Genomic DNA, 55,724 nt, shown 5'->3' on the forward strand with positions numbered 1-55,724 from the left:
GACCAATTGGTTAAAAGCCAACTGCTCTACCACTGAGCTAACGGCCCCGAAAGAGGCGCTTATAATACGGATTTTGAGATCAAAAACAACAGCATAAGCATAAAAAAATTGTTTTTTTTACCCGATTAACGATAGCGCGTCGGATCGCTGACACCGGCCTCGATAAAGCCTTGTCGGCGCAGGTGACAACTGTCGCAACGACCGCAGGCATAGCCTTCATCATCGGCCTGATAACAGGATACGGTGAGGCTGTAATCCACGCCCAGGCCAGTGCCCAAACCAATGATCTGCGCCTTGCTGAGGTCGATAAGCGGCGTGGCGATATGCATGGCCTGCCCCTCTACCCCCACTTTTGTGGCGACATTCGCCAAGTGTTCGAAGGCGTCGATAAAGGCGGGACGACAATCGGGGTAGCCGGAATAGTCCACCGCATTCACGCCAATGTGGATGCTGTTAGCGCCGATCACCTCGGCCCAGCCCAACGCGATGGATAAGAACACGGTGTTGCGCGCAGGCACGTAGGTGATAGGTATGCCTTCGCCACCGGCATCGGGTACGTCGATGCTGGCGTCGGTCAGCGCCGAGCCGCCAATGCTGCTCAGGTCCAGTTTGATAATCTTAAATTCTTTCGCGCCGTGCGCATCGGCAACGCGGCGGGCGGCAATCAGTTCAGCGCGGTGGCGCTGGCCGTAGTCAAAGGCCAGGGCATAGCATTCATAACCATCGGCGCGGGCCTGAGCGAGCACCGTTGCACTGTCGAGACCGCCTGATACCAATACAATTGCTTTCTTTGTCACTGCTCTGCCTATTGCTTAATGTCCGGGGGCGTCCTGCCATAAAAGTTTGTGTAGCTGAAGCTGGAAACGCACCGGCAAGTTGTCGCCGATGATCCAGTCGGCGAGGTCGCGCGCCGGCAACTGCTCAAAACTCGGCGAAAACAGCACCTCGCCGACGCGCTCCGGCAACCGGTGCTGATCGACCTGGAAACGCGCCCAGTCGTAGTCGTCGCGATCACAAATAACGAACTTCACCTGATCGTTCGCGCCGAGGTGGTCGAGATTTTCCATCAAATTGCGGTGTTGTTCGCCCGAGGCAGGGGTTTTTAGATCCACGACTTTCGATACGCGGGGGTCAACATCGGCAACGGGCATGGCGCCGCTGGTCTCCAGAGACACCTCGTAACCGGCATCGCACAGTGCCCGCAATAAGGTTAAGCACTCCGGCTGGGCAAGCGGCTCGCCCCCTGTTACGCAGATATACCGCGGCGAATAACTGGCAACCTGCGCAAGAATGTCGTCGATGCTGCGACGTTCACCGCCGTGAAAGGCGTATTCGGTATCGCAGTAGGTGCAGCGCAGCGGGCAACCGGTTAGGCGCACAAAGACAGTGGGCAGACCAATGGTTCTGGACTCGCCCTGTAAAGAATAGAAAATTTCGGTAATTCGCAGACTGGCGCTCATGCTTGTGCCGCTCCGGGTGAAACGGCCTGGCCGTTAGACGGGCTGGTAAACCCAAAGGGCGCTATTTTAAGAGCTGAGCCGCCCGAGGGCAACGCGCAGCGAACGCGGTGGCTCTTTATGAGTCACTATTGGCTATTAGCAACTCTTGGCTGTTAGTAATTCTTGCGCAGGAATTCGCGGGCTTTTATCACCGCCGAATTACCGGTGTTGCCGTAGCGGTCGATAACATGGGTGAGCATTTCACGCGCTTTGTCTTTGTCATCCTGCAGGAAGTAGACCGTTGCCAGCTTGTACATGGCGGCGGGTACTTTGCCGTTTTCGGGGTAGTCGGCTAACAGCTTTTGGAAAGCGGCAGACGAGGCCTCCAGGTTTTGTGGTGAAATCGCCACATAGAGCTCTCCCAGCCAGTACCAGGCATTGGGCGTGTAGCGCTCGGAGGGATAGGCTTTTACGTAGGCTTCGAAGGCGGAAATGGCGTCGGTGTATTGGCGCGCCTTCACCAGGCTGTATGCCTGTGCATAGTCGACCGAGGGTTTGCCGGTAAGGCCATTATCGGTGCTTGCCGGAGCAGGTGCCTCAGTGCTTTGTTGATCTGCCGATGCAGTGCTTGTCGCAGGCGCCGCAGCGGGAGGAAGCGCGTCAGTAGCAGCGGGTGCAGCTGCCGCCGCGCTCCCCGCCACACTGCTGAGCCGTCGATCCATATCGATATAACGGTCCAGGCTTTGTTGCTTCAATTGACGAAGCTGATGCCCCTGCTCTTCTACCGTTCCACGCAGCGCCATAATCTCTTGCTGGAGCTGCTGAAGCTGCTGGTAGATGCCCGCTTCCAGGCCCGCCCCGGCATTGTTGCGCCGGTTTGGGTCATTGATATCCTCCACCGGAGCCTGAGCCCATACCGAAGGGCCAGACGCCAGCAGGGCGATCATCACGGTTTTTTTCAGTTGCATCAGCTTGCCTTATTTCTATTACTTAAGTTCTACGCGACGGTTTTTAGAGTACGCAGACTCAGATTGACCGAAAGCGATAGGACGCTCTTCACCGTAGCTTACGGTTTCAATACGGTAGCGAGCAATGCCGTTGATTGCCATGTAGTCGGCAACGGAGTTGGCACGACGCTCACCCAGGGCCATATTGTACTCGCGAGTACCGCGCTCGTCAGCGTGACCTTCCAGGCGAATAGGGCCAGTGGTTTTTTGCAGACGGGCAATCTGTGCGTCCAGGTTGCGGCGCGCTTCAGCAGTCAGCGTGGCTTGGTCGAACTCGAAGTAGAAGATGTTTTCCAGAACCACTTCTGGCTCTTGCGCTTCGTATGCCGACACATCAGATTCCATGCTCTGCGTTGGCTCAGAGTAGGTGTTCATATCGCTGGTTTGGCCGCTGCTGTCAGTATCGTTTGACGCACAACCTGTGAGCAAAGCACCGGCTAAGGCAACACCCAGGAACAACTTAGATTGGTATTTCATTGTATTTCCCCACTTGCAAAGTTTACTTTCAGTTGCAGATAAACCATTTATCTGCAGGATTTTATCCGGCCACTACTCATACAGAAAAGGCGACCACGCCGGCTCACGCACATCTCCAAACCGGGATGGCAAGCGGTAACGCACACCGCCATCCACAGATACTGCTGCCAACACCCCTTTGCCGTTGTACGTTGTAGAATACAACAACATACTGCCATTGGGAGCGACACTGGGCGATTCATCCAAGTCGGTGGAGGTTAGTATTTCCACTCGGTTGCGCTTGAAGTCCTGCACGGCAATATGAAACCTGCCCTGCACCCTGTGTACCATAACCAGTCCCAAGCCGTCGCCCAATATTCTGGCGCGGGCATTGTAGTCACCTTCAAAGGTGACACGTTCGACACTTCCTGACGCCAATTCTACTCGGTAAATTTGCGGTTTGCCGCCTCGGTCCGACGTAAAATAGATCGACTTTCCATCCGGTGCCCAAGCGGGCTCAGTGTCGATGGCAAAGTGATTGGTCACCTTTTTCAGGCTCTGGCTTGCCAGATCCATCACGTATATATCAGGGCTACCATCTTTAGATAACACCATGGCCAATTGTTTTCCGTCCGGCGAAAATGCCGGAGCACCATTGAGACCGCGGAAATTCGTTAATTGTTTCCGTTGGCCGGTCTGCAAATTATGTAAATATATCGCAGGACGCGTCGTTCTGAATGAAACATAGGCAATATTCTTGCCATCGGGTGACCATGTCGGCGCCAAAATTGGCTCCATGCTGTCGGCCAACACCTCCTCACCCACACCGTCGATATCGCTTTTCAGCAAACGGTAGCGAAAGCGGTTGTCCCCTTCACGTACCGCCGACACATATAACAGCTGAGTACGGAAAGCCCCGCGAACATTGGTTAACTTTTCGTATATGCGGTCGCTAATGGTGTGAGCGAGAAAGCGCACTTTGTCAAAACTCTGCGACTCTTCCCCCTGCAGGATGCTGCGCTGGGTATTAACATCAAGCAGCTCGTAGCGGGCGACCAGGTTGTTGTCGCGGCCAAAACTCAGTTCGCCGACCACCACATAGTCAACACCGAGGCTTTTCCAGTCGCGGTAGTAGACTTCGTTGGCATTAGCGGGGCGACTGAGCATGTCGGCGCGACTCAATGGCTCGAACAGACCGCTGCGGTGCAGGTCGCGCTCAACAATGGATGCCACATCCTCGCGCAGGGTCACGCCAGCCTTCCAACCAAATGGCACAACGGCGATGGGCACGGGGTCGTCTTTGCCCTCATTAATTTCAATGGTGAGGTCAGCGACGCTCGGCAGCGTCCACAGCAGTAGGAACAGCGTTATTATTAGCGGTTTTCGCATTATCGTCTCAAATCAGTTGGCTCAAATTTAAATTGGAAATGACGGAATTTCCGCTCGTAGGCAGCGCGATTTTGCTGGGCGAGCTCACCCAGCTCAGCGATTTCTCCCAGACCTTTGACAGCGCGTAAGGCAGATTGATCAAAAGCCTCGTTGCCGCTGCCTTTGACTACTGAGGCGCTAATAATTTCCCCTGTTGGCAATGTGCGAATGGCAACCGTCACTGACATACCGTTGCGGGCGCTGGGCGGGCGCGACCAGTTGTTCACCACCAGCTGGGCGATGAGGTCCTCGTAACTGCTAACCAGCTCGGCTTCCTCCAACGCGGCATCCTCAGAGGCCAGCGCCGCCGCCAATTCCTCTTGTTGCTGTTTGCGAATCTGCTCCTGCAGCGCGCGCTGTTTGGCTTCTTCCGCCGCTTTCTCAGCCGCTTTTTTCTGGCGAATTTCTTCCGCTGTTGGCCCCTTGGGCTTGGGAGCAGGCTTCGGCTTGGGTTTAGGCTTAGGCGCAGGCTTGGGCTTTACTTCCGGTTTAGGCTTCACCACCGGCTTTGGTTTAGGCGCGGGCTTGGGCTTGGCTGGCGGCGCGGGTTTAGCGCGACTGGGCGGGACTTTGTCGATAACCAGCTTCGCCTGAATCACCACCGGCTTTGGCTTAAGCTCCTGGCTGTCGCTAATACCGGGCAGGCCAATAAGCAACACGGCAGCCACCAGGCCGTGCAGCAAAAGTGTGACCATTGCCGGAATTAAACGGAAGCCCTGCATGTTTACTTGCGCCCCGCCGCCGGCGGTTCTTCGGTAATCAAACCTACCGATGGCGCGCCAGCGCCCTGCAATACGGCCATCGCCGCCACCACCGCGCCGTACTCCACGGCGTTGTCGCCGCGTACCATCACCGGCGTTTTCGGTTTGTTGCGCAGGATTTTACTGAGCTTTTCACCGATCTCGGCCAGCGGCACCGGCTCGCCCTGTTTGTCCGGGTCGCCAAGGCTCACATAGTAGCGGCCGTTCTTATCCACCGAGACGATGATCGGGTCATCATCGGTGGGTGGTACCGGCTCGGTCGAGGCCTCGGGTAAGTCAACCTGCACCCCTTGAACCAACATCGGCGCGGTCACCATAAAGACGATCAGCAGCACCAGCATTACGTCGATATAGGGGACGACGTTAATGTCCGACATGGCTTTGCGTTTATTGCGACGACTCATGTCTGTGCCCCTTAGCGCACGTGAACCTGGCGGTGCAGCAGGCTGGAGAATTCGTCGGCAAAGGTTTCATATTTGCCCATATACGAATCCAGCTTGGCGGAGAAACGGTTGTAGGACATCACCGCTGGAATCGCGGCGATCAATCCCATTGCCGTTGCCACTAGCGCCTCAGAAATACCCGGCGCTACCGTCGCCAGTGTGGCTTGCTGCACCTGCGCCAGACCGTGAAAAGACCCCATGATGCCCCACACCGTACCAAGCAGGCCGATGTATGGGCTGGTGGAGCCGACCGTAGCCAGGAAGGGCAAGCTCTTTTCCATGTGTTCTTCTTCGCGCGAAATGGCAACGCGCATCGCCCGCTGACAGCCTTCCATCACGGCGTCGGAGTCGATATTGCGCTGGGCCATACGGCTGAACTCTTTGAAGCCGGCGCGGAAGATGCTTTCCATGCCCACTGCCAAGCCCTGCTTGTTGCTGCCTTCTTGATAGAGGGTGTTCAAATCGCCCCCCGACCAAAACTGCGCCTCAAAGCGCTTCATTTCCCGCTCGGCCATGGAGAAATACATCACCCGCTGGGCAATTGCATACCACGACAGCAGCGATGCCAGCACCAAAATAGCCATGATCGCCTGCACAAACAGGCTGGCCTGACTAATCAGCGTAATAATGGACAGGTCTTGCTCCACAGCAGCTCCCCTCTGAATCGAATTTTTGTTACTGAGCGGTTTCGGCCTCGGCAGCCAATACCTGATAAATAGTCTTTGGCAATCGCCTTGCCCGCCCGACTAGCGGGTCGACACAAGCAATCTGTATGCTTGCCTCGCACAGTAACTCTTGGTCGCGATAGACATGCTGTTCAAACATTAGTGCCGTCGGGCGCAGAGATTTTATCTCTGCCGTGACGCGCAGCACATCATCCAGCTTCGCCGAGGCGTGGTAACGCGCCTGCACATCGCGAACCACCATGAGCAAACCATCATCGGCCATGGCGGCTTTCGCAAAGCCGCGCTCGCGCATATATTCGGTTCGCGCCCGCTCCATGTACTTCAGATAGTTGACATAGTAGACAATGCCACCGGCGTCGGTGTCTTCGATGTAGACCCTCAGCGGCAGCGAGAATTCCGCGCTCATTGGTCGGCCTCGTCTGGCCGGCTCAATCCAAAATGCTGATAAGCATGGTTAGTGACCACGCGACCACGCGGTGTGCGCATGATGTAGCCCTGCTGTATCAAGTAGGGCTCGAGCACATCCTCGATGGTGCCGCGCTCCTCACTGATCGCCGCAGCCAGGCTTTCAATGCCCACGGGGCCGCCGTCAAATTTTTCGATCATGGCCAGCAGCAGGCGGCGGTCCAGATGGTCGAAGCCGCGATTGTCGACATTGAGCATATTCAGCGCTGCATCGGCCACGTCGGCACTGACATTGCCATCGGCTTTGACCTCCGCGTAGTCGCGAACACGCCGCAACAGGCGATTGGCAATACGCGGTGTGCCGCGCGAGCGCATGGCGATCTCTTTGGCGCCGTCGTCGTCGATGGTCATGCCGAGAATCGCTGCCGAGCGGCTAACAATGGTCGACAGGTCGTTGACGCCGTAAAACTCCAGGCGTTGAACAATGCCAAAGCGATCGCGCAGCGGTGACGTCAGCAGTCCCGCACGGGTCGTTGCGCCCACCAGCGTAAAGGGCGGCAGGTCGAGCTTGATCGATCGCGCCGCGGGGCCTTCACCGATCATAATATCGAGCTGGTAGTCCTCCATCGCCGGATAGAGAATTTCTTCTATATGGGGGCTGAGGCGGTGGATCTCGTCGATGAACAACACATCGCCTTCATCGAGGTTGGTCATCAGCGCCGCGAGGTCGCCGGCCTTTTCCAGCACCGGGCCGGAGGTAGTGCGCAGCGACACGCCCATTTCATTGGCCAAAATATTGGCCAAGGTGGTTTTACCCAGCCCGGGCGGGCCAAAGATAAGGGTGTGATCAAGGGGCTCGCTGCGGCGGCGCGCGGCATTAACGAAGATATCCATCTGCTCGCGAACCGCTTGCTGGCCGATATAGTCCTCGAGACTTTTCGGGCGAATGGCGCGGTCAAAGCGCTCCTCGGCACTTTCGGCGGGCTCGGGGGCAATCAGGCGATCGACTTCTATCATAGTGTTTTCCAGCGTGATTAGCTGACCATATTCTTCAATGCGGCGCGAATCAGCGCTTCGCTCGTTTGCCCTTCAGTATCCAGCGCGCTTATCGCCTTGCTGGCCTCCTGAGGTTTGTATCCCAAGGCTACCAGAGCGGCTTCAGCCTCGGCCAACACCGCCGACGCCGAGGGCTGCGCAGCCACCGCGGGCGACGCCGCCGCAGCCGGTGCCCAGCTTTCCAGGCGGTCTTTCATTTCCATAATCAGCCGCTCTGCGGTCTTCTTGCCCACGCCGGGCAGCCGGACCAGCGATGCGGTGTCGCCCTCTTGCACACAGCGCACAAAATCGTCGCTGTCGATGCCCGACATCACCGTCAAGGCAAGCTTGGGGCCGACGCCGTTCACTTTGATCAGGTCGCGAAATAACTGCCGCGAGCGGGTGTCACTAAAACCGAAGAGTAACTGGGCGTCCTCGCGGACAATAAACTGAGTGTAGAGCGACACCTCTTCGCCCAGCGGCGGCAGGTTATACAGGGTGGTCATCGGCACCAGCACTTCGTAACCGAGGCCGTTGATATCCACCACAATTTCCGGAGCCTGCTTTTCCAGCAGGACACCGCGCAAACGAGCAATCATGAATTTACCTTAGCGCTAAGTCGACCGCGACGCAGGCGCGCCGCGGCAAGGGGTTCTGACATACTGTGTAAGCCTTCGCGGGCATGGGCGTGGCAAATGGCTGCGGCCAAGGCGTCAGCGGCATCTTCCTGGGGCGCTGCCGGCAGTTTGAGCAAGACCTGCACCATATGCTGGATCTGATCTTTATTCGCAGCGCCAGTGCCCACCACTGCTTTTTTTATCTGTCGCGCGGTGTATTCGGCAACCGGGATATCTTCAGACACGCAGGCCACCACCGCGGCGCCGCGCGCTTGCCCCAGTTTAAGTGCCGAGCCCGCACTTTTGGACATAAACACCTCTTCCACCGCGGCTTCATCGGGACGGTACTCGTCGATAATGGTCGACAGGCTGCGGTAGATAATTTTAAGACGCTCGGGCAGTGCGCCCTGTGGCAAGCGAATGACACCACTGCTGACATAGCGGTGACGACGGCCTTCAATCGAGATCAGACCAAAGCCCGTTTTCTGCGAACCGGGGTCGATGCCAAGAATAATTGTCATAGCGTATCACTGTTCGAAACTGCGCCTATTATGCACAGATCACACAGCGAAATGACAATCACACTTGCCTACTCCAGCTCGGCAAGCACGGCATCGGGGATGTCGGCATTGGTATAGACATTTTGCACATCGTCGAGGTCTTCGAGCATGTCCACCAAGCCCATTACCTTCTCAGCGCCGGCTCTGTCCAAGGTCACGGAGGTGGAAGGCTGCATGATGACATCGGCCGACTCGTGCTCTAAACCCGCCGCCTGCATCGCGTCTTTTACCGCCAGAAACTCTTCCCAGGGGGTAAGCACTTCGACGCTGCCATCGTCATGATCAATCACGTCGTCGGCACCGGCCTCCAGCGCCACCTCCATCACCCGTTCTTCATTAACGCCGGGCGGGTAGAGAATCTGCCCCAGGCGATTAAACAAATAGGCGACCGAGCCGTCGGTGCCGAGGTTGCCACCGCGCTTACTAAACGCATGGCGCACATCCGCAACCGTGCGATTGCGGTTGTCAGTCATGCACTCCACCAGCACGGCAACACCACCAACGCCGTAGCCTTCGTAGGTGACTTCGTCGTAGTTGTCACCCTCGGCATTGCCGGCGCCGCGCGCAATGGCTTTGTCGATGGTGTCGCGCTTCATATTGGCGCCAAGCGCCTTGTCGACCGCTGCGCGCAGTCGAGGATTGTCTTCAGGCTGCGGGCCGCCCGCGCGGGCGGCAACCACTAACTCGCGAATCAGCTTGGTAAATACCTTGCCGCGTTTGGCGTCCTGCGCCGCTTTGCGGTGTTTGATATTGGCCCATTTGCTGTGACCCGCCATAGCTCCCTCACTCGGCGGCCCTACCCTGCCGCCGTGTTACTTACTCTTCGTTTTTACGCAGACGAATGCTCAACTCGCTGAGTTGACGGGTTTCTACCACGCCGGGCGCGTCGGTCATCACACAGGCCGCTGTTTGCGTTTTAGGGAAGGCGATCACGTCGCGAATCGACTTCGCGTCGCTCATCAGCATTACCAAGCGGTCCAGACCGAAGGCCAAACCACCGTGCGGGGGCGCACCGTATTTCAGCGCGTCGAGCAGGAAGCCAAATTTTTCGCTGGCTTCTTCGTCGCTAATGCCCAGTACGCGGAATACCGCTTCCTGCATGTCTGAGCGGTGAATACGGACCGAGCCGCCGCCCAGTTCGGTGCCGTTGAGCACCATGTCATAGGCAATAGACAGGGCGTCGCCGGGCGCATTTTCCAGCTCTTGCGGGCTGCACGAAGGCGCGGTGAACGGGTGGTGGAGACTGGTCCAACCGCCCTTGTCATCTTCTTCGAACATGGGGAAGTCAACCACCCACAGCGGCGCCCACTCGGCGGTGTAGAGGTCGAGGTCTTCACCCAGCTTGCAACGCAATGCGCCCAGGGCTTCGTTGACGACTTTGGCGCTGTCGGCGCCGAAGAAGATCAAGTCGCCATTTTCTGCAGCGACACGCTCCAAAATTGCCGCGCGCACTGGCTCGGGGAGGAATTTAACAATAGGTGACTGCAAGCCGCCTTCCAGGTCGGACTTGTCGTTGACCTTGATATACGCCAAGCCCTTCGCGCCGTAGATACCAACAAACTTGGTGTATTCATCAATTTGTTTACGGCTCAGCTTATCGTTGCCGCCGGGCACTTTCAGAGCAGCAACGCGGCCTTTGGGGTTGGTTGCCGGGCCAGAGAATACTTTGAACTCGACTTCGGCCATCAAATCGCCAACGTCAACCAGCTCCAGCGGGATACGCAGGTCTGGCTTGTCGCTACCGTAGCGGTTCATTGCCTCGGCGTAAGGCATGTGCGGGAAGTCGCCCAGATCCAGGTCCAGCACTTCCTTAAACAGATCGCGAATCATGCCTTCGGCGACAGCCATAATCTGCTTGTCGTCCATAAAGGAGGTTTCGATATCGATCTGGGTAAATTCAGGCTGGCGATCGGCGCGCAGGTCTTCGTCGCGGAAGCACTTGGCAATCTGGTAGTAGCGGTCGAAGCCGGACACCATCAGCAGCTGCTTAAACAACTGAGGTGATTGAGGCAGCGCGAAGAATTTACCGCCGTGGGTACGGCTGGGTACCAGGTAGTCTCGCGCACCCTCGGGAGTCGCACGGGTCAGGATGGGCGTTTCAATATCCAAGAAGCCCTGCTCGTCCATGTAGCGACGCAATACCGAGGTCACCTTGGCGCGCAAACGCAATTTATCGGCGATCTGCGGGCGACGCAGGTCAAGGTAGCGGTAGCGCAGGCGAACATCTTCGCCAACTTCGGTGTGATCGTCGAGCTGAAATGGCGGCGTCTCGGATTCGTTGAGAATCTCGATCTCTTTACCCAGCACTTCGATCTCGCCGGTCTTCATATTGGGGTTAACGGTGGCTGCATCGCGAGCACGTACACGGCCGCGAATTTTTAGCACGTACTCACTGCGCACCCGGTCTGCGGTAGCAAAATGCTCTTCGGTATCGGGGTCAAACACGACCTGGACTATGCCCTCACGGTCGCGCATATCCAGAAAGATAACCCCACCGTGGTCGCGGCGACGATCCACCCAACCGCAGATCGTGACGTCCTGATCGATGTGCTCGCTTCCGAGGCTCCCGCAAAAATGGCTGCGCATTGATTCTTTCCTGCTTCTGTAAAGTCATAAATGGGCCGCAATTAGCGGCCCCTGAATTAGCTATCTGATCCCGACGAGGCTCCGCCGTCGCCAGCTAGATTTTTCTTCTTTCCACCCGATTTGAAATCGGTTTCATACCAACCACTGCCTTTTAGGCGAAAACCGGCCGCTGATATTTTCTTGACCAGCTTGTCGGCATGGCACTGCGGACACTCAACTAGCGCCGGATCACTCATTTTTTGCAAGGCTTCCAGCTCGTGCTGACAGGCCTGACACTGATATTCATAAATGGGCACTGGAATCCCCTCCAATACAAATCATGAAAACGTGACCTTCTGGAAAAACCGTCGGGCACAACCACAGGTAGAAAAAGGAGCGGGATTATAACGCAAAGCAGTGCCGGCGATAAACGCAGTACAGCGGGAATATGTCGATCAGTGCAGAAGGGTTAAAAACCTACAAAAAAGCCGCACCGATACGACGGAATCGCACGTATCGGCGCGGCTTTTGACGCCTGGGCTTAGGAGGCGAAGTCCTTGAGCTTTTTCAGTGGGCGTACTTTTACCGCCACACTAGCGGGCTTGGCTTTAAACGTGGTCTCTTCACCGGTAAAGGGGTTGATACCCTTGCGCGCCTTGGTGGCAGGCTTTTTCACGGTGGTAATTTTCATCAGGCCTGGAATGGTAAATTCGCCCAACGAGCGCTTTTTAATGCTGCGTTCGATCAGCACTTCGAGCTCTTCCAGCACGCTGGCCACTTGCTTGCGGCTAAGTTCGGTGTTGGTGGCAATCTCGTTGAGAATCTGGGTTTTGGTCATCTTCTCACTGAGTGCCGTCATTTTGCGCTTGGGGGCAGCCTTCGCCGCCGGTTTTGCTTTGGCAGCGGCCTTTTTCGGAGCAGTTTTACGTGTCGCCATAGGGATCAGTCCTGTTCAGGGAAAGTTTATTATTGCTCGGTAAAAGTTGGCACTGAGCCGATACCGCTTCGCCGCTGCCCGGGGCTTCGCAAAGAAGCCTGCACGCAGCAACGAGGCCGTGCCTCGCACTACTAATAGTCGATTGGCCTCGGCAAAACAAGGCTTAAATACGACATCCGCACAAAAACCCCTATTTTTTGCGTGGAATTTATCGACGAGCCAACACCTGGGCGGCGATATGCTCCCCGATTGGCAGGGCCGACGTCGCTGCGGGCGACGGCGCATTGCCCACATGAATACTGCGAGCACTCTGCAAAAAGTGGAAGTCATTGAGCAGCTCACCGCGTCGACTAACCGCTTGAGCCCTGACCCCGGCAGGGGCAGGCAGCAGGTCATGTAACTCAATCGCCGGACAGTATTGCTGCAGCCCTTTGAGGTAATGGCGCGCCGAATACGCATTATGCAGCTCGCGCAGACCGGCGCGCGGGTGACTAGCCAACAGGCGCCAAAACCCCGTAAACGATGCCATTTCTCGCAGTGAGGCAGCATCGATATCCCGGCGGCGATAGCCCTCTCTCGCCAGTGCGAGTATCGCATTGGGGCCCGCCAGCACGCCACCACCTACCCTGGGTGTTAGGTGCACACCCAAAAAAGGCAGCGTGGGGTCGGGCACCGGATAAACCAAGTGGGGCACCCAATCATCGCAGCGCGGCGCCAAACGATAGAATTCGCCACGAAAGGGAATAATGCGAAAATCACAATCGATGCCCTGCAGTCGCGCCAAGCGGTCCGACATTAATCCCGCACAGCAAAGCAGCTGTCGCGCGTGAAACGTCTGCTCGCCGCTGCCCACGACGATCTCCGATGTGCGCTCATCAATACGGTCCACCGGCAAGGCGCAGCGCAGCTCTCCCCCTGCGTGCTGCACGTCGTGAAGTAACTGGCGACAAATAGCGGCGTAATCAACAATGGCCGACTCCTTCACCGACAGCGCCGCCACGCCGGCGAGCATTGGCTGGCGCTCGCGCAGCTCGCCCTCACTCAACCACGTGGGCGCAAGACCATTTTGCCTGGCCCGCGCTTCGAGCGCTTTAAGGCCCGGCACTTGCTGAGGCGTCACGGCGACAATCCACTTGCCACACTGGCGAAACGGCAGCGCGTGACGCTGACAAAAATCCCGCGTTTGCCGCAAGCCCTCTCGGCACATGCGCGCCTTGAGGCTTCCCGCCGGGTAATAGACGCCGGCGTGCACCACACCACTGTTATGACTGGACTGATGCTGAGCCGGCGCAGATTCTTTTTCTATGATCAACAAGCGACACGCTGGCCACTGACGAAGAATCTGCCAGGCACTCGCCGCGCCGACAATGCCTGCGCCTACCACTATGACGTCGTAGCGTGCTGCCATTGCAACGATTAGGCCGCTGAAAACTCAGGGTCTGCGGCAAAAGCCTGACGCAGTTCACCCAGACGCTGGGCAAGCGCGGCCTCGCTGTACGCCTGCGGCGGCAGCTGCCCCCATACCGGTTTGGGCCAACAAGGGTCGCCTGTAAAGCGGGCGATATGATGAATGTGCAGCTGCGGCACCATATTGCCGAGGGCGGCAATATTCAATTTCTCGGCATTAAATTGACGCGTCAGAATGGCGGCAGCCAGGTCGGACTCACGGCAGTACTGAGTGCGCTGCTCGGCAGAGAGTTCAAAAAGCTCTCTCAAGCCCGCCTGACGTGGCACAAGAATCAGCCACGGATACTGGCTATCATTCAATAACAGCACACGACAGAGCGGTAAATCGCCGACGACAGCGCAGTCGGCAGCCAGTTGTGGGTGCAATTCAAACATCTACTTTCTCCATTAAACGCGGCCCACCCTGTACCGGGCTGGCTATCAATCGTAAAATGCGGCGACTTCATTCGCAGCTTTAAGGCCAGATACCCACCATGCGCGCTAGCCAAACACTTATTGCCACTGTAAAGGAAACCCCTGCCGATGCCGAGGTTATTAGCCACCAGCTAATGCTGCGGGCCGGCATGATACGCAAGCTGGCGACCGGCCTCTATACCTGGCTGCCGTTGGGCCTGCGTGTATTGCGCAAGGTCGAGCGTATTATTCGCGAAGAAATGGACAATGCAGGCGCGCAAGAGGTGCTAATGCCCGTGGTGCAGCCCGCCGAACTCTGGGAGGAGTCTGGTCGCTGGGAACAGTACGGCGCGGAACTGCTGCGTATTAATGACCGTCACCAACGCGAATTTTGCCTCGGCCCCACCCACGAGGAAGTAATTACTGACCTGATCCGCAACGAAATTCGCAGCTACAAACAACTGCCCGCCAATTTCTATCAGGTACAAACCAAATTCCGCGATGAGATTCGGCCCCGCTTCGGCGTTATGCGCTCACGCGAATTTATTATGAAGGATGCCTACTCCTTTCATAATGACCAGGAGTCACTGCAGGCGACCTACGAGACAATGCACGCCGCCTACACGCAGATATTTACGCGCCTGGGCTTGGACTTCCGCCCGGTTATTGCCGACACCGGCTCAATCGGCGGCAGCGCCTCCCATGAATTCCACGTGCTGGCAGAGTCCGGCGAAGATGACATTGCCTTCTCAGATAGCTCTGACTACGCCGCCAATGTCGAAATGGCTGAAGCCGTGGCGCCCACTGGCGAGCGCTCCGCTGCCAGCGAAACCATGGAAAAAGTCGCCACCCCCGAGGTGAGCAGCATCGAGGACGTTTGCCGCTTTTTCGATTGCGCGCCCGAGCGCACAGTAAAAACGCTGCTGGTATACGGCGAGGCCGATGAAGATGGCAAGCAAGCCTTGATCGCCCTGGTAGTGCGCGGCGATCACCAGCTCAACGAAATCAAAGCAGAGAAACTACCCGGCATTGCCAGCCCGCTAACCCTCGCTGAAGAGAAAGACATCAAAGCGGCGCTCAATTGTGCACCCGGCTCTATCGGCCCCGTGGGCCTGAACCTGCGCTGCATTGTGGATCGCAGCGCGGCGCATTGCAGCGACTTTATCTGCGGCGCCAACGAAGACGGTATGCACCTGCGCGGCGTCAACTGGCAGCGCGATGTCGAGCTGGGCGAAATTGCCGATCTGCGCGACGTTGTCAGCGGCGACCCCAGCCCGGACGGCAAGGGTCAGCTGCAGATCAAGCGCGGCATCGAAGTCGGCCATATCTTCCAGCTCGGCACCAAGTATTCCGAAGCCCTGAACGCCACCGTGCTCAACGAGCAAGGCAAAGAACAGGTAATGATTATGGGCTGCTACGGTATTGGGGTAACCCGTGTGGTCGCCTCAGCTATTGAGCAGAACAATGACGACAAAGGCATTATCTGGCCGGACGCAATCGCGCCCTACCAAATTGCCCTGGTGCCACTCAATATGCAGAAGTCTGAGCGTGTGCGCGACACCGCAGAACAGCTTTACAGCCAATTGAAAGCCGCCGGCTATGATGTGTTACTCGATGACCGCAATGAACGCCCAGGCGTGAAGTTCGCCGACATGGAGTTGATGGGGATTCCTCACCGCATTGTGATTGGCGACCGAGGGCTGGACAAAGGCCTGCTGGAATACAAACACCGCCGTGCTAGCGACAACGAAGACATCGCTATCGACGACTTGATGAGTGTTATTCAGCAACGTGTTGCGCTGGCCTAAGCTCGCCCTTGCCGGGTGCCTGCTACTGATAGCGGGCACCGGTTGGACTCAGCCGCAGGACCCGGCAGAGCGCGCGGCGCTAACCGCGTATTTGAAAGAAGCGCTGCACCGCGACGACAGCTTCCAAGACCGCTTTGATGCCGAAGTCTGGCTGACTGATATGTCGGCCCGTCTGGCGAGCATTATCCGTGAACCGGAGCAACGCTTGGCGTTATTGCGCAGCGTGCACCGCGAGGCCAAGGCCGCCGACCTGCCTCCCGAGCTGGTACTGGCACTCATTCAAGTGGAAAGCTACTTCGACCGCTTTGCTATTTCCAGTGTCGGCGCACAGGGCTTAATGCAAGTGATGCCCTTCTGGAAAAACGAAATTGGCCGCCCCAGCGACAACCTCACCGACATGGACACCAACCTGCGCTACGGCTGCCAAATTCTGCAGTTTTATCTGAAGCGGGAAAAAGGCAATATGCGCCGCGCACTGGCCCGCTACAACGGCAGCCTTGGCAAAAACTGGTATCCCGATCGGGTGTTTCGCGCCTGGAAAAAACGCTGGTACAACGGCCAACTGCACTACAGTGGCATTTACTGAACCGGTGGCTGCGGCGGCGTCCTATGCTCCTTCGGCGGGCATGCCCGATCGCCTTTGCGCTTGTGAGGGCGCAACATCGCCAAACGTTCCTCTGGCGGCATTGGCGGCAATACCTGCAACAGCACCTCGTGGCTGAGTCGCTTCAGGGCAACATCGGCCTCACGCACCTCAGCCAAGGCGGCGGCCAGCGCCACCGTATCCAGCGGCTGCTCAGACAGCAGCGCCGCCACACCACGGCGTTTTTCACGCAGATTGCGATAGGCCTTGCGCATAGCGCCTCGCTCCGCCTTGAGCACCTCTCGTGCCTGTTCGCTCAGTGTCTCCGGTGGGCGCTTCAAAATATGTCGGCTCATCGAATGCATGATCGGGTCGCCGTGTAACCTGTGGCCCACCCACGAACCAATCAGCAAAGCGTTGATCACCAGCGAACTCACCAGCGCAATTAGCAGGCCTTTACGCGTTGTCATCACTCTCCCTCCAACCAGTCTGCAACGTCGCTGCTACCCGCAATATCCAAGCTGGCAAAGGCTTGGTAGTCGTCGCTAAACACACTGGATGACGATGTTAAATCCGTCGCCCCTATCGCAATACCCAACACCATTGCCGCCGCCGTCGCCATACTTACTGGCAAAAACACTGGGCGCTGGGGAGGTGCCACTTGGCGGTGTGCATCGGGAATGGCAGATAAGCGCTGCTGCATGGCGGCACTGGGCGCTAATGACAGCCCATCGCTCTGCAACTGCCGCCGCCACGCTGCGTCGTCGGCGAGGGCGTTCCGCCTTGCTGCTCGGCCACGCCGACTCAACATACCCAGCAAGGCAATTGGCCATAAATGTGCCGGCCACTCCCGGAGGTTTGCGCCGTAACATTGCAAAGCCCGAAAATAGCTAGTCATTGTTCTCTCCTAAAAGTTGCCGCAGTCGCTTTCGCGCACGCCCCAGTAACGATTCCACTGCCTTGGGACTATTGCCGAGCACGTCGGCAATCTCCCGCACTGGCATTTCCCGATAGTAGCGAAAGGCAATGGCCGCTCGTTGCTCTTCAGGCAACGCTGACAAGGCCGCCGCCAATGCCGGCGAATCGCCCGGCTCGTCGTTCAGCGGCGTTGACGCGTCCGCCAGCTGTTCGGCTAGCTCACCGTCCACAACAAAACGCTGCTGCACACGCTGACTATGGTTAATCGCCAGGTTACTCGCTACCCGGTACAACCAGGTGCTCAGTTTTGCCTCATCCTGCCAGCTTGGCGCCTGCTTCCACAGGCGCACAAACACCTCCTGGCAAAGATCTTCAGCATCTGCGCGCGACAACACAATGCGATAGATCACATTGAGTACCGCGCTGCTGTGGCGGTCGACAAGCTGCTGAAAGGCCTGGGCGTCACCCTCGGCCGTTCGCGCAAGCAGCGTGGCATCGCGAGACACCTTCACCACCTTCCATGCCTTGGTTGCCAATCAACCACCGCCGGTATCACCTCTCAATTACTGGTCGTCTGCCCACGGCCCGGCTTGGCGTTTACCGTGTTTAAAGCCTTTGCGCATTTCCTTGCGGGACAGCTCGCCGTCGCCATTGCTATCGAGCTTACTTAACTGGGCCTCAGCCGCTGCACGCGCTTCGGCCGCAGACACGCTACCGTTTTTGTCGGTATCGGCCCGTTCAAAGCGGTCGGCCCGAGACCCAGTGCGTTGCTCGCGCATTTTCGCGCGGTACTCTGCAATCTCCTCCCGGGTAACTTCGCCGTTGCCGTTCAGGTCCATCGCCATAAAGTGGGCGCTGCGTTTTGCGACCATATCAGCAACGCTATGACCGCCTTCTCCACCGCGCTCGCAGCCGCCGGGTGGCTTTGCCTGAGCACTCATTGCGGCACCCATCGCCAATACTGCCAAAATTTTGCTAGACGTTTTCATTGTCGTGACTCCATAAACGAAAAAGGGTTTTAACGGCCGTTATTGATTAAACACCGGCTGCGTCAAAACCCCTCGCTATGGCAATAATTCTTTTGCGTCGTGCAGTGCAGCTCGCCTAAGAAGCCAAAAACTCGTAGCGCCAAACCCCCTTGTCTAAATAGCAGCGGTTGCGCGAACCTGCCGCGTCCGGGTCCATCTGGCAATACCCCGCGTCGCCGCCGTAGAGCATGCATACCACGCCCTGATGGTCGGTCACTTTGGGGTGAATATCGGGAACCTCACGCGCGGCATAAAACGCCTTTGCCTGCGCGACGGTTGAGCACTGTGACAGTTCCGACAGGGTCACCAAAGTCGGCGGTAACAGGGCCAACTCACCGGAGCAATGCGCCTGCACAAAATCTTCCGCGGCGCCCCACTGATGGGCATCCATTTCCTCGCCGTCCACTTCTACCTCCATCCCCTGGCCGTCAGCGAGGAAAAACGCCGTCTCGAAGCGCCGTCCCATATGTGCGGGCGTTGTCCAGTAAGAGATATGTTGCAGCGCATCCGGCGCCAGATTGATCGCCGCTTCTTCTTCGGTTTCCCTTACCGCTGCCAAGCGAAATGCCTGCATGCGATCGCCCTGGGCGTCGGCAACATCGTCAGGGTCCACGGTGCCACCGGGAAACACCCAGTGCCCGCCTCCCACTTTCAACTGCTCGTGCCGCCGCAGCAATAACACTTCAAGACCAGAGGGTGTGTCCCGCAACACCACCGCTGTTGCCGCCAGACGAATCGCTTCCTTGTCGCTCACAACCAATGTTCCTCCAGGGCCGACAGCAGACGCTTTGGCTGCGGGCCGATACGAAAATTCTCTGGCAGGTCGGCGTAGCGGATAACACCGCTTTCATCAACCACCAGCAGGGTAGGCAGCACCGTATCGCGACTACCCAAGGGCACGCCAAATGGCATGCCTGCCGCATGGACAATATGCAGCGCCTTCGCCGCATTCAATGAGGGGTCGCTATACACCTCGACACCATCAGGCAGGTCGCCAGCCAGCTTGCGACTCTCCGCAACGGTTTGAGGGCTCACCAATACCAGGCGAATACCGTGCCCCAGGAACTCGCGGCAATAGCCCATAAACTCGTGTAATTGGCTCCGGCACAGCGGACACCAACTACCCCGAAAAAATAAAAAGGCGGTTTTCCTGCCTTGAAACTGTTCAGAACCGACGCACTCCCCGCGCTCATTTTGCAGCTCAAAATGGGGTAGCGTGTGGCCGACAATCAGCTCGGGATTGTCATCCCGATCCAGATACGAATACCAGAAAACGTAGAGGAAAACGCCGCCAAGCCCCAAACTTAAACCGTAGATAGTCGGCACGATATCCATCTCAACCACCACCAACATTGCCCCCAGCAACGCGGCAATTAGCTGGATAACAATAAAGCGCCCGACATGAACAAAGGCTACGCTGTACAACAGTGCCACGAACAACGGCACCGGGGTGACAGCTAACCAAGCACCAAACCACGACAGACTAAAACCGCTGCTCAACTGCCACGCACTGTGCAGCGATGCAGCCCCGCAGAGCAGAATATAAGGAAGTACAAAGAAGCGCTTGGCCAGCGCTTTAAGTGATGTCATAAATAGTCTTTGTGGTCATTATTGAATAATTATCCTACTAGCCGCCCTGTTCAGCGCCGACATTCTGCGCTAGCGTAAGGCGTAAGCATTGACCCTTTTTTACGAGGTTCGAGCAGTCACGGCAATAGCGAGATCGCCCATTAGGGCATAGACTATTTTGGTATTCAATCTTGGAGCCCACACCAGAGCGATTTAAATAAAGTTGTATTAACTCGCCTGTACAAATGTTTTACGACAACAATAGGAAGTATTGGCGGCTATGGCAAAACTCTCTCTAATGGACTTGGCTTTCTTCTTAACCGAAACCGAAGCCAGCCCCAAACACGTCGGTGGCATGATGATGTTCCGCAAGCCCGCGAAAGCAGGCAAGGACTTTGTGGAAACCGCAGTGCGTGAATACGTTGGCACCAATGCCGACATTCGCCCTCCATTTAATCAGATCGTCAAATTCAGCCGATTCTCCACACCCAGTTGGGCGGACGCTCCCGACTTCAATATCGACGACCATATTTTTTACCACCAACTTGAGGGCGACGATTTTCGCGACGCACTCTACGAGCTGGTCGGTGAACTTCACAGCCCGAAGATGGAACGCGATCAACCGATGTGGGAGATCCATGTTATTCAGGGGATCGACGATAAACGCTTTGCCATCTACACCAAGCTTCACCACGCCTATGCAGACGGCGTGACCATGTCATCCATTCTCGCAAAGAGCCTGAGTCAATCTTCACGCGCGCGCAAAGCCACGCCGATGTGGTCAGTGATCCCGGAAAAGCGCTTAGAGAATGCCGCTGACAGCGTGTCGATCATGAAGGTGTTGAGCAAGCTGGGCGGCCGCTCCACCGACTACCTGCGCTCCGCGCTGGGCCTGTCAAAGCTGAGCGCCCAGCTCGCCCTGGAAGCCATGAAGCTGACTAAAAATGCCGTGGCGGTACCTTACCAGGCCAACCCTAACACGCCGCTTAACGGTCAGGTGGTTCCCGGCCGCCAGGTGGCTACCGCAGCAGTGCCCATGGAGCGCGTGAACCACCTGCGCAGCCTGACCCGCTCCACCCTGAACCACATTGCCTTAACCTGTATCGACGGCGCCTTGCACCGCTACCTGCAAGATTGCGAATCGGATATCGATGAACCCATCACCATTCAAATGCCGGTAAATCTGCGTCGCCAAGGCGATAACAGCATGGGCAATAAAATCGGCATTGTATTGGTTGAGCTGGCCAACAAAACCACCGACCCCTATGAGCGCTTGCGGGAAATTGGCTTTACCCTGCGCAATGTTCGCTATCAGGTCGACGGCGTTCCCCCGGCGTCGGTAATGGCCTACACCGTATTACTAGGCAGTTTGGCGCAGCTTGTTGAACTGCTAGGTATCGACGACAAGCTGCCACCACTGGGCAATACCCTGGTGTCCAATGTGCCTGGGCCAGTGAAACCCCTCTACCTGAAGGGTGCGCGGCTGGAAGAGATGTACCCAATCAGTGCACTGCCCCCGGGTTGCCACTTAAATATCACACTATATAGTTATGATGGTCGTTTGCAGTTTGGTTTGGTGGCGAGCTCCGCCCTACCCAAACTCGAGGTATTGAGTGACTATATACACGAGGCATTTGCAGATCTCGAAAACGCAGTATCACCGCAGTTACTCGAACACAATAACAAGGCGGCTGGCTAAACCGGCCGAATAAAACAACCAGAAAAATCCCCTGCTTTCACTGACGGAAGCAAAACAGCGGCGGGCCGTTTTAACACCCACCGCTGTGGAGAATTTTTAAAACATCTGGAGAGGCACTATGAGTTACTTCGTTACTGGCGGCACCGGCTTTATCGGTCGATTCCTTATCGAACGCCTTGCGCGCAGAAAGGGCACTATTTATGTTCTGGTTCGCCGCAGTTCTAAACAAAAATATCTCGACCTGCTGGAAAAAACCGGCCTCAGTAAAGATCGTCTGGTTCCGGTTTGGGGCGACCTCGCCAAAAACAAACTCGGCATCAGCGCCAAAGAAATGGCCAAGCTAAAAGGTGAAATCAAACACTTCTATCACCTGGCAGCCATCTACGATTTAAAAGCCGATGCCGAAAGCCAGGAAGTCACCAATATCCGCGGCACCCAAAGCGCTATCGACGCGGCAGAAGCCATGCAAGCCGGCTGTTTCCATCTTGCCAGCTCCATCGCTGCAGCCGGTTTATATCGCGGCGTGTTTCGCGAAGACATGTTCGAAGAGGCTGAAGGCCTTAAGCATGCCTACTTCCGCACCAAGCATGTCTCTGAAGGCTTAGTACGCAAGGAATGCAAAATTCCCTATCGCATCTACCGCCCGGCAATGGTTGTGGGCGACTCCAAGACCGGAGAGATGGATAAGGTCGACGGCCCCTATTATTTCTTCAAACTCATTCAGAAGCTGCGTTATCGCGTTCCCCAATGGTGCCCGATTATTGGCATTGAGGGTGGCCAGATGAACATCGTGCCGGTGGACTATGTCGCCGATGCTATTGATCATATATCCCACAAGCCCAAGCTGGATGGACGCTGCTTCCACCTCGTTAACCCCGATGCACACAAAGTTGGCGAAGTACTCAACATCTTCTCGAAAGCTGCCCATGCACCAAAAATGGCGCTGCGCATCGACTCGCGGATGTTCGCCTTTATTCCCTCTTCCATCACCGGTTTGGTGAAAAACATGCCGCCGGTTAAGCGCCTCACCAGCGCGATACTGGCAGACTATCAAATTCCCGAAGACGGCTTGCAGTTCATGAATATGCCAACGCGCTTTGATAACCGTGAAACGGTCAAAGCACTGCGTGGCAGCGGCATAGAATTACCCGCGCTGGAAGATTACGCCTACAAGATTTGGGACTACTGGGAACGCAACCTCGACCCAGACCTATTTAAAGACCGCAGCCTGCGCGGCAATGTTGAAGGCAAGGTCATCGTGATTACCGGTGCATCCTCAGGTATTGGTAAAGCCAGCGCGCTCAAACTGGCTGAAGCCGGCGCAGAGGTTGTATTGGTCGCCCGAACGGTTGAAAAACTCAAGGAAACCCAGCAGGAAATTGAAGAGCTTGGCGGCACCAGCTATGCCTATACATGCGATGTTTCTGACCTTGAGTCCTGCGATGAACTGGTCGCTACGCTGCTGAAAAACCACGGCCATGTTGATGTGCTGGTGAATAATGCCGGCCGGTCAATTCGTCGCTCGCTCGAGCTGACCTTTGATCGCTTCCACGATTTTGAACGCACGATGCAGCTCAACTATTTTGGTGCGATTAGGCTGGTGATGGGGCTCGCGCCTTCAATGCTAGAGCGCAAGTCGGGGCATGTGATTAACATCTCGTCGATTGCCGTTATTGTTGGTACCTCACCCCGCTTCTCCGCCTATGCGGCGTCAAAATCGGCCCTTGATGCATGGTCTCGCAGCGCGGCGGCGGAATTCTCCGACCGCAACATTGCCTTCACCACGATCAATATGCCGCTGGTACGCACCCCAATGATCGGGCCCACCTCGATCTACAATGCTGTGCCGACACTATCGCCAGAAGAAGCCGCGGACATGATCTGTGAAGCGATCGTGAAGCGTCCTAAGCGCATAGCGACCGGCTTGGGCATCAGCATGCAAGTACTCAACGCGGTGATGCCGAAGGCAACGGAAATTATTATGAACACCGTCTTCCGCACCTTCCCCGACTCCGCCGCCGCAAAGGGTGAAGGCGAAGAGGTGAAAACTGAGGCATCTTCAGAACAAGTCGCCTTGGCAGCGGTACTCAAAGGTATCCACGTCTAAAATAGGTAGCGATACGCAGCACGCAAACTCTGCGTAGTAAAACCGCCAAACCGCATTGCTCAATACATGGGCCATGCGGTTTTTTTACGCCTTGCAAATGGTGCAAATGTGCGTGGAATGAAGAGCGATGCCCTGCCGCGAAATAGCGCGCCTGCGGCGGCGAATAGCGGCCTTCCTCGCGCATTCAATACGACGATATTCACGTCGCAAATAAATTCACTGTTTCAATTTTTCATCGGCAAGCTCAGTGCCAATAAGGCGCACTAATAAAAAAATATTGAACTGTTTTTCTTAGCGCTGTCATATCCAGTAACGAAGCAACATGGAGGCAGTATGCTAGGTTGGACATTGATGTTTCTCGTTATCGCACTGATCGCAGGCGCCTTGGGCTTTAGCGGTGTAGCGGGTGCAGCGACTGGAATCGCTAAAATTCTGTTTTTTATCTTTATCGCATTATTGCTTCTCTCCCTTCTTGCACGCGCCTTGCGCGGCAAACCTCCCCAGATGTAGCGCCGCGACGCTCACATAGCGGGAGAAATCCCCTGAGCAATTCGCCCAAAACTCTTCACTGCATCACCTTGACCACATAAGGAGAACGCTATGAACCGAGATATCGCTGAAGGCAAATGGAAACAACTGAAAGGTCGCATCAAAGAGAAGTGGGCTGAATTAAGCGACGACGAACTAGAGAGCGTGGATGGCAGCAGTGAACGCCTTATCGGCGCGTTGCAAGAACGCTACGGTTTGGCCCGCGATGAAGCCAAACAGCAATTTGAAGAATTAAAGAAAAAAGTGTCGTAAATCGGCACAACCGAGTCCATTACACGTGACTCGCACCCAGTGACGATGCATGCATCGTATTTGATTAGAACCGAAATGGAGGTCAACTATGACTATCAAGAAGACGCTAATCACCAGCCTCACCTTGGGCGCTTTGGCAAGCACTCCCGTACTGGCTGACAGCTGGCAAGGCAAAACCAAAGATGCCTGGCTCGACGGTAAAGTCGAAACCGCAATTATGCTCAATGGCGAGCTCAATAACTTTGACATCGACACGGATGTAAACCAGGGCAAGGTTACTCTCGAAGGCACTGTTAGCAGTGATATCGAAAAGGATCTGGCCGGCCAGCTCGCGAGCAATGTAGACGGCGTTACATCGGTTGAAAACAACTTACATGTTGAAGGGAGCTATCGCAGCAAGCTGGAGAAAACCAGCAATGACTTTGCCCGCAAGTGGAATGACTTGAGCACCACCGCGGCCATCAATATGAAGTTTGCCGCCAACGATGATATTGCGGCAACCAAAATTAATGTCGACACTCATCGCGGTGTAGTGACCCTGCGCGGCACTGTGAAAAGCGAGGCCGCACACGACTTAGCCATTGAAATAGCCAAGAGCTTCGATCACGTTTCCGAAGTGGAAGATAAGCTCGACGTGACCAATAGCTAAGTCCGGCATCGAAACCCCTGATAGCAACGGGCCGGTGGATACTCCGCCGGCCCCTTTGTGCCGCACCGCCCCTCTCGCTGAGACTTATGCCACAAAGCCAGGACCGGTTATTCCGCCGACATCGCCGCCATGGCTTTGGCGAGGAATTTCTCAGTCTGCTTACTTCCCGCCTCTAGCGGCCGCTGCGCGGCTTCGCTGGTAATGGCATCCCAGTTTTCAAGGATCGCCTCAGGCGTTTGTTGTTCAACACCCAAGAATACGCCATCGGTCTCAAAGATTCGCGAGCTCGCATAACCACCCGCGCCGGCGCAAAGAATATGGCGATTCGGTGCAGATTCATGGCACAGCACCAGCGCACCCGCCGTTACCGATTCAGGCGTAAGTAGATCCAGTACTTCTTTCGGTAGCAAGTCTTCGGTCATGCGCGTTGCCGCCGTCGGTGACAGCGCATTGACCCGCACGTTCTTCTTGGCACCCTCAAGGCCCAGGGTATTCATAAAACCGAGCACGGCCATCTTGGCGGCGCCGTAATTACTCTGGCCAAAGTTACCGTACATGCCCGACGACGACGTGGTCATCACGATGCGGCCATATTCCTGCTCGCGCATAATGTCCCACACGGCCTTGGTGCAATTCACCGAGCCCATCAGGTGCACATCCATCACCAGACGAAAGTCGTCCAGCGACATTTTGGCAAAGGTTTTGTCGCGCAAAATACCGGCGTTATTTACCAGAATATCGACGCGCCCCCACTTGTCCATTGCCTGGCGGACCATATCCTCAACTTCTGCTATTACCGCAACATTGGCGCCGTGAGCCATCGCCTCGCCGCCATTGGCCTCTATGGTCGCAACCACTTCCCGCGCCGCCTCAGAGGACGCGCCGCTGCCGTCGCGGGCGCCGCCCAGGTCATTCACCACAACCTTGGCTCCGCGCGCTGCCAATGCCAGAGCGTGACTACGCCCCAAGCCATTTCCCGCGCCCGTTACAATGGCTACCTGGCCATCAAATCTCACATCCATTTTTATTTCCTTTTATGTTTACGCCACTAATTGCATGGTCAACCACTCTGCGATGAGAGCGGGTTTATCCTGACCTTCGATCTCTATTGTCACCTGGGTGGTGAAGCGAAACTGCCCCGGCTTGGTTTCGGTGATGTCGATAAACTTGGCGCGGGCGCGAATGCGGCTATCGACGGCGACAGGCGCGATAAAACGAACCTTATCAAAACCGTAATTCAAGCCCATATGGGCACCCTCGATCATCACCATAAACTCTTCTGCGAAATGCGACAGCATCGACAAGCTTAAAAAGCCATGGGCAACCGTACCACCGAAGGGCGTTTGTTTCGCGCGCTCGGGATCAACATGAATAAACTGGTGGTCCAGGGTACAGTCGGCAAATTCATTGATGGCCGCTTGATCCACTGTGTGCCACTGGGTCGGCGGTGTCTCCCGGCCGACGTATTCCATCACCTTCGTTCTATCTACTGTTGTCGCCATTTTGTTTATCCTTATTTAGGCCTGTTAAAACCAATCATCACGCATAGCATAGGCACTGTCTTCACCTTGCATAAGCAAAGCAGACCAGCGCTCAGTGTGCGGCAACTCCACCGAAAAGAAGTAGCGCATCGCCTGTAACTTACCACGATAAAAATTCTGCTCGTCACCATGCTGACTTTGCGCAAGTGCTTGATGAGCAACAAGCCCCTGCTTCAGCCACAGCCAGGCCACAACCACATGGCCAAACAGCTCCAGGTACGTAACCGAGTTCGCCAATACCTTGTCTATGTCGGTGTCAGCCATGGCTGCCAACAGGGTCTCGGTGGTATCAGTCAGCCGTTTAATCGCGGTCTCCAGCTGTTCCGCCTGCTTTTCCAAACCGGCTACAGCGCCCGCCTGCGCGACCGTTTCGCGCATTAACGCCAGACAGTAGTGATAGCCAGCCATGCCCTGCATGGGCACCTTCCGCGCGAGCAAGTCGAGGGACTGAATGCCGGTAGTTCCCTCGTGAATGGGGTTCAGGCGATTGTCTCGGTAAAACATTTCAACCGGATGTTCATTGATATAGCCCGCGCCACCGAGTACCTGAATGGCCAAGCTATTGGCCTGAGGGCCGTACTCAGACGGCCAGGTTTTGATCATGGGGATCAAGAAATCGAGCAATAATTTAGCCTGACTGCGCTGCTCTTCGGTTGGCGCCGTGTGCTGGTCGTCGGCCAGCTGTGCGCCAAACAAACAGAGAGCAAACGCGCCCTCGGCATAGGCCTTCTGGGCCAATAACATGCGGCGTACGTCGGCGTGTTCAATAATATTAACCGGCGGTGACAGCGGGTCTTTACACGATGGCAAGCGCCCCTGCGGGCGCTCGCGGGCATAGTTTAGTGAGTATTGAAAGCCGGTTAACGCGATGGTTGCCGCACCCGTGCCTACCATAATGCGCGCTTCGTTCATCATGTGGAACATATAGCTCAGGCCGCGATTTTCTTCGCCGACCAAATAGCCAACGGCGCCGCCACGCTCACCAAAGTTAAGCGATGTCGAGGTTTGCCCACGACCGCCCATTTTATGGAACAGCCCCGCCAAGGCTACATCGTTCTGCTCACCCAGGCTGCCATCGTCGTTAACCAGGAACTTAGGCACAATGAACAGTGAGATGCCTTTGGTACCCTTTGGCGCCCCCTTCACCCTGGCCAACACCAAGTGCACAATATTTTCATTAAGCTCGTGATCGCCGCCAGAGATATAGATCTTATTCCCGATAATGCGGTAACTGCCATCCTCAGCCCGTTCAGCACTGGTGATCAGGTCAGCCAGGCCGGAGCCCGCTCCCGGCTCCGTCATCGCCATGGTGCCGGCAAAGCGGCCACTGCGCTGGGGCACGGCCCACTTGGCAATCTGCTCCGGAGTGCCGTGTGCTTCAATCAAACTGGCGTTAGCAGTGGTTAAGCTCAAGTACCCCAGGGTCGTGCTGCCTGCGGCAGTAAGATACGCATTGGCGACCGTGGCCACGGGCAGGGGCAATTGCATCCCGCCCACTTCGTAATCAGCCGTTGACGAGACAAACCCTGCCTCGGTAGCGGCATCGACCGCCTGTTTGATCTCGGGGAGCATTTCCACACGGCCATTTTCAAAACGCGGTTCATTGCGGTCGACCTTGCCGCGAATCGGCAAGAAGTACTTTTCCGCAACCTGCTTGGCAGTGGCAATAGCGGCATCAAAGCTTTCGCGATTGTGGTCTCGATAACGCTCGCGCGCACACATGCTCTCGCTGTCCAGAAATTCGTACAGCATAAAATCGAGATCGCGTTCGTTGAGTAGCGGAGCAGGCATGGTAGTACCTCATATCGAAAAAGAATTGTGACAGCAGTATGCCCAGCACCCCCAGAGCCAGCCACGACATCTGATGTCAGGCAGCGCCATCGCCACCTAGTAAAACAGCAGCGGGTGACTGAGGTCGGTGTCAGCGAAGGCATCCACATTCAGCTGACGATCTTCCGGGTAAAGCGCGGTAACGGTTAACTGAGGCTCGGAAACAAAGGCCGTTGGCCCCAGTGCCCCCACGGTGGTGCTCACACTAAAAAATCGCTGCATCACACCGTCTATCGCCAGCTGCACGCGAAAGCTCGCCATCGGCTCTACCGACGCGGCGCGCTGCTGCCAGTCACTCGGTACGGAGGGATAACTGCGCAGCCGATCCAGGGTTGCCTTCACCGTCGGGTCATTGCTGAATAGCGCCGACTGCTGGATCGACATAAGAATGGCCGACAGTGTGTCCTCCCAGTTGCTCACGGCATTTTCCGCAGATTGGGAGCTGAACATAAAGTCGTAAAAATTGCTGATATTGTGCAACTCATCAGCGGGCATAAGACGGGAGTAAAACCCCAGCCAGCTGCGGTTCACCATGAGAATATTAGTGGAATTATCCACCAAACATGCGGGATAGGGGTCCAGCGCCTGCAGCGTCATGGTCATGGCGCTGCGCAGCCATTTGAGCTCTGCGGAATTAAAATCGACACGCTCGTCGCGCGGCGCAAAGCCCGCCGCAATAAGCAAATGACTTTGGTCGCGCCGCCCCAATTTCAGCGCTTTGGCGATCTCCAACACCATCGTTTCGCTGGGGCGACTGCTGCCATTTTCAAGGCGGCTGATATGGCGCGGTGAACTGCCCAACTCAAATGCCAGCTGCTCCTGACTGAGGCGGTGCACACCGCGCCAAAATTTTAAAAACCGCCCAAAGCTCGATGCACTCTCTACCACACGCCAACCCTGAAGAAATGATGCTCAAGGATACTACGCGCGATAGCGGGTGCGCTCAAACCCTTAGGGCATTAATCAAGCAGGTGTCGCGGGATTGCCACGTCCATCGACAGCAGCATTTGCGCCAGCGCTTTGCCCTGCGAATCCACCCGCAGCGAGGCACTGCCGCCTCCGCCCAACGCGTCGCGCAACAAAAAGTTAAAGGCGTGGAAACCCGGCACATCAAAGCGGTGTACATCGCCATCTAGCAGATGCTCGAAGTACTCCGCCACGGCGCTCTCCGACAGGGCTTGGGCGATGTGCGGCAAATAACACTCGCGGCGCGCAATCACACCGATATTCGCGTTATTACCCTTGTCGCCGCTGCGCGCATAAGCCAGTTGCTCGAGCGGCACGCGGCAGTCGACACCCTCGCTGACAGCCAGTGATGAATAACGGCTACCGACCGCGGGGCTGGAACCTGGCGTTGGGTAGCTGCGCTCACTCAAGCGCTGATCGCCCATTTGTACGGTGACGGGAACACGGTCTTTGGCGAGTAGCGACGAGTGAATGCGAATCAATGGGCCGGGCTTGGCTCGGCCAGCACCAAAGCCACTCATGCCCGGTGCCGCCGAGGTCGCGAGATAGGCGAACTCGTTGGCGGCGAAGGTAAGCGCCTCGCGGCTGTTGTGGTGCAAACCGTATTTGGCCATCACCTCCCTGCTAGCCGTATCGCGCGCGTGACGGCCATAGGTGTCCTCGGCTCCAATGACTTCGATGCTGACATCGCGAAAGTCTTCCCAAGCGCGTTCTTTAAAAACACCACGGCAGCGTTGCAACCAAGCGTTAAGGCTACAGCGCGCTTTCTCGGCAGCGCGCAGCCCGCCGATAAAGGCACTGCCCATCAAGCGATAACCGTCCACCCAGGTTGCGCAGACCTTGTAGCTATCGCCGGGCGCACGGCCCTTGGCATTGCTCACCCTAAGCCGGTTTTCGCCGACCTCGTCCAAGCGCACATCACTAAAATCACAGGCAACATCCGGCAACAGGTAGTTTGCCGGATCACCAATTTCATAGAGGATCTGCTCAGCGACAGTGGCGCGGTTGACCAAACCGCCGGTCGCCGGTGGAATGGTCACAATAAAATCACCCTCTGCCGCAACCTCGGCAATGGGGTAGCTCATCGTGGAAAAGTCCGGCACTTTGTGCCAGTCGGTAAAGTTACCGCCGGTACACTGGGCGCCGCATTCCAGTACGTGCCCGGCCAAGGCCGCCTGCGCCAAGCGGTCGTAGTCCTGCCAACTCCAGCCGAATTCGTGCATCAGTGGCGCAATTACTACCGCACTGTCGACCACGCGCCCGGTCACTACGATATCGGCGCCGGCGGCCAGCGCCTCGGCAATGGGTTGAGCCCCGAGGTAGGCATTCATACTGGCAAGCTTGTCGGGCAGCGGTGCGCCGCTCTGCATGTCGCTCAGGCCCTCGCGGGCAAATTCTTCCCTGCGTGACAGTAAGTCATCGCCATACACACCGGCAATATTGAGCTGTAGGCCCTGCTCCTGGGCTAAGGACTGTAGGGCGGCAATGCAGCCGGGCACATTTACGCCGCCGGCATTGGCAATAATCTTAATCCCTTTGGCAGCGCAGTCTGCCATCACATCGCGCATGGCAACGGTGACAAAGTCCACGGCAAAACCCAGCCGTTCATCCCGGGCTCGGGCTTTGGCAAGTATCCCCATGGTCACTTCGGCCAGGTAGTCGAAAACCAGGTAGTCCAGCTCGCCTTTGTCTACCAACTGCCGCGCCGCAAGCTGGCTGTCGCCGTAAAACGCCGAGGCACAGCCAATACGTACTGACGAACGACTCATAGCGCCTCCTCATTCAGCTCGACAAGCAATTGCCGCGACTTCACTTGATCGCCCGCTTGGCAGTGAATTGCCGCTACCGTGCCGTCCATGTCTGCCTTTAGCGGGTGCTCCATTTTCATCGCCTCCAACACGACCAGGGTTTGCCCGCGGCTGACGCGCTCACCCTCTGCAACAACAACGTCCACAATGGCGCCGTCCATAGACGCTTTCAGCAAGCCGCTGCCAGCGGCCGCATCCGCTTTGGCGGCCGCGTGGCTGGTATCGTCGAAAATGAAGTGGCCGCTGCCGTCATCCAGGAACAGCTGCTTGCCATTGCGCGCAAAGTGGATGCGCCGCCGCACGCCATCCTCTTCAATAACGCAGGATTGGGCATCGCTAGCTGCCACCTGCAGGGTATGGCGCTGACCGGCAATACTGAATTCGCGTTGCCTACCCATCGCAACCAGTTCGATGCGGTATTCCTGCCCTTCCCAAGCAAGTGTGAAAACGCAGCTTGCCGGGGCGCTGCGCCGCCAGGCAGGCGCTGTTTTGGCCGCTGCGGCATTACATTCATATAGCACCGCCGCCGCCCTTGCCAGGCTGGCAGTGCCAGGCTCAGGCGGAGGTGTGCACTGCTCACCATGCTCGGCGATAAAGGCTGTGGTGGCATCACCGGCAATAAAACTCGGATGGCGCAGCACCGCCTGCAAAAACTGCAGGTTGTTATTGATGCCCAGCAATACCGTATCTTGCAACATCGACGCCAAACGCCGCAGTGCCTCTTCACGGCTCGGCGCCCAGCAAATCAGCTTGGCCAGCATGGGGTCATAATGGGCGCCGATAAGCTGCCCTTCGCTAATCCCACTATCCAGTCGCAGCCCCGGCCCCTGCGGCACTTGCCAGCGGGCAATGCGGCCGGTTTGCGGCATAAACTGCTGACGCGGCTCCTCGGCATACAGGCGCACTTCAACCGCGTGACCATTGATGCGGAGCTGGGATTGCGCCATCGGCAGTGGCTCGCCACTGGCAATACGCAGCTGCCATTCCACCAAGTCAACACCGGTAACCATTTCCGTCACCGGGTGCTCAACCTGCAGGCGCGTGTTCATTTCTAAAAAATAGAAACTGCCCTGAGCATCGACCAAAAACTCGACCGTACCCGCACCGCAGTAATTGCAGGCTTTGGCCGCAGCAACAGCGGCATCGCCCATGCGCTGGCGCAAAGCGTCATCGACAAAGGGCGATGGCGCTTCCTCCACCACCTTTTGATGGCGGCGCTGAACCGAGCAGTCGCGCTCGGCTAAATGAATGGCATTGCCCTGGCTGTCAGCGAAAACCTGTATCTCGACATGGCGCGGCTGCTGTACCGCCTTCTCCAGAATCAGCTCGTCACTGCCGAAGGCTGACAAAGCCTCCGATCGGGCGCTGCGCAGTTGCTCCGGCAAATCAGCCGCGTGATCAACCAGCCGCATACCGCGTCCGCCGCCGCCCGCCGAGGCCTTGACCATAATTGGAAAACCAATGCGCTCTGCTTCGGCCACCAAGCGCTCGTCGCTCTGATCGTCGCCTTCATACCCAGGCACACAGGGCACGCCAGCGGCTATCATTGCCAACTTCGACAAGCGTTTGCTGCCCATCAATTCAATCGCGTCGCTGGACGGACCGATAAAAGTGATACCCGCCGCCTGACACGCGCGGGCGAAGTCAGCATTTTCTGAGAGAAAGCCGTAGCCTGGATGAATCGCATCTGCTGCCGTTTTTGTCGCGGCGTCAATAATGGCGTCCACGCGCAAATACGACTCCGACACAGCCGCCGGACCGATATTCACGGCCTCATCAGCAAGCTGAACATGGGGGGCATTGTCGTCGGCATCGCTAAATACGGCGACGGTGCGATAGCCCATTTGTTTAGCGCTGCGTATTACCCTCACGGCAATTTCGCCGCGGTTGGCGATCAGTATTTTGTGCAATGCGGTCATGCTGTTCCCCGTTCCGAATACCAGCTGGGTTTGCGCTTTTCGATAAATGCCTGCGTCCCCTCTTTGCCCTCTGGCCCATTCAGGCATTGGGCAAAAAGATCTGATGCGTGGTCTAAAAGCGGTTCAAGTGCGGTAGTGCCGACATCAAGAAGTAGCGACTTGGTAAGCGCAGTTGCTGCCGGTGCACAGCGCCGCAACGCAGAGAGTTGGTTGTTTAACTGCGCGTCAACGTCGTCGTTGCTGTCCGCACAGAAATGCACCAGGCCGAGGCGCTGTGCTTCAGCGCCGTCGATGCGCTGCCCGGTTAATGCCAAACGCCGGGCCTGCGTCAGCCCCACCCGCATCACCACAAAAGGCGCAATCTGCGCGGGCACAATGCCCAGGCCAGTTTCCGGCATGGCAAACTTGGCATCGGCTCTGGCAATCGCAATATCCGAGACACAGGCCAGACCAAAACCGCCGCCTAACACCGCACCTTCCAAGATCGTAATAACGACCTGGGGAGCCTTATTTACCTCGGTGATAAGGTGACCAAAGCTACGGTTAAACTGCCAGGCTGCCTTATCCGGGGACAAGGATTTGCCCGCTTCGTCTACCGCGCCGTCGTGCATGCCGGCAATATCGCCGCCCGCACAAAAATTCCCCTCTGCGCCGCGCAACACCACGGCGCGCACGCTACGGTGCTCGGCGATGGCGGCGAATACTGCGCGCATTTCGTAGACAAGCCTTTTGTTCATTGCGTTGCGCTTATGGGGCCGGTTGAGGGTGATCGACAATACGCCGCCGTCGAGCGACAGCAGCAATTCTTTACATTCGGGTAACATGCTGCCTCCTACAAACGGCCAATGCCGAAGGTGTTGGCCGTGATCTGACGGGCATCGGCGTCGCGGCAAATATCGAGTACAAAACCCAGCACACTGCGTGTATCGCGAGGGTCGATAATTCCGTCATCCCACATGCGTGCGGTATTGGCCAGGGCGTGCGACTTCGCCGCCATGGTATCCACGGTGTCTTTCTCCAGCGCATCGAGCATCTCTTCACTCACCTGCCCGGCGCGGCGCATTTTCGCCTCGGCAACCTGACGCATCACGCTGCCCGCCTGGGCCGGCCCCATCACCGAAACCACACTGCGTGGCCATGCGAACATAAAGCGTGGCTCCATACCGCGGCCGCACATCGCGTAGTTACCCGCGCCGTAGGAACCGCCGACAACAATACTGATTTTCGGCACAGACGCATTGGTGACCGCCTGAATCAGTTTCGAGCCATGCTTGATGATCCCGCCCTGTTCCGCTTCGGTGCCGACAATAAAGCCGGTGGTGTTATGGAGAAAAACTACCGGCGTTTGGGACTGCTCGCAAAGCTGAATAAATTGCCCGGCCTTCGCCGCCCCCTTGGCAGTAATCGGGCCGTTATTGCCAATCACTGCACAGGCAATACCTTGAATCACCATATGACCGCAGACCGTGCCAACATCGAAAGCACTTTTGAATTCCAGGAAGTCTGAATCGTCGGCAATGCGCGCAATAATTTCCCGCACGTCGTAGGGCGTTTTGGGATCTTCGGGCACAATACCGAGCAGTTCCTCAGCATCAAAATGCGGCTCGGCATAGGCCGCTTCCGCACTGGCCTGCAAGCGTTTGTCCCAGTCGAGCTTGCCCGCAACTTCCCGGGCAATGCGAATACCATCGGCGTCGTTTTCGGCGAGATAGTCCGCGGTGCCGGCAACTTCCGCGTGCATCTCCGCGCCGCCAATCTCTTCGTCGCTGGCCTCTTCGCCGGTTGCCGCTTTAAGCAGGGCTGGGCCGGCGAGATATACGGTGGACTGACGACGTATCATAATGACGTAGTCTGACAAGCCGGGTTGATAAGCACCGCCAGCGGTAGCACTGCCGTGCACCACAGTAATTTGTGGAATGCCCATCGCCGACAGTTTTGCCTGCACGGCAAAGCCGGCACCGGACGGCCCGAAAAAGTCACCGAGCAGCTTTAGGTTACCGCCGCCACTTTGCGCCAGGGTGAGCACCGGAAGCTTGTTCTCGATCGCGATACGCATCATCCGCTGTCGCTTGACACTGCCCAGTGGCGTAATGCTGCCGCCCTTAGTGAGATAATCATCGACCATAATCATGCAGCGAACGCCCGCCACATAACCGATACCGGTAATGCAGCTTCCGCCGGCGGCACTGCCATCGCGATCCTCTTCCTGCATATAGCCGCAGAGGGTCGATAGTTCGAGAAAGGGGGTGCCAACATCAAGCAGGGCACTTAAACGCTCGCGCGGCGGCATAAGGCCGCGCTCGCGATAACGCGGTACTTTTTTCTCGGCCGCGGCAATCACTCGTTGCTCGATGTCTCGAAACTCATCAACGGCCGCGCCCATAACCTTGGCATTGCGCTGAAAAGCATCGCTGTGTCGATCGATGTGAGACTCTAATATCGCCATAAACTCGTCCTTTTAGCCCACTACTTTCTGCGGCCCGGATGGGTGCCCATCAATTTACAGATAATGCCCAGCATCACCTCGTCTGCGCCGCCACCAATGGAGGTGAGCCGCGTATCGCGGTAGGCGCGAGAGATGGGGTTGTCCCACATAAAGCCCATGCCGCCCCAATACTGTAAGCAGGCGTCGGTCACTTCTCTGGCTAGGCGACCCGCTTTGAGCTTGGCCATGGACGCCTTCATGGTTACATCGCTTCCGTGGATGTATTCCTCCACCGCGCTATAGGTCAGCGCACGCAGCGCTTCGACCTCGGACTGCAACTCTGCCATGCGAAAGTGAACCACTTGATTATTAAGAAGTGGCTCACCAAATATTTCGCGCTCGCGGGCATAGTCAATGGTTTGGTTGATGCAGGCTTCCATGGCCTTGAGTTGTCCCGCAGCGGCATACAGGCGCTCTTCCTGGAATTGCAGCATCTGGTAGATAAAGCCCTGCCCCTCTTCACCAATGCGATTGCGCTGGGGTACGCGAACATCGTCAAAGAACACCTGCGCGGTATCCGATGAGCGCATACCCAGCTTGTTCAAGCGCTCCGAAAAGGACACCCCCGGCGTGTTAGTCGGCACCACAATCAGCGATTTATTGCTGTGCGCTTTACCTTCGCTGGTATTGGCCAGCAGACAGAGATAATCCGCCTGAGTGGAATTGGTGATCCACATTTTGCTGCCATTGATAATGTAGTCGTCGCCGTCTTTGCGGGCGGTGGTTTTAATCGCCGCCACATCGGAACCGGCATGGGGTTCACTCACCGCAATGGAGAACACCGCGTCCCCGCTTATCGCAGGCGTGAGAAATTCGCGACGCAGTTCATCGCTGCCGAACTTTGCCAGCGCCGGCGTTGCCATATCAGTTTGTACGCCGATGCCCATCGATACACCGCCGGTCGTAATCCTGCCCAGCTCCTCTGAAAATACCGTTTGGTAGCTGTAATCCAGACCGAGGCCGCCGTATTCCACCGGTTTCGAAATGCCCAGCAGGCCCAGGTCGCCCATTTTTTTAAACAATTCATGGGCGGGGAAAATCCCCTCCGCTTCCCAGGCATCGGCGTGGGGGTTTATTTCTTTGTCGACAAACTGCGCCACGGTATCGCGCAACTTTTGATGCTCTTCTGTCAAAATCATAAAACGCTCCAACTACGCAAAATTATTTAAAACAGCCTTCAAAGGGATAGGGAGTGGGGACGAAACTGTTTGGCCCGGCGCCCATCGGCTCGGCGCGTTGAAACGCCGGGCGCGCCATCAGGCGCTCGAGGTAAGCCTTAACCTGGGGCTCGTAGAACGCATCCAGCCCCAGCCCCTTGCCCAAATACAGCGCGTAGCCAACCGCGATATCGGCAATGGTGAAGCGGTCGTCGCACAGGTATTCACGGTCGAGCAAATGGCTATTCACGCGCTTTAATCGCGCCAGGTACCACTTGCTGTAGTCTTCAACTGCCTGGGGCAGGCGGCGCTCCGGCGGTTCCAGCTGCGAATACCGCAGGACGATGGTCTGCGGGAAGGTCAGGGTCGCATCACTGTGAAACAGCCAGTTCAGGTAATCGCCGTAGCCGGGGTCGCTAACGCGCAGACCGAAATCAAAGCGCTGGTATTGTTCAACGAGATAGAGACAAATACCGGAGGACTCGGTCATCTCCACGTCGCCGTCTCGGAAAAAAGGCACCGTCCCCAAGGGGTTAGTCTCAAGGTATTCGCGCTGGAACATGCGCGGCGGAAAGGCAAGATTTACCAGCTCGTAGTCGATACCCATTTCTTCCATCGCCCACAATGGCCGCAATGAACGGGACGGGTAACAGTGCCACAGCGTGGGTTTTTCACTGCTCATAACAACTCCTTACAAACGGTATTGACGCGACGCCAGCTCACGCATGATTTCTTCGGAACCGCCGCCGATCGCGTTCACTCTCACTTCACGGTAAAAGCGTTCAACGCGGTTGCCGCGCAGGTAGCAGGCCCCACCTAAAATTTGGCTGGCTTCACGGGCGCAAAACTCCATGGTCTCGCTGGCTTGGACCTTGGCCATTGCCAGGTCACCCGGGTCGCAGCGCCCTTCTATATAGGCTTGGGTTAAATAATTGAGGTAGCACTGGGTCGCATTGATGCGCTGCTTCATCGCAGCAATCTTGTGGCGAATCACTTGGTGGTCGGCCAGGCGTTTGCCGAAGGTCTTGCGATTGCGCGCCCACTCCACGGCATCTTCTAGGCAGGCGCGAGCGGCCGCTTCCATGGTGACAATCAGGCTTAGTCGCTCTGGGTTGAAGTTACTCATGATGACGAGAAAGCCGTGCCCCTCTTCCCCGATCAAATACTCGGCGGGCACGCGAACATCGTCAAAATAAATGGTGCCGGTATCGGCACACCACCACCCCTGCTTGCGGTCCAGCGGGGTGCGCGAAACGCCGGGCAGGTCGGTGGGAATCAGCAGCATCGAAACACCGCCAGCGCCTTCGCCACCCGTGCGTACAGCGGTACTCACCCAATCCGCTCCCATGACTCCGGAGATAAAGGTTTTACTACCATTCACAATATAGTGGTCGCCATCGCGCTTGGCCGTCGTTTGGATGTTGGCAACATCCGAGCCGCCGGAAGGCTCGGTAATTCCCAGTGAAATTCGCTTTTCACCGGCTAACACGCGCGGTGCAACCATTTCTTTCAGCGCATCACTGCCGCAGTTCGTCACGGGTGGTAAGCCAATGCCGTGCACCAGCAAATTACTGATCAAGCCCCCGGCGCTGCCCGCTCGGGTGATCTCTTCGTTGGCAATATTGATATGCCATTGGTCAATACCCTCGGAAATGCCGCCATAGGCCTCGGGGTAGCCGAGCTGGAGCAAACCGATATCCGCCGCTTTGGCCCACAATTCATCGGGAATTTTTCCCGCCTCTTCCCAGTCGTCGAGAAACGGGCTGATTTCAGCGTCGACAAATTTACGCAGTTGCACTCGCCATGCTTCGTGCTCGGCATTGAGGTAGGGGTTGTGTAGACGGGCGCCGTCAAAATCCAGTGACATGCGAACTCCTGAGTTAGTCATTATTAGCCTACTCAGTCTATAAGCTCTGTTGGGGCGCGCTTAGGATTTGGTGCCAGACTAGGAGATATTTGGTGCCAGAAGGCGTTATTTACGGCGATGTTCTCGCGGCGACTTGCCGAACCACGCTTTGAAGGCGCTGGAAAAACTGCCGTGGTCGGCATAACCCAGCAGCAGCGCGATATCGGTAATACTCAAGCGCTCATCACTGAGATACTGCAATGCCAATTCACTGCGCAGCTCTTGCAGCACTTGGCCAAACTGGGTCCCGCTGTCGGCCAGTCGCCGCTGCAAAGTGCGCCGGGATATATTCTGCGCGGCGGCTGTTTTATCGATAGTCACCCCACCCGCTGGCAGCATTTTTATCAAGGTGTTGCGCAGCGAGCGCAATACCGGATCAGGCTCACCTTCGCCGAATAAATGCTGGGTAGATTGCCGGATCGACATACTCCATTCCGAGTCCAACTGAACAAGGCGATAGTCGAGGCTCGCCGCATCGAAATACAGAGAACTACGCGGCTGGGAAAAATGCAGGTCGCAGCCAAAAATGCTTTCCAGCAAGTCGGTATTAGCGGGCTTTGGGTAACTAAAGTGGGCACGCAACACGGGAATTGGCCGCACACACAGCGAGCGCACAATAGCTGCAGAGGTGGTCAGCAGACAGTCACTTTGATACCGCCAGCGAGCCGATGCCTCCCACAGGGGCAACCAATCCAAACGCAGGCGTTCATCTTCGCGGCGAATGCGAACCTCGCCGATATCACCAGCAAAATGCAGCACGCTGGGCATCAGGTTCAAGTAGTCGCGGAAGGTTTCGCACACGCCACAGGTGTAGAGCTGCATATTCAGACGGCTGATATAGTCCACACGGCCGGTGTAGAGGCCAATATCTTCGCCGCAGTGCTGAGCGGCAAGCTCATACAAGCGATGCATCGCCGACACAGGGTGTCGAGCCTCGGCGTCACTGAGGGCTTCCGGCAGGATACCGACCGATCTCAGCAGCGCTTCACTGTCGCCACCCAGTGCGGCAATCGCCTGGGCAATACTGCGAATACTGGTGCTGTTAACGGTCCAATTGGGGTCGATCGTATTCATCGCCACGTCTTCAAATACATGCTCGCAAAGTGTACGTGAATGCCGACGATGACGGTACCGGCCAGACTCACGGCGGGGCGGCTGCGAGGTCGCGCTTCAGGTGGCGGCTGCTCAGATAAAAGTGCAACGCCGATAAACTCACCATCAATGGCACCAGTGCCAGCATGGCATAGCGCAGCGACTCATCGCCAAATTGCGGTGCCAATAGGTCACTGAGCAGGCCGACAGACCAGGGCCCGGCACCCAAGCCCACCAAATTGAAGATAAAAAACAGGATGGCCGAGGCCATCGCCCGCATACGCAAGCCTACAAGTGAATGACTAACCGCCAGCGTATTTCCTAAAAACACATTGGACTGTATGGCGGGAATAATCATTAACAACAGCGAAGCATAGACATTGTCGACCAAGTAAACCCCGGCGGCAAAAGGCAGTGAAATCACACCGGCCAACGCCGGTAACAACACGTACCAACGCGTGTCTTTAGCGGCGAGTTTATCGGCCAGCAAACCGCCACCGAACACCCCGACCGCACCACCAATACCAATAATGAGCGCCAGCCACGTACCCAGCTCCCCGGTGCTCATGCCGTAACTACGAATAATAAAAGACGCCGACCAATTGGCGACCGAATAACCGGCAAAGGCGCTCAGGGCACCCGCCCAGGCCATATGCCGAAAACTGCGCCGCGACCACAGCAGCGCCACCACTTCTTTAACGGCAACGGGTTCGGGGTTGTCATCGCGATTCTCAGACAAACCGCGACGCGGTTCGCGCAGGGTGTAGCGCACCACCAGTGCCAGCAGAACACCCGGCACGCCCACGACGAAAAATGCTACCCGCCAGCCAAAAAATTCATTCAGCCAGCCGCCCATTAAAAAACCGAACAGGATGCCAATGCTGACGCCCGTGGAATAGAAACCCAGCGCCGAAGCGCGGCGCTCGGCCGGGAACATATCCGAAATCATCGAATGCGATGGCGGACTGCCACCGGCTTCGCCGACGCCAACACCAATTCGCGCCAGTAACAACTGCAGGTAATTCTGGACTAAGCCACTGATGGCCGTCATAAAGCTCCAGATAAACACCGCCAGGGCGACAATGTTTCTGCGGTTTCCCGCATCGGCCCAGCGGGCAATAGGAATGCCTGCGGTGACATAGAACAGCGCAAAGGCAAAGCCTGTTAACAGCCCCAGCTGGGTATCGCTCAGCAGTAATTCAGCCTTGATCGACTCCTGCAAAATCGCCAGCAGCTGGCGATCAATAAAGTTGAAGCTATAAACAATGGTTAAGATAAACAGGGCGTAATAGGCGCGCCCATCGCTGCGATAGTGCTGAGAGTTCATGCCGCCATCCTTATTATTTTTTGAGGCTGGTATGAGTATTTATTTGTCTTCTGTACAGGCAATAAGACGCGAATCCATAAGCGCGGCTGTGCGGTGCTCGGTGATTGCCTGATAGTCCGGGTTGCGCAGCATCGTTACGAAGTGCCCAATGCTGGGGTAACGCACTAGCATTACCTTGTGCCAGTCCTCACCGGGTGGCGCTATGAGCGGCGCATGGGCCGCCGCCAACCACTGGGCTTGTCCGTCGACGGCACTGAGAAACGGCACCACTAATTCGCTGTAGCGTTGATAAGCCTCCCGGCCGGTAAGCCCTCGGTCGCCGTCGGCATACTGCGCGCGATCGTTAAAACGCAGTAAATTAAGCATAATAATCGGCTCGTCGCTGGGGATACGCGCCAGCAACTCAGCTAATTCAGCCGCCCTTGGATCAATACTGTAACGATTATCTGACACTGACCTGTCCTCACTGCGTTTTAAACATCTGGAAAGCGTGGTTGCCGCGCTGCTGCGCCTGCAGATATTCCTCGGCCAAGCGATCGACAAGTTCGGCAACACGGGGGCAGTTATCGATACTGCCCGCCCCCTGCCCGGCGGACCAAATAGCCTTCCAGGCTCCGCTGGCTTTTTCTGCACGCTGCTGGTCGCCATCCACCGTCAACTCAGCCCCGAAGTCGATGCCTTTTTTTGGAGCCAAATTATCGGGGTCCAGGCCAGCGGCAACGATACTGGGGCGCATAAAATTCGCGTTCACACCGGAAATATTCGGCGTATACACAATATCTTCTGCACGGCAGTCCATCACCATTTGCTTGTAATCACTGTCGACCTGACACTCCTGTGTGCAAATAAAACGGGTGCCCATATAAGCGAGATCGGCGCCCATCATCTGAGCCGCCGCGATATCCGAGCCCGACGACATAGCGCCCGCAAGCAATAGCGTTTTATCGAAGAACTGGCGGATTTCAGCCACCAGCGCAAACGGACTCGTACTGCCCGCGTGGCCGCCGGCTCCTGACGCAACGGCGATCAAGCCGTCGACACCAGCTGCCGCCGCTTTGCGCGCGTGACGAGCGTTAATCACATCGTGAAACACCAAACCGCCATAACTGTGAACCGCGTCAATCACTTGTGCGGCGGCCCCCAGTGACGTAATGACAATCGGCACTTGGTACTTCACGCAAAGCGCCAAATCAGCCTCCAGCCGCGGATTACTGCCGTGCACAATTAGATTCACTGCAAAGGGCGCCGCCTCGCGCCCCGAGCTGCGCTCGAAATCGGCAAGTGCTGACTGAATTTCTATAAGCCAAGCCTCTAAGCCTTCGCTGCTGCGTTGGTTCAGCGCCGGGAATGAGCCCACAACCCCGGCCTTACAGGTTTCGATCACCAGCTCGGGGCCCGAAGCGAGAAACATCGGCGCCGCCACAACGGGCAAGCGCAGGCGGGATGCCAAAGAGTCAGGCAGAGACATATCAACCTCGTTTGTTATTGCTTTTAGCAGAGTCAATCAAGCTAGCGCAGCGGGCGCAGGAATACCAGCGGGAACGAAGCCGGAAAAGTCAGGGAGCAAGGAAATGACGACGAGATGGTGGCGAAGAGATCGTGGCGGGGGAAAATACCGCTTAAGAAGTAACATCGGGGCATTGCCAGGCGAGCTGGCACACCCCGAATTTAAGCAAAACGCTTACACGCCAATGCTGGCGAGCTTAACCATAATATCTTTTAGTAAGCCTGAGATCGTTGGGTGGTCAACCTCAAAGCTCGACACCATTTCATCAAGGCGCTCTTGCAAGCCAGTGTCTTCCAGCACTAACTCCGGGCCGCTGCCCAGCTCGCGGTCGATATCTTCAACCAGCGCGTGCAATTTAGCCCGTTCGCCGCTCTCTACCGGTAAATCATCAATCTCACTTTGCAGGCGGTTAAGCTGCTCGTGAACATGTTTTGGGTCCATGACCGTACTCCTGTATTTCAGGCTTACAGCATAGCAAGAGCCGAACGTCACGCCTAGCTAGTGGTAACAGCTGCGCAGTAGCCGACGACTCTCCCGCTGACAGTGAGCCAGCTCATCCATACGCCCCCCTTCACGGTAAAAGCGTTCAAGCATTTGTAGAGAGATCTCAACATTTTTGTACAGCGGTAGACGCCGCCCTAAACCGTTGCGCAAGGCTTGCAGCAGACGATGATGGACCGCAAGTAAACAGTGTTGCTGCAGCGAGGGATCGCCACAGCGAGCAAAACACTCCGACAGGTAATGGCCCGACAGCATATGCCGATCGACGTCCTCAAGCGCCAACTCGCGCTCGCCCGACAACATCAATTCACTCAGCTCAAAACAGCACCCCAAATACCGCAGCGCCGGCACCCAGTCTCGCTGCGCGTAGGCTTCTCTGCCGGCTTCCATCCACTCTTCCCAACGCTGGCTGGCCACCGCCTCGCTGCGCTGCAACTGCTGGCGGTGGCTCTCACATAGAAATCGTATGCTCATCATTATCTCCTAGACTAAAGCAAATCTGGCAACACCTACAAACGATAATGATTATCATTTGTAAATTCAAGTCCAAAAATACAAACCGCGGCCTGCCGCGTTTTGCCAGCGCATTGCCCATCCACCGAAGAACAGTAATGCTGTGCATAAATTTCGCCGCTAAGGCCAACAATAATAGGAACTTCAGATGTCTCTCGACGCACTATTTTCTCTTTCAGGACAAGTGGCCATTGTGACTGGCGCGGGCCGGGGTATTGGCCGCGGCATTGCCGAGCACTTTGCACAGGCCGGGGCGACCGTTATTTGCGCTGCGCGCACACTGGAGGATTTGGAAAAGACCGTGGCAAGCTGCAAAGCCACTGGCGGCAACGCCATTGCTCAGGTATGCGATGTTGCGCAGGAAGAGCAATTGCAAGCGCTTGTAAACACCGCCGTTAATGAGTTTGGCCGCCTGGATATCGTTGTGAACAATGCCGGCGGCGCCTGGCCGAACGACCCGCTGAAAACCGACGCCAAAACCTTTAATCGTGATTTCGACTTCAACGTCACCAGCGCATTTAACCTCTGCCGGCTCGCCCAGCCCGCGCTTGAAAAAAGCCGCGGCAAGATCATCAATATCACGTCGGCATCGGCGCGCTACGCCCAAAAGGGCTTTAGCAGCTACGGCACAGCAAAAGCGGCATTGACGCAACTCACGCGCTTATTGGCTGCCGATTTCGCGCCGACTATCAGGGTAAACGGTATTTCCCCCGGCACCATAATGACCGACGCGCTGAAACAATTTCTCGACGAGAATACCCGCGAAAAAATGTCGGCGCTGACGCCAATGCAGTGCCTGGGCGAGCCTCGGGATATTGCTGCCGCTGCCGTTTACCTGGCGTCGCCAGCGGCACGCTGGGTAACAGGAAAGATCATTGAAGTTGACGGTGGCGCGGAATCGACCACCTGGCCTTTTTAGCAGCCACTGATCCAATATTCACTAGAAGACGTAGCGGCTTCCCCCACTTGATGGCGGGGAGCACATCGTGTCTATAATCAGCGTTTAATTCTATTCACAACGAGGTTTGCATGGATCCACAAGCGTTATTGGAACAGTACGGCCCCGAGGCAATCGATATGGGCATTCGCGCGGCGGGCGCGCTGGCGATTGTATTGGTCGGCTACTGGATGGCGAAACTGTTCTCTGGCTTCGCACGATCCGGATTAGAGAAGCGCAATTTCGACCCAACCTTGAATGCCTTCATCAGCAAATTAGTATTTTTTATCATCTTTGCTGTCGCCCTGATCCCCGCTCTGGCGCACGCTGGCATACAAACCGCATCGGTGATCGCCGCTCTGGGTGCCGCCGGCTTGGCCGTTGGCTTAGCCCTACAGGGCTCGCTGGCAAACTTTGCCGCGGGGGTGTTATTAATCGCTTTCCGCCCCTGCCGGGTGGGCGACTGGGTAGACGCCGGTGGCTGTTCTGGCACCGTGGAAGACATAAGCTTGTTTTCGACGATTTTGGTGACCGGTGATAACAAGCGCATCGTGATCCCCAACTCTCAGGTCATGTCCGGTGCAATCACCAACTACAGTGTGAAGCCCCGTCGCCGTGTCGATCTGCTGGTGGGTATTTCCTATGACGCCGACATTAAGCTGGCTAAGGAAACGCTGGAGCGGCTGGTCAACGCCGATGAGCGCATACTGAAAGACCCCGCTCCGCGCATCGCAGTTGCTGCCCTTGGGGCGTCGTCCGTTGACCTGATCTGTCGTCCCTGGGTAAAAACCGAGGACTACTGGCCAACATACTGGGACCTCACCGAAAAAATTAAACTCGCTTTCGACGAAGCCGGTATCGGTATTCCCTACCCGCAAATGGATGTTCACTTTCACAAGGAAGACTGAGGCAAACGGTAGGAATACCAGAGAAAGGGCAGCATTAGCTGCCCTTTTTAGTTGACCTGAACGCAGGTCTGATTACCATGCACACGCTAAATTCCCGCACGGTAGACACAAGGAAAATCGATGAGAGTTCCCGTAAGCATAGTATTGAGCCTTCTCTGCGCAAATGCTGCCCAGGCAGATGAAACGCCAACATGGGAAGGGGATGTTGAGTTTGGTTACTATCAAACCGATGGCAACAGCAACGAGACCAGCCTGCTGGCCAAAGGCACAGCCAGCCGCAAAAGCGGCCTGTGGACCAATGTGGTAAAAGCCAACGCCCAAAACAGCGAAGTAGAAGGTGTACGTTCGGAAGAGCAGTACTTTATCTCCGACCGCCTGTCTTACGATATCAGTGACTTCAATTACAGCTTCGGTTACGTGTCGGTCGACAAAGATCGCTTTAGCGGCTACGTGTATCAAGCCACTATCGCCGGTGGCTACGGTCGCCGTCTGTTGAAAAATGACCGCGTGGTCTGGGACGCTGAAGTCGGCCCGGGTTTCCGTATTAGCGAATTCGACACCGGCAGTGCCGAGGGCGACGGTAAAACGGAAGAAGCCATCTTGCGCCTGTCTACCGACCTGAAAGCCAAAGTGTCCGAAACCGCGACATTCGAGCAAAGCCTGTCAGTAGAAAGCGGCGACAAAAACACGGTAAGCAAATCCGTTACCGCGCTGAAGACCAAGATTATCGGCGGCTTCGGTTTAAAAATCAGCTACACCATGGAATACAACGAAGTCGTGCCCAACAGCAATGTCCACATGGACAAGCAAACGGCAGTGACCCTGGTCTACAGCTTTTAAAAATCTCTGCGGGGCAATTATTGCCCCGCGCTCTCCGCCTGCGCCTCAGCGCGCAGGCCCTCGCGATCAAGCACTCGCAGCTTACCGTAAGACAAGGCAATCAATCCGGCCTTCTCCAGGCGCTTCAATTCCCGGCTCACTGCCTGACGAGACACTGCCAGCATTTTCGCTAAGTCTTCCTGAGGAAGGTGCATATTGATATCGTCCCCCTCCTCGCTGCCGTAGTACTGCTGCAGGTCCAACAGTCGCTGCGCCAACCTGGACGACAGAGAGTACAGCGCCGCAGACTCGACATAGGACAGAGCAAGGCGCAATTTTCGGCACAGCATAAGAAGAAAATAACGGTACAACCTCGGCTGGGCGTCCAGCAGCGTATCGAGCTGATGCCTGGCTACCACCAGCACCTGCGTATCGCCCAGGGCATAGGCATCCTGGCTGCGCGGCTCGCCATCAAATAACGATACCTCGCCAATCCAATCGCCGCGTTCCGCCAACATCACCAACAATTCTCGGCCATCGGGGCTGCTATTACTCAGGCGGATTCGCCCTTCCAGAACGCCGTACATCGCCTCCCCGGCTTCGCCCTGCTCGTACAGAAACTCGCCATCCTTCAGCCGCCGGATCTTGCACTGCGACAGCAGGATTTCCACCAACTCCGCAGGCAAACCGACCATTATCGGGTTACCCCGCAGAATATCGCGCTTGTCGACCACCCTTCCTCCGCTACACTCAGGCTAATGAGAATAATTGGCCAATTGTCAATTTCGTGACAGTTGCCATGCCACCTCGTCGGGCAAACTGAGACTGAATCATAATAGTAAACAGGAGCTCAACCATGACAGCAGAGATTAAATCACAGGTGTCCGCCGAAGAGTGGCAATTGCGTGTCGACCTTGCCGCCGCCTACCGTCTGGTCGCATTATTCGGTTGGGACGACCTGGTTTTCACCCATATTTCCGCCCGCGTGCCGGGTGCCGACAACCACTTTTTGATCAACCCCTACGGCATGATGTTCGAGGAGGTCACCGCGTCCTCGTTGGTGAAAGTCGACCAGAATGGCGAGAAAGTCATGGAGTCGCCCTATCCCGTCAATCCCGCTGGTTTCACCATTCACAGCGCCGTTCACGCCGCCCGCGACGATGCCCACTGCGTGATGCATACCCACTCCATCAACGGCGTCGCCGTCTCTGCCCAAGCTGAAGGTGTGCTGCCCATTTCCCAGCAAGCAACCCTGGTACTGGCATCATTGGGCTACCACGACTACGAGGGTATCGCCTTAAACGAGGAAGAAAAGCCGCGCCTTGTCGCAGACCTCTCCGACAACACCTTTTTAATGCTGCGCAATCACGGGCTACTCACCGTGGGCATGACACCCGCCGACGCGTTTTTAGCCATGTACATCTTCGAAGCAACTTGTATGATCCAAGTACGCGCCCTGGCTGGCAGCCGCGAGCTAACGCCGGTGCAGCCAGAGATTGTCGATGGCGTTAAAGAAGCCGCGCGCATCGTTACCAAAGGCCTGTTCGGCGACCTGGCTTGGCCGGGATTGCTGCGCCGCTTGAATCGCCAAAACCCCGGCTATGACGCCTGAGGAGGACCGCATGGAAAACACCAGTGAAAAACGCCATTTCAGCAGCTTTGCAGAGTTCTATCCCTACTACTTGGCGGAGCATGAGAATCGCACTTGCCGACGCCTGCACTTGATCGGCAGCCTGTTAGTACTGGCACTGCTGGCATTTAGCGTGAGCACCGCGCAATATGCCTTGCTGTGGCTGCTACCTGTTGTCGGCTACGGCTTTGCCTGGGTGGGGCATTTCTTCTTTGAAAAAAACAAACCGGCCACCTTTCAGCACCCGCTGTATAGCTTTATTGGCGACTGGGTCATGGCAAAAGACCTGTTAACCGGCAAGCTGGCGCTTTAAGCAAGGGAGGCCGCCATGACGCTACTTCAGTTAGAAGCCATCCTCTACTACTGTTGCTTGATCAATGGCGGCCTACTACTGATTAGCAGTGCCGTGGCACTGCAATGTCCCACCGCGATTTTGCGCCTGCAAAGTCGCGTATTGAACATCCCTGCTGCGCGCTTGCAACTGCTGTACGCACAAGGGTTAATGCTATTTAAAGTGTTCTATATCTTTTTTAATCTAAGCCCCTGGCTCGCCCTTATGCTAATGCGTTAGCGCTTCCACACTCGACATTCCTTCACACATTTCTGCTACAGTGCGGCGTTAAATTTTCCAGCGCCTGGCGCGCTGAACGTTGAGTAACGCGCAATGAGCAGAATTATTATCCTTGCATCCCCGGGCAGCGGCCACGGGAAAACCCTTGTCACCGCAGGGCTAGCCAAAGCACTTGGCGGCGGGAACCGGCGTATCCGCGTCTATAAAATGGGGCCAGACTACCTGGACCCGCAATTTATCGAGGCCGCCACCAGACTTGAAGTGCGCCAGCTGGACTACTGGATGCTCGGCGAAAGAGAGATTGCCGCAGAACTTTGCCGCGCTCAAAATGAAGTGGACGACATAATTATCGAAGGCGTAATGGGGCTGTTTGATGGTGAACACAGCGTCGCACGCTTGGCGCGGGATTACCGAATTCCGGTGTGTATCGTCGCCGATGCCAGCGCCATGGCGCAGACCTTTGGCGCCCTGATGTACGGTCTGGCAAATTACGATCCCGATGTAAACGTTGCGGCGGTAATCGCCAACAAAGTAGGCAGCGACCGCCACGCCTCACTTCTGGCAGAAAGCGTACGCCCGCCGCTGACGATGCTCGGCAGTATCAAACGCGACAAAGCGCTGGCCGTCCACGAGCGCCATCTGGGCATCGGCGCGGAAGATCGCAGCGCTGCTCAACATGCCGCCGCAGCAATGGCGGAGCAGTTGACGGAGATCGCGCAAGCACTGCCCTGGGGAAAACTGCGCATTGAAGAAGACAGCCTGACTCAACCGGAGGTTCAGCACGAGGGCCCGCGACTGCAAGGTATGCGCATCGCGGTGGCCAAAGACGCGGTATTTAGCTTTATCTACCACGCCAACATGGACTTTTTGCAGCGCGAGGGCGCCACGGTTCACTATTTTTCGCCCCTCTCAGATACCCAGTTACCCGACTGCGACGCCCTCTACCTGCCCGGCGGCTACCCCGAGCTACACTTGGAGACCCTAGCCAACAACCACGCCATGATCAGCGCCATTCGCCAGCACATTGAGGCTGACAAACCCTGTATGGCCGAGTGCGGCGGCATGCTCTATTTGCTCGAGAGTCTCAGCCACGACGAGCGCTGCGCGCCACTGTGCGGGATATTTCCACTGCGCGCCAAGGTGAATGAACGGTTGGCTGGTTTAGGCTATCAGTCTCTGCCCGGCACCCGTTTGCGCGGCCACAGCTTTCATTACGCCAGCATTGTCGACGAGCCCGGCAATGCCGACGAGCTGCCACGCAGCGCCTATTCAGACGGTCGCAAAGGCGAATTGATCTTGCGTGAAAAACGCACTATCGCCAGTTTTGTACACTGGTATTTTTCCTCCGAGCCACAAAAAATTTGTGACTGGTTATCCGGTAAGCCCGAGCTCTGACCACACAACACTTTGATCGCACAACACATTGCCGCCCCAAAATGGGGCTCGGCTTTGTGGCGCAAATGCTATAAAGTGTGCCATGCGAATTGCCCCGACGTTTAATAATTATTAGGGGGACAAATGAAACGGACAATTCCCGCGGTGCTTACTCACCTTGGACTGCTGAGCCTGTTGCTCTTGCCGCTGTGTGCGTCGGCAGGCACGGAGGGCTTTCGGGAGCGCTATAGTTCAGACGTTGACGGACAAACCTGGATGCTCCACATCGATTCGGGGCGTAGTTTCCCGTCGATGATCAGCGCCAAGCTGCAGATGGGCGATGCGCTAAACCGCTATATCCTGCTGGGCAGCGTAAACGGCGCGGTCATTACCGGCAGCTATAAACCGCTGCGTGCCAGCGCGATGGCAGAAGAAAAACCCTTCAGCCTAACCCGCATCGGCCAGGACAGTGTGGCACTCACGCTGGACGGCGAGCGCTATACCCTGTCGGCCAATGACCAACTGGCCGCCGTGGACGACGCGCTTATTGGTACCTGGAGCAGTGACACGAAGCTCGGCGGCAGCATCGACAACCCCTACATGGGGGAGCAGTGGAGCATTCACTTTCGCGCCGACGGCACCGCCTGTGAGGCGACGAGAATGATAGATAGCCGACGCGCCTCCAGCTACCAAGACCCTTGCAGCCATGCCGACAGTCACCGCTGGAAGGCGGAAAATGGCAAGATTCTATTTGCCGATGACCGCGGCGAATGGCGAGAGCAGTTTACCTACCGCATTATGGGTGGGCGCATGGTAGTGAGCTACCCTGGCGGTCAACGCCGCGTAACGTCACCGGTCGAACCGACTCGAATCAGCGCGCAGTAGTGGTGGGGCGACAACTTAATCGCTGAGTAAAGCCCACAATTCCTCACCACTGTAGTCTCGGCGCCCCCCCTGCTCTGCTTTTTTTACCAAGTCGAGTACCCGGCTATTGGCCGACGCCTGCGTGCCCTGCTGCGCCGCCAGTCTCACAACCTCACCGTTGAGCCAATCAATCTCGGTGCGCCGCCCGCGCTCCAAATCTTCCCACATCGACGAACGAGCCAGCGGGTCCATCGCCAGCATCGGCTGGGCAATTTTGGTAAACAGCCAATCGGGGGTATCCAAAACGCGTGGCAGCCAGCGCGGCGGCACCGCCGTCAGGCGTTGCAGAGGAATATCTGCCTGGCGAATTGCGGCCAGCGCCTCGCGCTGCAAGCGCGCCAAACAGCGCCGGTAATGCCGCTGAGACAACTCTTCTTTTAGTGGCAAGCCCGACAGCGCATTAATCGGGTTATTGAGGTTCAGCAACAGCTTTGACCACTGCACCGAGCGCATATCGCTATGCCACTCAAAGGGGGTGGCACTGGCGGCAAACAGCGTATCGATATGGCCAATACGCGCGCTGCGCTCAACCATAATTGCGCCATCGGTTCCCGCGTGAAAGACTCCCTGCCCGCGCTGCAGCACATTAAACGCGATCATGCCGGGCAATACGCAGCACTGGGGCAGAGCAGCTGACAAGCGCGGCGCATTATCGATGCCATTTTGCAGGCTAATCACCACCGTATCGGCGCCCACGTGGGGTGCCAGCTGCGCGGCCACGGTATCGGTATCCGCCGACTTCACCGTCACAATCAAACAGTCCAATCCCGCCATCGCCTCCACATCGGTATGCACATGCAAGCTCTGTGGGGGGCAGTGATGACGCAGGCCTCTGAAGTCGCTAATCGTTAATCCCTGCTCCTTCAGCTCATCCACCATGCGCGGGCGCGCTAACAGGTGAACCTCTGCGCCGCCCATCTGCAGCGCACCACCGACGTAACAACCGATACTGCCCGCTCCAACAATCCCGACTGTAACTGTCACAACCTCTCCCTTCGCGCCTGCATTATCCACAGTATTCATTGAGTAAAGCCCGTATTGGCACTCAACCAAGCTCTCGCCAGACTATAGCCTAGAATGACCCAATGTCATCTGTTTGTAACTGTCATTGCTTCCTAGCATTGGGTACACTGATCCGCTGAAAAAAACGCCCGTGCCATTTTGTCTTTACTTTCGTTTAACGGTGACCGCATGCCTGAAGAAATCTCCCAGACACAGCAGAACGATAGCAAACCGCCCCTGCTCTGGCTGCAAACCATTTTATTCAGCGTGACATTCCTGATCGCTGCGATCGGCGTGCCCTGGTACGGCCTGACTCACGGCTTCACGGCAGCGGGCTGGATCGGCTTTGTATTGGTATTGGGCGCGAACGGCATGTCTATTACCGCTGGCTATCACCGTCTGTGGGCGCACAACGCTTACAAAGCCCACTGGAGCCTGAAGCTGTTCTTCGCACTATTTGGCGCTGCCGCCACACAAAACAGCATTCTTATTTGGGCGAGCGGCCACCGCCGCCACCACCGCCATGTTGACGATGTAGAGCACGACCCCTACTCAGCTAAGCGCGGCCTGTGGTTCTCGCATATCGGCTGGATGCTGCGCGACTACCCCGCCAGCGCAGAAGATTTCTCCAATGCCCGCGATTTGCAGCGCGACAAAATTGTCATGTGGCAGCATCGTAACTATCTGGCGCTGGTGATCATTATGAACTTCCTGCCAGCACTGGCGTTGGGCGTTATCACAGGCAATATGCTCGAGCACATCCTGCTGGCCGGCGTACTGCGCCTGGTGGTTAGCCATCACACTACCTTCTTCATCAACTCCCTGGCCCACTACTGGGGCCGACGCCCCTACACCGATGAAAACACCGCCCGCGATAATGACCTGCTGGCGCTCTTTACCTACGGCGAGGGCTACCACAACTACCACCACATTTTTCAAAACGATTACCGCAATGGCATTCGCTGGTGGCAGTACGACCCCACAAAGTGGCTGATCAAGTCGGCGTCGTGGGTGGGCCTGACCTGGGACCTGAGAAAAGTACCCGACTTTAAAATTCAGCGCGCCGTGCTGACTATGCAGTTCAAGCGCACCGAGCAGGCCCTGCTTAATCGCACTGCCGATGCCCCCCACCTGCGCGAATTTCTCGAGCAGGAATATCAGCAATTCCGCAAGACACTGGCCGATTGGAATGCCGTTAGCCAGCAGTGGATGGATGCCAAGCGCGCCTCACTTGCCGCGCAAAAATCAGCGCTGCAGCAAAACCTCACTGAGCACAAGGAACAGCTTCAGCACAATCTGGCCGAGGCCTGGGAGCACGCAACGTTGCGCAGCCGATTTAAAGAGTTGGAATACACATTGAAAATGCAGCGCAAGCGCCTGCAAATGCTCAACACACAGATGGCATAATCGCCTCACTACTGTTGATGTAAAGAAAGCGCCTTAGGGCGCTTTTTTTATTCCTGCCCGGAGCCAGACAAGCGCGGCAAGTTAAACGGCTGCGACCAAAGCTGCAGCTGCCCGCCGCCAGCAGCGGTATTCTGCTCTTGGTATACCAGGCGCAGACTCGGCAGCGGCCTCTGGTGCCAGAGCGGCCGTGCCACTCCGTCATTCCCCAACACGGTCCAGCGCTCAGCCGACAAATCAATGCGAAGCAGAGCCTCTTGTCCCGCCGCAATTGCCTGTCGCGACGACACTTCCAAGGCGTCGCAAAGTGAGGGGGCAAACGCTAATGACTGCGGCTGGGGGTCGCTAAACACAATATCAAAAGCACAGTGCTGAGCGTCACTGGAGATATACGCGGTGTCGTCTGCATAGTTGCGAATACGTACCTCTAGCACTGGCGTATCGCCATTAACCACCGTAACGGCCATGCCCAAGTCGGCCCAGCGATACCCGCGAATTAGTGCTCGGCCGCGGTCGTCGACAGCTAGTTCAATATCAAGACTGCGAGGCACACCCTCCTCGCCGCCTTGCATTAGCTCCATCTCCAGAGCGCGGCCTTGCTGACGATAAAGCTGCCCCAGGCCATAGGCTATACCGAGTCTTTCACCCTGCGGCGACCACGTCAGACGTCCCTTGATGAACAGGCCTGACGACGGCGGCGCGCTATTTACCGATGTTACCGCCGCCACGCCGCCCACCGATTCCAAGGCCGTGTAAACACTGTCGCCGCGCTTCAGGCTAGACAAGGGCGCAGGCCCGCGATACAGATGACTGGGTACATTATTCGCGGCGTAATTCAACCGCAGATAATCGCCGCGCATCGGGTCGCGCGGGTCGACCGGCATGCTGCGAAGAAAGACGCCCTTGCCGTTTTGCAAAAGGTTTTCCCAGCCATAGGTCTGCCACGCCAACAGCGCGAATTGCGCGAGAATCGCAATGCCTAACCAACTAGCGCGCATGGCTCACCCCCAACTTCTGACGCTCTTGCTGGCGGGAGAATCGTAGCCCAGCCAAAATAAGCAGGGTGCCGAGCAGTAAAAAGAGCGAAGCCCTGGCGAGCAAGCTGTGAAACAGGTCATTGAAACGCAGCAGCAGTAATAGCGTTAACAGCGCGCCACCTGCCGACAGGCTGCCTTTCATCAGGTATTCGCTGCCGCGATAGATAAACAATAGGGCATATGCCAGCAAGGCGATATTGGCCGAGAACTGCACCGCCACCGGCATTGGGTAAACACTATAGCTCGCGCACAGCACCAGCAGCGGCAACGCCAGGCACGCCAACTCAAGCCATTGTGGCCCGCTGCGCGGGCGCAGCGACGAACGGCCAAAGCAAAGCCCCGCAAAGACCACAATCACCAGTAGCATGCTGGCGCTGATCAACTGCGCCGGGGCGAGCCCCAACAGCGCATCGCCGCTGCGATGGCCGACCGAAAAGGCCCAGCTGACATCTTGAATGCTCAGCAGTAACAGGCAAGCCCACCACAACAACAGGCCTGTCTGATGCAGCGCGGGAACGCTCTCTCGCCATTGAAGTACCGGCGCCAAACGCTCTGCCCATAAGTAGATCGCGGCAATGAATACCGCGTGTAACAGGACGATATCGCTGTCGAAAATCCAACTATTGAACAACAGGCTAACGGGTAGCAAAACCAACACCGCACGCAACAGCAATGTAGAGCGCTGCCGCCAAGCCAGCGGCAACAGCCCCAGCAACAGGGCTGCCGTGCCCGGCAGGTGTGGCCGCTCAAAGGCAAACACTTGCATCGCCGTCCAGCCACAAATCAATAGGCAGGCAAGTATTCCGTGCGCCGTAGAGGGCAATACCCAAGCCATTGCCACCGCGGCAGCAGACCACAGCATAAAGCCCTCAGGGTAGTTTACGTCGACGTGGTAAATCTGAGCGATCAGCCACAATGCGCCGCCAAACAGCATGGTGCCCAACAAGTGAAACACCTCTGCCAGACGAGGGTCTTGGCGCCACCACCATGCCAGCAGATGACTGATGGCAAAGCCGCCGGCCACCGCAGACAGTTTGGTATAGCGGTGCATGGCCTCCCAGTTATAGGCAAACAGCAAAATCACGCCCAAGCCAAACACTACCGCGCCAATTGCTGCAAAGATCAGCTTACCCCACGCCCGCGGCGCCTGCTGAGGCGCTAGCGGATAGCGAGCGTATAGCTGCGCTGCCTGTTGGTCGTCGATG

At 56.6% G+C, this 55,724-nt stretch carries 61 protein-coding genes (1 of these 61 running past the window's edge); 16 read left to right on the top strand and 45 right to left on the bottom strand.

Annotated features, from left to right (window positions below):
* Nucleotides 1-125 precede the first annotated feature (125 nt).
* From queC to B3K78_RS14985, 18 genes are all read right to left on the bottom strand, one after another.
* Complete coding sequence (gene queC, locus B3K78_RS14900; RefSeq protein ID WP_286696073.1) at nt 126-797, bottom strand: 7-cyano-7-deazaguanine synthase QueC; 672 nt, start codon at nt 795-797, stop codon at nt 126-128.
* Nucleotides 798-812: 15 nt separating this feature from the next.
* Nucleotides 813-1,460: a 7-carboxy-7-deazaguanine synthase QueE gene (gene queE, locus B3K78_RS14905; RefSeq protein WP_204996755.1), complete on the bottom strand. Its 648-nt coding sequence runs from the start codon at nt 1,458-1,460 to the stop codon at nt 813-815.
* 152 nt (nt 1,461-1,612) lie between these two features.
* A complete protein-coding gene (gene ybgF, locus B3K78_RS14910) occupies nt 1,613-2,407 on the bottom strand; it encodes a tol-pal system protein YbgF (protein ID WP_286696074.1) in 795 nt (264 codons plus the stop codon).
* Nucleotides 2,408-2,425: 18 nt separating this feature from the next.
* Nucleotides 2,426-2,923, bottom strand: coding sequence for a peptidoglycan-associated lipoprotein Pal (gene pal, locus B3K78_RS14915; RefSeq protein WP_027874345.1), 498 nt, complete (start codon nt 2,921-2,923; stop codon nt 2,426-2,428).
* A 72-nt stretch (nt 2,924-2,995) separates the two neighbouring features.
* On the bottom strand, nt 2,996-4,291 hold the full coding sequence (gene tolB, locus B3K78_RS14920; protein ID WP_286696075.1) for a Tol-Pal system beta propeller repeat protein TolB: 1,296 nt from the start codon (nt 4,289-4,291) through the stop codon (nt 2,996-2,998).
* Complete coding sequence (tolA, locus tag B3K78_RS14925; RefSeq protein WP_286696076.1) at nt 4,291-5,052, bottom strand: energy transducer TonB; 762 nt, start codon at nt 5,050-5,052, stop codon at nt 4,291-4,293. The genes tolB and tolA overlap by 1 nt, the downstream gene beginning before the upstream one ends.
* 2 nt (nt 5,053-5,054) lie before the next feature.
* Complete coding sequence (gene tolR, locus B3K78_RS14930; RefSeq protein ID WP_027874342.1) at nt 5,055-5,495, bottom strand: protein TolR; 441 nt, start codon at nt 5,493-5,495, stop codon at nt 5,055-5,057.
* 11 nt (nt 5,496-5,506) lie between these two features.
* Entirely contained in the window at nt 5,507-6,181 is a 675-nt protein-coding gene (tolQ, locus tag B3K78_RS14935) for a protein TolQ (protein ID WP_027874341.1), read from the bottom strand.
* Between the two features lie 28 nt (nt 6,182-6,209).
* On the bottom strand, nt 6,210-6,626 hold the full coding sequence (ybgC, locus tag B3K78_RS14940) for a tol-pal system-associated acyl-CoA thioesterase (protein WP_286696077.1): 417 nt from the start codon (nt 6,624-6,626) through the stop codon (nt 6,210-6,212).
* Nucleotides 6,623-7,642 (bottom strand): Holliday junction branch migration DNA helicase RuvB, encoded by a 1,020-nt coding sequence (gene ruvB / locus B3K78_RS14945; protein WP_286696078.1) that lies wholly within the window; start codon nt 7,640-7,642, stop codon nt 6,623-6,625. Before ruvB ends, ybgC begins: the two co-directional genes overlap by 4 nt.
* Before the next feature lie 17 nt (nt 7,643-7,659).
* Nucleotides 7,660-8,259 carry a Holliday junction branch migration protein RuvA gene (gene ruvA, locus B3K78_RS14950; RefSeq protein ID WP_204996750.1) on the bottom strand — a complete coding sequence of 200 codons (600 nt, stop codon included), beginning with the start codon at nt 8,257-8,259 and terminating at the stop codon, nt 7,660-7,662.
* On the bottom strand, nt 8,256-8,798 hold the full coding sequence (gene ruvC, locus B3K78_RS14955; RefSeq protein WP_204996749.1) for a crossover junction endodeoxyribonuclease RuvC: 543 nt from the start codon (nt 8,796-8,798) through the stop codon (nt 8,256-8,258). The genes ruvA and ruvC overlap by 4 nt, the downstream gene beginning before the upstream one ends.
* A gap of 68 nt (nt 8,799-8,866) precedes the next feature.
* On the bottom strand, nt 8,867-9,613 hold the full coding sequence (locus tag B3K78_RS14960) for a YebC/PmpR family DNA-binding transcriptional regulator (RefSeq protein WP_286696079.1): 747 nt from the start codon (nt 9,611-9,613) through the stop codon (nt 8,867-8,869).
* A gap of 40 nt (nt 9,614-9,653) precedes the next feature.
* Entirely contained in the window at nt 9,654-11,423 is a 1,770-nt protein-coding gene (gene aspS / locus B3K78_RS14965) for an aspartate--tRNA ligase (RefSeq protein WP_286696080.1), read from the bottom strand.
* A gap of 56 nt (nt 11,424-11,479) precedes the next feature.
* A complete protein-coding gene (locus B3K78_RS14970) occupies nt 11,480-11,719 on the bottom strand; it encodes an FmdB family zinc ribbon protein (RefSeq protein WP_204996746.1) in 240 nt (79 codons plus the stop codon).
* A 224-nt stretch (nt 11,720-11,943) separates the two neighbouring features.
* Nucleotides 11,944-12,339: an HU family DNA-binding protein gene (locus B3K78_RS14975; protein ID WP_027874333.1), complete on the bottom strand. Its 396-nt coding sequence runs from the start codon at nt 12,337-12,339 to the stop codon at nt 11,944-11,946.
* A gap of 208 nt (nt 12,340-12,547) precedes the next feature.
* The gene (gene lhgD / locus B3K78_RS14980) at nt 12,548-13,747 is read right to left on the bottom strand and encodes an L-2-hydroxyglutarate dehydrogenase (protein WP_286696081.1); all 1,200 of its coding nucleotides are present in this window, start codon (nt 13,745-13,747) and stop codon (nt 12,548-12,550) included.
* An 8-nt stretch (nt 13,748-13,755) separates the two neighbouring features.
* On the bottom strand, nt 13,756-14,181 hold the full coding sequence (locus B3K78_RS14985) for an HIT domain-containing protein (protein ID WP_286696082.1): 426 nt from the start codon (nt 14,179-14,181) through the stop codon (nt 13,756-13,758).
* 98 nt (nt 14,182-14,279) lie between these two features.
* Here B3K78_RS14985 and B3K78_RS14990 point away from each other — a divergent pair, with 98 nt between their 5' ends.
* Nucleotides 14,280-16,007: a proline--tRNA ligase gene (locus tag B3K78_RS14990; RefSeq protein ID WP_286696083.1), complete on the top strand. Its 1,728-nt coding sequence runs from the start codon at nt 14,280-14,282 to the stop codon at nt 16,005-16,007.
* Nucleotides 15,976-16,593 (top strand): transglycosylase SLT domain-containing protein, encoded by a 618-nt coding sequence (locus tag B3K78_RS14995; protein ID WP_374973001.1) that lies wholly within the window; start codon nt 15,976-15,978, stop codon nt 16,591-16,593. Before B3K78_RS14990 ends, B3K78_RS14995 begins: the two co-directional genes overlap by 32 nt.
* Here B3K78_RS14995 and B3K78_RS15000 read toward each other — a convergent pair.
* From B3K78_RS15000 to B3K78_RS15025, 6 genes are all read right to left on the bottom strand, one after another.
* Nucleotides 16,587-17,060 (bottom strand): periplasmic heavy metal sensor, encoded by a 474-nt coding sequence (locus tag B3K78_RS15000; RefSeq protein ID WP_286696084.1) that lies wholly within the window; start codon nt 17,058-17,060, stop codon nt 16,587-16,589. The genes B3K78_RS14995 and B3K78_RS15000 overlap by 7 nt on opposite strands.
* Nucleotides 17,060-17,488: a hypothetical protein gene (locus B3K78_RS15005; RefSeq protein WP_286696085.1), complete on the bottom strand. Its 429-nt coding sequence runs from the start codon at nt 17,486-17,488 to the stop codon at nt 17,060-17,062. Before B3K78_RS15005 ends, B3K78_RS15000 begins: the two co-directional genes overlap by 1 nt.
* A complete protein-coding gene (locus tag B3K78_RS15010; protein WP_286696086.1) occupies nt 17,481-18,044 on the bottom strand; it encodes an RNA polymerase sigma factor in 564 nt (187 codons plus the stop codon). The genes B3K78_RS15005 and B3K78_RS15010 overlap by 8 nt, the downstream gene beginning before the upstream one ends.
* Before the next feature lie 27 nt (nt 18,045-18,071).
* Nucleotides 18,072-18,497, bottom strand: a complete 426-nt coding sequence (locus B3K78_RS15015; RefSeq protein ID WP_204996818.1) for an EF-hand domain-containing protein — start codon at nt 18,495-18,497, stop codon at nt 18,072-18,074.
* A 115-nt stretch (nt 18,498-18,612) separates the two neighbouring features.
* On the bottom strand, nt 18,613-19,290 hold the full coding sequence (locus B3K78_RS15020) for an NUDIX hydrolase (RefSeq protein ID WP_286696087.1): 678 nt from the start codon (nt 19,288-19,290) through the stop codon (nt 18,613-18,615).
* A complete protein-coding gene (locus B3K78_RS15025) occupies nt 19,287-20,126 on the bottom strand; it encodes a peroxiredoxin family protein (protein ID WP_286696088.1) in 840 nt (279 codons plus the stop codon). The genes B3K78_RS15020 and B3K78_RS15025 overlap by 4 nt, the downstream gene beginning before the upstream one ends.
* A 259-nt stretch (nt 20,127-20,385) precedes the next feature.
* Between B3K78_RS15025 and B3K78_RS15030 the strand changes: the two genes are divergently transcribed.
* The 5 genes from B3K78_RS15030 to B3K78_RS15050 all read left to right on the top strand — a co-directional run bounded on the left by B3K78_RS15030 (nt 20,386) and on the right by B3K78_RS15050 (nt 25,361).
* A complete protein-coding gene (locus B3K78_RS15030) occupies nt 20,386-21,804 on the top strand; it encodes a wax ester/triacylglycerol synthase family O-acyltransferase (protein ID WP_286696089.1) in 1,419 nt (472 codons plus the stop codon).
* 118 nt (nt 21,805-21,922) lie between these two features.
* Nucleotides 21,923-23,911 (top strand): SDR family oxidoreductase, encoded by a 1,989-nt coding sequence (locus B3K78_RS15035; protein ID WP_286696090.1) that lies wholly within the window; start codon nt 21,923-21,925, stop codon nt 23,909-23,911.
* 333 nt (nt 23,912-24,244) lie between these two features.
* The gene (locus B3K78_RS15040; RefSeq protein ID WP_204996735.1) at nt 24,245-24,421 is read left to right on the top strand and encodes a DUF1328 domain-containing protein; all 177 of its coding nucleotides are present in this window, start codon (nt 24,245-24,247) and stop codon (nt 24,419-24,421) included.
* 90 nt (nt 24,422-24,511) lie between these two features.
* Nucleotides 24,512-24,712 carry a CsbD family protein gene (locus B3K78_RS15045; RefSeq protein WP_204996734.1) on the top strand — a complete coding sequence of 67 codons (201 nt, stop codon included), beginning with the start codon at nt 24,512-24,514 and terminating at the stop codon, nt 24,710-24,712.
* An 88-nt stretch (nt 24,713-24,800) separates the two neighbouring features.
* Nucleotides 24,801-25,361 carry a BON domain-containing protein gene (locus tag B3K78_RS15050; RefSeq protein WP_286696091.1) on the top strand — a complete coding sequence of 187 codons (561 nt, stop codon included), beginning with the start codon at nt 24,801-24,803 and terminating at the stop codon, nt 25,359-25,361.
* A 107-nt stretch (nt 25,362-25,468) separates the two neighbouring features.
* Here the strand turns inward: B3K78_RS15050 and B3K78_RS15055 are convergent, their stop codons facing one another.
* The 17 genes from B3K78_RS15055 to B3K78_RS15135 all read right to left on the bottom strand — a co-directional run bounded on the left by B3K78_RS15055 (nt 25,469) and on the right by B3K78_RS15135 (nt 43,874).
* Complete coding sequence (locus tag B3K78_RS15055; RefSeq protein ID WP_286696092.1) at nt 25,469-26,383, bottom strand: SDR family NAD(P)-dependent oxidoreductase; 915 nt, start codon at nt 26,381-26,383, stop codon at nt 25,469-25,471.
* A gap of 18 nt (nt 26,384-26,401) precedes the next feature.
* The gene (locus B3K78_RS15060) at nt 26,402-26,863 is read right to left on the bottom strand and encodes a MaoC family dehydratase (protein WP_286696093.1); all 462 of its coding nucleotides are present in this window, start codon (nt 26,861-26,863) and stop codon (nt 26,402-26,404) included.
* 24 nt (nt 26,864-26,887) lie between these two features.
* The gene (locus B3K78_RS15065; protein ID WP_286696094.1) at nt 26,888-28,693 is read right to left on the bottom strand and encodes an acyl-CoA dehydrogenase; all 1,806 of its coding nucleotides are present in this window, start codon (nt 28,691-28,693) and stop codon (nt 26,888-26,890) included.
* A 96-nt stretch (nt 28,694-28,789) separates the two neighbouring features.
* Entirely contained in the window at nt 28,790-29,620 is an 831-nt protein-coding gene (locus B3K78_RS15070; RefSeq protein ID WP_204996728.1) for a helix-turn-helix domain-containing protein, read from the bottom strand.
* A gap of 71 nt (nt 29,621-29,691) precedes the next feature.
* Nucleotides 29,692-31,467, bottom strand: coding sequence for an acyclic terpene utilization AtuA family protein (locus B3K78_RS15075; RefSeq protein ID WP_286696095.1), 1,776 nt, complete (start codon nt 31,465-31,467; stop codon nt 29,692-29,694).
* Nucleotides 31,464-33,425: an acetyl/propionyl/methylcrotonyl-CoA carboxylase subunit alpha gene (locus B3K78_RS15080; RefSeq protein ID WP_286696096.1), complete on the bottom strand. Its 1,962-nt coding sequence runs from the start codon at nt 33,423-33,425 to the stop codon at nt 31,464-31,466. The genes B3K78_RS15075 and B3K78_RS15080 overlap by 4 nt, the downstream gene beginning before the upstream one ends.
* Nucleotides 33,422-34,249 (bottom strand): enoyl-CoA hydratase/isomerase family protein, encoded by an 828-nt coding sequence (locus B3K78_RS15085; RefSeq protein ID WP_286696097.1) that lies wholly within the window; start codon nt 34,247-34,249, stop codon nt 33,422-33,424. The genes B3K78_RS15080 and B3K78_RS15085 overlap by 4 nt, the downstream gene beginning before the upstream one ends.
* Before the next feature lie 8 nt (nt 34,250-34,257).
* Nucleotides 34,258-35,871 (bottom strand): acyl-CoA carboxylase subunit beta, encoded by a 1,614-nt coding sequence (locus B3K78_RS15090; RefSeq protein WP_286696098.1) that lies wholly within the window; start codon nt 35,869-35,871, stop codon nt 34,258-34,260.
* Nucleotides 35,872-35,891: 20 nt separating this feature from the next.
* Nucleotides 35,892-37,049, bottom strand: a complete 1,158-nt coding sequence (locus B3K78_RS15095) for an acyl-CoA dehydrogenase family protein (RefSeq protein WP_027874312.1) — start codon at nt 37,047-37,049, stop codon at nt 35,892-35,894.
* A gap of 22 nt (nt 37,050-37,071) precedes the next feature.
* Nucleotides 37,072-37,749: a glutathione S-transferase family protein gene (locus tag B3K78_RS15100; protein ID WP_286696099.1), complete on the bottom strand. Its 678-nt coding sequence runs from the start codon at nt 37,747-37,749 to the stop codon at nt 37,072-37,074.
* 9 nt (nt 37,750-37,758) lie between these two features.
* Nucleotides 37,759-38,934, bottom strand: a complete 1,176-nt coding sequence (locus tag B3K78_RS15105; protein WP_204996721.1) for an acyl-CoA dehydrogenase family protein — start codon at nt 38,932-38,934, stop codon at nt 37,759-37,761.
* A 105-nt stretch (nt 38,935-39,039) separates the two neighbouring features.
* Complete coding sequence (locus B3K78_RS15110; protein WP_286696100.1) at nt 39,040-40,047, bottom strand: AraC family transcriptional regulator; 1,008 nt, start codon at nt 40,045-40,047, stop codon at nt 39,040-39,042.
* Between the two features lie 67 nt (nt 40,048-40,114).
* Nucleotides 40,115-41,392: a spinster family MFS transporter gene (locus B3K78_RS15115; RefSeq protein ID WP_286696101.1), complete on the bottom strand. Its 1,278-nt coding sequence runs from the start codon at nt 41,390-41,392 to the stop codon at nt 40,115-40,117.
* A gap of 39 nt (nt 41,393-41,431) precedes the next feature.
* Nucleotides 41,432-41,845 (bottom strand): DUF1330 domain-containing protein, encoded by a 414-nt coding sequence (locus tag B3K78_RS15120; protein WP_286696102.1) that lies wholly within the window; start codon nt 41,843-41,845, stop codon nt 41,432-41,434.
* A gap of 10 nt (nt 41,846-41,855) precedes the next feature.
* Complete coding sequence (locus tag B3K78_RS15125) at nt 41,856-42,860, bottom strand: NAD(P)H-dependent flavin oxidoreductase (RefSeq protein WP_286696103.1); 1,005 nt, start codon at nt 42,858-42,860, stop codon at nt 41,856-41,858.
* 213 nt (nt 42,861-43,073) lie between these two features.
* Nucleotides 43,074-43,340, bottom strand: coding sequence for a DUF4404 family protein (locus B3K78_RS15130; protein ID WP_027874305.1), 267 nt, complete (start codon nt 43,338-43,340; stop codon nt 43,074-43,076).
* A gap of 57 nt (nt 43,341-43,397) precedes the next feature.
* A complete protein-coding gene (locus B3K78_RS15135; RefSeq protein WP_204996716.1) occupies nt 43,398-43,874 on the bottom strand; it encodes a hypothetical protein in 477 nt (158 codons plus the stop codon).
* Between the two features lie 187 nt (nt 43,875-44,061).
* Between B3K78_RS15135 and B3K78_RS15140 the strand changes: the two genes are divergently transcribed.
* From B3K78_RS15140 to B3K78_RS15150, 3 genes are all read left to right on the top strand, one after another.
* Nucleotides 44,062-44,832 (top strand): glucose 1-dehydrogenase, encoded by a 771-nt coding sequence (locus tag B3K78_RS15140; RefSeq protein WP_286696104.1) that lies wholly within the window; start codon nt 44,062-44,064, stop codon nt 44,830-44,832.
* Nucleotides 44,833-44,942: 110 nt separating this feature from the next.
* Nucleotides 44,943-45,758 carry a mechanosensitive ion channel family protein gene (locus tag B3K78_RS15145; protein ID WP_286696105.1) on the top strand — a complete coding sequence of 272 codons (816 nt, stop codon included), beginning with the start codon at nt 44,943-44,945 and terminating at the stop codon, nt 45,756-45,758.
* A 120-nt stretch (nt 45,759-45,878) separates the two neighbouring features.
* The gene (locus tag B3K78_RS15150; protein WP_286696106.1) at nt 45,879-46,598 is read left to right on the top strand and encodes a DUF481 domain-containing protein; all 720 of its coding nucleotides are present in this window, start codon (nt 45,879-45,881) and stop codon (nt 46,596-46,598) included.
* A 17-nt stretch (nt 46,599-46,615) separates the two neighbouring features.
* Here B3K78_RS15150 and B3K78_RS15155 read toward each other — a convergent pair whose 3' ends face one another.
* Nucleotides 46,616-47,311, bottom strand: coding sequence for a Crp/Fnr family transcriptional regulator (locus B3K78_RS15155; protein WP_051171211.1), 696 nt, complete (start codon nt 47,309-47,311; stop codon nt 46,616-46,618).
* Nucleotides 47,312-47,433: 122 nt separating this feature from the next.
* On the opposite strand from B3K78_RS15155, the gene B3K78_RS15160 reads away from it, so the two are divergent.
* From B3K78_RS15160 to B3K78_RS15180, 5 genes are all read left to right on the top strand, one after another.
* Entirely contained in the window at nt 47,434-48,189 is a 756-nt protein-coding gene (locus B3K78_RS15160; RefSeq protein ID WP_204996712.1) for a class II aldolase/adducin family protein, read from the top strand.
* 10 nt (nt 48,190-48,199) lie between these two features.
* Nucleotides 48,200-48,520, top strand: a complete 321-nt coding sequence (locus B3K78_RS15165; protein WP_027874298.1) for an Mpo1-like protein — start codon at nt 48,200-48,202, stop codon at nt 48,518-48,520.
* A 15-nt stretch (nt 48,521-48,535) separates the two neighbouring features.
* Nucleotides 48,536-48,778 carry a DUF6868 family protein gene (locus B3K78_RS15170; RefSeq protein WP_027874297.1) on the top strand — a complete coding sequence of 81 codons (243 nt, stop codon included), beginning with the start codon at nt 48,536-48,538 and terminating at the stop codon, nt 48,776-48,778.
* 93 nt (nt 48,779-48,871) lie between these two features.
* Nucleotides 48,872-50,173, top strand: a complete 1,302-nt coding sequence (locus B3K78_RS15175; protein ID WP_286696107.1) for a cobyrinic acid a,c-diamide synthase CobB — start codon at nt 48,872-48,874, stop codon at nt 50,171-50,173.
* Nucleotides 50,174-50,296: 123 nt separating this feature from the next.
* Complete coding sequence (locus B3K78_RS15180) at nt 50,297-51,037, top strand: hypothetical protein (RefSeq protein WP_286696108.1); 741 nt, start codon at nt 50,297-50,299, stop codon at nt 51,035-51,037.
* Nucleotides 51,038-51,052: 15 nt separating this feature from the next.
* On the opposite strand, the gene B3K78_RS15185 is transcribed toward B3K78_RS15180, so the two are convergent.
* On the bottom strand, nt 51,053-52,060 hold the full coding sequence (locus B3K78_RS15185; protein WP_286696109.1) for a 2-dehydropantoate 2-reductase: 1,008 nt from the start codon (nt 52,058-52,060) through the stop codon (nt 51,053-51,055).
* 207 nt (nt 52,061-52,267) lie between these two features.
* Here B3K78_RS15185 and B3K78_RS15190 point away from each other — a divergent pair, with 207 nt between their 5' ends.
* Complete coding sequence (locus B3K78_RS15190) at nt 52,268-53,485, top strand: acyl-CoA desaturase (protein ID WP_286696110.1); 1,218 nt, start codon at nt 52,268-52,270, stop codon at nt 53,483-53,485.
* Nucleotides 53,486-53,532: 47 nt separating this feature from the next.
* Here the strand turns inward: B3K78_RS15190 and B3K78_RS15195 are convergent, their stop codons facing one another.
* Together B3K78_RS15195 and B3K78_RS15200 are read right to left on the bottom strand one after the other, a co-directional pair.
* Nucleotides 53,533-54,480 (bottom strand): GDYXXLXY domain-containing protein, encoded by a 948-nt coding sequence (locus tag B3K78_RS15195; protein WP_286696111.1) that lies wholly within the window; start codon nt 54,478-54,480, stop codon nt 53,533-53,535.
* Nucleotides 54,470-55,724: the 3' portion of a DUF2157 domain-containing protein gene (locus B3K78_RS15200; protein ID WP_286696112.1), read on the bottom strand. 59 nt of this gene lie beyond the right edge of the window; only the last 1,255 of its 1,314 coding nucleotides appear in the window; its start codon lies beyond the right edge, outside the window — the gene reads right to left on this strand; the stop codon is at nt 54,470-54,472. The genes B3K78_RS15195 and B3K78_RS15200 overlap by 11 nt, the downstream gene beginning before the upstream one ends.

The organism is Spongiibacter sp. UBA1325 (genome assembly GCF_002306875.1).
GTDB classification, from domain to species: domain Bacteria; phylum Pseudomonadota; class Gammaproteobacteria; order Pseudomonadales; family Spongiibacteraceae; genus Spongiibacter; species Spongiibacter marinus.

What these genes read in the sequence shown, in the direction of transcription:
- queE (WP_204996755.1), bottom strand. Translation starts at nt 1,460, where the DNA reads ATGAGCGCCAGTCTGCGAATTACCGAAATTTTCTATTCTTTACAGGGC.
- ybgF (WP_286696074.1), bottom strand. Translation starts at nt 2,407, where the DNA reads ATGCAACTGAAAAAAACCGTGATGATCGCCCTGCTGGCGTCTGGCCCT.
- pal (WP_027874345.1), bottom strand. Translation starts at nt 2,923, where the DNA reads ATGAAATACCAATCTAAGTTGTTCCTGGGTGTTGCCTTAGCCGGTGCT.
- tolB (WP_286696075.1), bottom strand. Translation starts at nt 4,291, where the DNA reads ATGCGAAAACCGCTAATAATAACGCTGTTCCTACTGCTGTGGACGCTG.
- tolA (WP_286696076.1), bottom strand. Translation starts at nt 5,052, where the DNA reads ATGCAGGGCTTCCGTTTAATTCCGGCAATGGTCACACTTTTGCTGCAC.
- tolR (WP_027874342.1), bottom strand. Translation starts at nt 5,495, where the DNA reads ATGAGTCGTCGCAATAAACGCAAAGCCATGTCGGACATTAACGTCGTC.
- ybgC (WP_286696077.1), bottom strand. Translation starts at nt 6,626, where the DNA reads ATGAGCGCGGAATTCTCGCTGCCGCTGAGGGTCTACATCGAAGACACC.
- ruvB (WP_286696078.1), bottom strand. Translation starts at nt 7,642, where the DNA reads ATGATAGAAGTCGATCGCCTGATTGCCCCCGAGCCCGCCGAAAGTGCC.
- ruvA (WP_204996750.1), bottom strand. Translation starts at nt 8,259, where the DNA reads ATGATTGCTCGTTTGCGCGGTGTCCTGCTGGAAAAGCAGGCTCCGGAA.
- ruvC (WP_204996749.1), bottom strand. Translation starts at nt 8,798, where the DNA reads ATGACAATTATTCTTGGCATCGACCCCGGTTCGCAGAAAACGGGCTTT.
- B3K78_RS14960 (WP_286696079.1), bottom strand. Translation starts at nt 9,613, where the DNA reads ATGGCGGGTCACAGCAAATGGGCCAATATCAAACACCGCAAAGCGGCG.
- aspS (WP_286696080.1), bottom strand. Translation starts at nt 11,423, where the DNA reads ATGCGCAGCCATTTTTGCGGGAGCCTCGGAAGCGAGCACATCGATCAG.
- B3K78_RS14975 (WP_027874333.1), bottom strand. Translation starts at nt 12,339, where the DNA reads ATGGCGACACGTAAAACTGCTCCGAAAAAGGCCGCTGCCAAAGCAAAA.
- lhgD (WP_286696081.1), bottom strand. Translation starts at nt 13,747, where the DNA reads ATGGCAGCACGCTACGACGTCATAGTGGTAGGCGCAGGCATTGTCGGC.
- B3K78_RS14985 (WP_286696082.1), bottom strand. Translation starts at nt 14,181, where the DNA reads ATGTTTGAATTGCACCCACAACTGGCTGCCGACTGCGCTGTCGTCGGC.
- B3K78_RS14990 (WP_286696083.1), top strand. Translation starts at nt 14,280, where the DNA reads ATGCGCGCTAGCCAAACACTTATTGCCACTGTAAAGGAAACCCCTGCC.
- B3K78_RS15000 (WP_286696084.1), bottom strand. Translation starts at nt 17,060, where the DNA reads ATGACAACGCGTAAAGGCCTGCTAATTGCGCTGGTGAGTTCGCTGGTG.
- B3K78_RS15005 (WP_286696085.1), bottom strand. Translation starts at nt 17,488, where the DNA reads ATGACTAGCTATTTTCGGGCTTTGCAATGTTACGGCGCAAACCTCCGG.
- B3K78_RS15015 (WP_204996818.1), bottom strand. Translation starts at nt 18,497, where the DNA reads ATGAAAACGTCTAGCAAAATTTTGGCAGTATTGGCGATGGGTGCCGCA.
- B3K78_RS15025 (WP_286696088.1), bottom strand. Translation starts at nt 20,126, where the DNA reads ATGACATCACTTAAAGCGCTGGCCAAGCGCTTCTTTGTACTTCCTTAT.
- B3K78_RS15030 (WP_286696089.1), top strand. Translation starts at nt 20,386, where the DNA reads ATGGCAAAACTCTCTCTAATGGACTTGGCTTTCTTCTTAACCGAAACC.
- B3K78_RS15035 (WP_286696090.1), top strand. Translation starts at nt 21,923, where the DNA reads ATGAGTTACTTCGTTACTGGCGGCACCGGCTTTATCGGTCGATTCCTT.
- B3K78_RS15040 (WP_204996735.1), top strand. Translation starts at nt 24,245, where the DNA reads ATGCTAGGTTGGACATTGATGTTTCTCGTTATCGCACTGATCGCAGGC.
- B3K78_RS15045 (WP_204996734.1), top strand. Translation starts at nt 24,512, where the DNA reads ATGAACCGAGATATCGCTGAAGGCAAATGGAAACAACTGAAAGGTCGC.
- B3K78_RS15050 (WP_286696091.1), top strand. Translation starts at nt 24,801, where the DNA reads ATGACTATCAAGAAGACGCTAATCACCAGCCTCACCTTGGGCGCTTTG.
- B3K78_RS15055 (WP_286696092.1), bottom strand. Translation starts at nt 26,383, where the DNA reads ATGGATGTGAGATTTGATGGCCAGGTAGCCATTGTAACGGGCGCGGGA.
- B3K78_RS15060 (WP_286696093.1), bottom strand. Translation starts at nt 26,863, where the DNA reads ATGGCGACAACAGTAGATAGAACGAAGGTGATGGAATACGTCGGCCGG.
- B3K78_RS15065 (WP_286696094.1), bottom strand. Translation starts at nt 28,693, where the DNA reads ATGCCTGCTCCGCTACTCAACGAACGCGATCTCGATTTTATGCTGTAC.
- B3K78_RS15075 (WP_286696095.1), bottom strand. Translation starts at nt 31,467, where the DNA reads ATGAGTCGTTCGTCAGTACGTATTGGCTGTGCCTCGGCGTTTTACGGC.
- B3K78_RS15080 (WP_286696096.1), bottom strand. Translation starts at nt 33,425, where the DNA reads ATGACCGCATTGCACAAAATACTGATCGCCAACCGCGGCGAAATTGCC.
- B3K78_RS15085 (WP_286696097.1), bottom strand. Translation starts at nt 34,249, where the DNA reads ATGTTACCCGAATGTAAAGAATTGCTGCTGTCGCTCGACGGCGGCGTA.
- B3K78_RS15090 (WP_286696098.1), bottom strand. Translation starts at nt 35,871, where the DNA reads ATGGCGATATTAGAGTCTCACATCGATCGACACAGCGATGCTTTTCAG.
- B3K78_RS15095 (WP_027874312.1), bottom strand. Translation starts at nt 37,049, where the DNA reads ATGATTTTGACAGAAGAGCATCAAAAGTTGCGCGATACCGTGGCGCAG.
- B3K78_RS15100 (WP_286696099.1), bottom strand. Translation starts at nt 37,749, where the DNA reads ATGAGCAGTGAAAAACCCACGCTGTGGCACTGTTACCCGTCCCGTTCA.
- B3K78_RS15105 (WP_204996721.1), bottom strand. Translation starts at nt 38,934, where the DNA reads ATGTCACTGGATTTTGACGGCGCCCGTCTACACAACCCCTACCTCAAT.
- B3K78_RS15110 (WP_286696100.1), bottom strand. Translation starts at nt 40,047, where the DNA reads ATGAATACGATCGACCCCAATTGGACCGTTAACAGCACCAGTATTCGC.
- B3K78_RS15115 (WP_286696101.1), bottom strand. Translation starts at nt 41,392, where the DNA reads ATGAACTCTCAGCACTATCGCAGCGATGGGCGCGCCTATTACGCCCTG.
- B3K78_RS15125 (WP_286696103.1), bottom strand. Translation starts at nt 42,860, where the DNA reads ATGTCTCTGCCTGACTCTTTGGCATCCCGCCTGCGCTTGCCCGTTGTG.
- B3K78_RS15130 (WP_027874305.1), bottom strand. Translation starts at nt 43,340, where the DNA reads ATGGACCCAAAACATGTTCACGAGCAGCTTAACCGCCTGCAAAGTGAG.
- B3K78_RS15135 (WP_204996716.1), bottom strand. Translation starts at nt 43,874, where the DNA reads ATGAGCATACGATTTCTATGTGAGAGCCACCGCCAGCAGTTGCAGCGC.
- B3K78_RS15140 (WP_286696104.1), top strand. Translation starts at nt 44,062, where the DNA reads ATGTCTCTCGACGCACTATTTTCTCTTTCAGGACAAGTGGCCATTGTG.
- B3K78_RS15145 (WP_286696105.1), top strand. Translation starts at nt 44,943, where the DNA reads ATGGATCCACAAGCGTTATTGGAACAGTACGGCCCCGAGGCAATCGAT.
- B3K78_RS15150 (WP_286696106.1), top strand. Translation starts at nt 45,879, where the DNA reads ATGAGAGTTCCCGTAAGCATAGTATTGAGCCTTCTCTGCGCAAATGCT.
- B3K78_RS15160 (WP_204996712.1), top strand. Translation starts at nt 47,434, where the DNA reads ATGACAGCAGAGATTAAATCACAGGTGTCCGCCGAAGAGTGGCAATTG.
- B3K78_RS15165 (WP_027874298.1), top strand. Translation starts at nt 48,200, where the DNA reads ATGGAAAACACCAGTGAAAAACGCCATTTCAGCAGCTTTGCAGAGTTC.
- B3K78_RS15170 (WP_027874297.1), top strand. Translation starts at nt 48,536, where the DNA reads ATGACGCTACTTCAGTTAGAAGCCATCCTCTACTACTGTTGCTTGATC.
- B3K78_RS15175 (WP_286696107.1), top strand. Translation starts at nt 48,872, where the DNA reads ATGAGCAGAATTATTATCCTTGCATCCCCGGGCAGCGGCCACGGGAAA.
- B3K78_RS15180 (WP_286696108.1), top strand. Translation starts at nt 50,297, where the DNA reads ATGAAACGGACAATTCCCGCGGTGCTTACTCACCTTGGACTGCTGAGC.
- B3K78_RS15190 (WP_286696110.1), top strand. Translation starts at nt 52,268, where the DNA reads ATGCCTGAAGAAATCTCCCAGACACAGCAGAACGATAGCAAACCGCCC.
- B3K78_RS15195 (WP_286696111.1), bottom strand. Translation starts at nt 54,480, where the DNA reads ATGCGCGCTAGTTGGTTAGGCATTGCGATTCTCGCGCAATTCGCGCTG.